This is a genomic window from Mesorhizobium oxytropidicola, from assembly GCF_056174625.1.
In genome coordinates, this window is sequence record NZ_JBWBWK010000002.1 from 346,029 (window position 1) to 403,310 (window position 57,282).

At 60.9% G+C, this 57,282-nt stretch carries 48 protein-coding genes and 14 pseudogenes (2 of these 62 running past the window's edge); 41 read left to right on the forward strand and 21 right to left on the reverse strand.

What is annotated here, in order from left to right; all coding sequences use genetic code 11:
* From AC0V8S_RS37045 to AC0V8S_RS37085, 9 genes and pseudogenes are all read left to right on the forward strand, one after another.
* On the forward strand, positions 1-328 hold the 3' portion of the coding sequence (locus AC0V8S_RS37045; RefSeq protein WP_475439129.1) for an ABC transporter permease. It extends 461 nt beyond the left edge of the window; the window shows 328 of its 789 coding nt (coding positions 462-789); its start codon lies off the left edge, out of view; its stop codon occupies positions 326-328.
* 288 nt (positions 329-616) lie between these two features.
* Entirely contained in the window at positions 617-1,363 is a 747-nt protein-coding gene (locus tag AC0V8S_RS37050) for a sulfotransferase (protein ID WP_475439130.1), read from the forward strand.
* Positions 1,364-1,586: 223 nt separating this feature from the next.
* Positions 1,587-1,820, forward strand: a complete 234-nt coding sequence (locus tag AC0V8S_RS37055) for a DUF2061 domain-containing protein (protein ID WP_475439131.1) — start codon at positions 1,587-1,589, stop codon at positions 1,818-1,820.
* A gap of 195 nt (positions 1,821-2,015) precedes the next feature.
* Positions 2,016-2,920 (forward strand): annotated as a pseudogene (gene cysD / locus AC0V8S_RS37060) (sulfate adenylyltransferase subunit CysD).
* A 2-nt stretch (positions 2,921-2,922) separates the two neighbouring features.
* Complete coding sequence (cysN, locus tag AC0V8S_RS37065) at positions 2,923-4,863, forward strand: sulfate adenylyltransferase subunit CysN (RefSeq protein ID WP_475439132.1); 1,941 nt, start codon at positions 2,923-2,925, stop codon at positions 4,861-4,863.
* A 442-nt stretch (positions 4,864-5,305) separates the two neighbouring features.
* On the forward strand, positions 5,306-6,748 hold the full coding sequence (locus tag AC0V8S_RS37070; protein WP_475439133.1) for a methylmalonyl-CoA mutase subunit beta: 1,443 nt from the start codon (positions 5,306-5,308) through the stop codon (positions 6,746-6,748).
* An 895-nt stretch (positions 6,749-7,643) separates the two neighbouring features.
* Positions 7,644-8,300, forward strand: coding sequence for a hypothetical protein (locus AC0V8S_RS37075; protein WP_475439134.1), 657 nt, complete (start codon positions 7,644-7,646; stop codon positions 8,298-8,300).
* A 320-nt stretch (positions 8,301-8,620) separates the two neighbouring features.
* On the forward strand, positions 8,621-8,800 hold the full coding sequence (locus AC0V8S_RS37080; RefSeq protein ID WP_475439135.1) for a DUF3363 domain-containing protein: 180 nt from the start codon (positions 8,621-8,623) through the stop codon (positions 8,798-8,800).
* Positions 8,748-9,434, forward strand: a complete 687-nt coding sequence (locus AC0V8S_RS37085; RefSeq protein ID WP_475439136.1) for a DUF3363 domain-containing protein — start codon at positions 8,748-8,750, stop codon at positions 9,432-9,434. The genes AC0V8S_RS37080 and AC0V8S_RS37085 overlap by 53 nt, the downstream gene beginning before the upstream one ends.
* Positions 9,435-9,563: 129 nt before the next feature.
* On the opposite strand, the gene AC0V8S_RS37090 is transcribed toward AC0V8S_RS37085, so the two are convergent.
* Positions 9,564-9,992 carry a hypothetical protein gene (locus tag AC0V8S_RS37090; protein WP_475439196.1) on the reverse strand — a complete coding sequence of 143 codons (429 nt, stop codon included), beginning with the start codon at positions 9,990-9,992 and terminating at the stop codon, positions 9,564-9,566.
* Here AC0V8S_RS37090 and AC0V8S_RS37095 point away from each other — a divergent pair.
* Both AC0V8S_RS37095 and AC0V8S_RS37100 read left to right on the forward strand, forming a co-directional pair.
* Positions 9,963-10,310, forward strand: a pseudogene (locus tag AC0V8S_RS37095) (glutamine--fructose-6-phosphate transaminase (isomerizing)); the annotation flags it as partial. The gene AC0V8S_RS37090 and the pseudogene AC0V8S_RS37095 overlap by 30 nt on opposite strands.
* Before the next feature lie 267 nt (positions 10,311-10,577).
* Complete coding sequence (locus AC0V8S_RS37100; RefSeq protein WP_475439137.1) at positions 10,578-11,699, forward strand: beta-ketoacyl-ACP synthase III; 1,122 nt, start codon at positions 10,578-10,580, stop codon at positions 11,697-11,699.
* Between the two features lie 84 nt (positions 11,700-11,783).
* On the opposite strand, the pseudogene AC0V8S_RS37105 reads toward AC0V8S_RS37100, so the two are convergent.
* Positions 11,784-12,242 (reverse strand): annotated as a pseudogene (locus AC0V8S_RS37105) (DDE-type integrase/transposase/recombinase).
* Positions 12,243-12,560: 318 nt separating this feature from the next.
* On the opposite strand from AC0V8S_RS37105, the gene AC0V8S_RS37110 reads away from it, so the two are divergent.
* The 20 genes and pseudogenes from AC0V8S_RS37110 to AC0V8S_RS37205 all read left to right on the forward strand — a co-directional run bounded on the left by AC0V8S_RS37110 (position 12,561) and on the right by AC0V8S_RS37205 (position 32,366).
* The gene (locus AC0V8S_RS37110) at positions 12,561-13,166 is read left to right on the forward strand and encodes a hypothetical protein (protein WP_475439138.1); all 606 of its coding nucleotides are present in this window, start codon (positions 12,561-12,563) and stop codon (positions 13,164-13,166) included.
* 140 nt (positions 13,167-13,306) lie between these two features.
* The gene (locus tag AC0V8S_RS37115) at positions 13,307-15,094 is read left to right on the forward strand and encodes a Ulp1 family isopeptidase (RefSeq protein ID WP_475439139.1); all 1,788 of its coding nucleotides are present in this window, start codon (positions 13,307-13,309) and stop codon (positions 15,092-15,094) included.
* A gap of 380 nt (positions 15,095-15,474) precedes the next feature.
* A pseudogene (locus tag AC0V8S_RS37120) lies at positions 15,475-15,657 on the forward strand (hypothetical protein); the annotation flags it as partial.
* Positions 15,658-16,172: 515 nt separating this feature from the next.
* Complete coding sequence (gene nifH / locus AC0V8S_RS37125) at positions 16,173-17,066, forward strand: nitrogenase iron protein (RefSeq protein WP_183455206.1); 894 nt, start codon at positions 16,173-16,175, stop codon at positions 17,064-17,066.
* Between the two features lie 98 nt (positions 17,067-17,164).
* Positions 17,165-18,658 (forward strand): nitrogenase molybdenum-iron protein alpha chain, encoded by a 1,494-nt coding sequence (gene nifD / locus AC0V8S_RS37130; RefSeq protein WP_475439140.1) that lies wholly within the window; start codon positions 17,165-17,167, stop codon positions 18,656-18,658.
* Between the two features lie 134 nt (positions 18,659-18,792).
* Positions 18,793-20,334 (forward strand): nitrogenase molybdenum-iron protein subunit beta, encoded by a 1,542-nt coding sequence (gene nifK / locus AC0V8S_RS37135; protein WP_475439141.1) that lies wholly within the window; start codon positions 18,793-18,795, stop codon positions 20,332-20,334.
* Between the two features lie 63 nt (positions 20,335-20,397).
* A complete protein-coding gene (gene nifE / locus AC0V8S_RS37140) occupies positions 20,398-21,888 on the forward strand; it encodes a nitrogenase iron-molybdenum cofactor biosynthesis protein NifE (RefSeq protein WP_475439142.1) in 1,491 nt (496 codons plus the stop codon).
* A gap of 9 nt (positions 21,889-21,897) precedes the next feature.
* Entirely contained in the window at positions 21,898-23,280 is a 1,383-nt protein-coding gene (nifN, locus tag AC0V8S_RS37145; RefSeq protein WP_475439143.1) for a nitrogenase iron-molybdenum cofactor biosynthesis protein NifN, read from the forward strand.
* A complete protein-coding gene (nifX, locus tag AC0V8S_RS37150) occupies positions 23,246-23,740 on the forward strand; it encodes a nitrogen fixation protein NifX (RefSeq protein ID WP_258598474.1) in 495 nt (164 codons plus the stop codon). Before nifN ends, nifX begins: the two co-directional genes overlap by 35 nt.
* Before the next feature lie 17 nt (positions 23,741-23,757).
* Positions 23,758-24,237, forward strand: a complete 480-nt coding sequence (locus tag AC0V8S_RS37155; RefSeq protein WP_183455200.1) for a NifX-associated nitrogen fixation protein — start codon at positions 23,758-23,760, stop codon at positions 24,235-24,237.
* Positions 24,238-24,264: 27 nt separating this feature from the next.
* Positions 24,265-25,050, forward strand: a complete 786-nt coding sequence (locus AC0V8S_RS37160) for a response regulator transcription factor (RefSeq protein ID WP_183465628.1) — start codon at positions 24,265-24,267, stop codon at positions 25,048-25,050.
* A 105-nt stretch (positions 25,051-25,155) separates the two neighbouring features.
* Complete coding sequence (locus AC0V8S_RS37165; protein WP_183455198.1) at positions 25,156-26,043, forward strand: universal stress protein; 888 nt, start codon at positions 25,156-25,158, stop codon at positions 26,041-26,043.
* Between the two features lie 651 nt (positions 26,044-26,694).
* Complete coding sequence (locus tag AC0V8S_RS37170) at positions 26,695-26,862, forward strand: FixH family protein (protein ID WP_475439169.1); 168 nt, start codon at positions 26,695-26,697, stop codon at positions 26,860-26,862.
* Positions 26,863-27,406: 544 nt separating this feature from the next.
* Positions 27,407-28,564 (forward strand): TlpA disulfide reductase family protein, encoded by a 1,158-nt coding sequence (locus tag AC0V8S_RS37175; RefSeq protein ID WP_475439144.1) that lies wholly within the window; start codon positions 27,407-27,409, stop codon positions 28,562-28,564.
* A 361-nt stretch (positions 28,565-28,925) separates the two neighbouring features.
* On the forward strand, positions 28,926-29,393 hold the full coding sequence (locus AC0V8S_RS37180) for a NifX-associated nitrogen fixation protein (RefSeq protein ID WP_475439145.1): 468 nt from the start codon (positions 28,926-28,928) through the stop codon (positions 29,391-29,393).
* Between the two features lie 26 nt (positions 29,394-29,419).
* Positions 29,420-29,623: a CCE_0567 family metalloprotein gene (locus tag AC0V8S_RS37185; RefSeq protein ID WP_183465900.1), complete on the forward strand. Its 204-nt coding sequence runs from the start codon at positions 29,420-29,422 to the stop codon at positions 29,621-29,623.
* A complete protein-coding gene (gene fdxB, locus AC0V8S_RS37190) occupies positions 29,620-29,937 on the forward strand; it encodes a ferredoxin III, nif-specific (RefSeq protein WP_475439146.1) in 318 nt (105 codons plus the stop codon). Before AC0V8S_RS37185 ends, fdxB begins: the two co-directional genes overlap by 4 nt.
* Before the next feature lie 93 nt (positions 29,938-30,030).
* Positions 30,031-30,285: an exopolysaccharide production repressor protein gene (locus tag AC0V8S_RS37195; protein WP_475439170.1), complete on the forward strand. Its 255-nt coding sequence runs from the start codon at positions 30,031-30,033 to the stop codon at positions 30,283-30,285.
* 316 nt (positions 30,286-30,601) lie between these two features.
* Positions 30,602-31,614 (forward strand): annotated as a pseudogene (locus AC0V8S_RS37200) (1-aminocyclopropane-1-carboxylate deaminase).
* Between the two features lie 146 nt (positions 31,615-31,760).
* Positions 31,761-32,366 carry a radical SAM protein gene (locus tag AC0V8S_RS37205; RefSeq protein ID WP_475439147.1) on the forward strand — a complete coding sequence of 202 codons (606 nt, stop codon included), beginning with the start codon at positions 31,761-31,763 and terminating at the stop codon, positions 32,364-32,366.
* A gap of 143 nt (positions 32,367-32,509) precedes the next feature.
* Here AC0V8S_RS37205 and AC0V8S_RS37210 read toward each other — a convergent pair whose 3' ends face one another.
* From AC0V8S_RS37210 to AC0V8S_RS37220, 3 genes are all read right to left on the reverse strand, one after another.
* A complete protein-coding gene (locus tag AC0V8S_RS37210; protein WP_475439171.1) occupies positions 32,510-32,938 on the reverse strand; it encodes a GDP-mannose 4,6-dehydratase in 429 nt (142 codons plus the stop codon).
* 13 nt (positions 32,939-32,951) lie between these two features.
* Positions 32,952-33,422 carry a UPF0149 family protein gene (locus AC0V8S_RS37215; protein WP_475439148.1) on the reverse strand — a complete coding sequence of 157 codons (471 nt, stop codon included), beginning with the start codon at positions 33,420-33,422 and terminating at the stop codon, positions 32,952-32,954.
* A 154-nt stretch (positions 33,423-33,576) separates the two neighbouring features.
* Positions 33,577-33,810: a transposase domain-containing protein gene (locus AC0V8S_RS37220; protein ID WP_475439149.1), complete on the reverse strand. Its 234-nt coding sequence runs from the start codon at positions 33,808-33,810 to the stop codon at positions 33,577-33,579.
* A 484-nt stretch (positions 33,811-34,294) separates the two neighbouring features.
* On the opposite strand from AC0V8S_RS37220, the gene AC0V8S_RS37225 reads away from it, so the two are divergent.
* Positions 34,295-36,364 (forward strand): recombinase family protein, encoded by a 2,070-nt coding sequence (locus AC0V8S_RS37225; protein WP_475438858.1) that lies wholly within the window; start codon positions 34,295-34,297, stop codon positions 36,362-36,364.
* Between the two features lie 33 nt (positions 36,365-36,397).
* On the opposite strand, the pseudogene tnpC reads toward AC0V8S_RS37225, so the two are convergent.
* The 4 genes and pseudogenes from tnpC to AC0V8S_RS37245 form a co-directional block, all read right to left on the reverse strand.
* Positions 36,398-37,747: pseudogene (gene tnpC, locus AC0V8S_RS37230) on the reverse strand (IS66 family transposase); the annotation flags it as partial.
* 71 nt (positions 37,748-37,818) lie between these two features.
* Positions 37,819-38,169 carry an IS66 family insertion sequence element accessory protein TnpB gene (tnpB, locus tag AC0V8S_RS37235; RefSeq protein ID WP_475439150.1) on the reverse strand — a complete coding sequence of 117 codons (351 nt, stop codon included), beginning with the start codon at positions 38,167-38,169 and terminating at the stop codon, positions 37,819-37,821.
* Positions 38,166-38,603, reverse strand: a complete 438-nt coding sequence (gene tnpA / locus AC0V8S_RS37240) for an IS66-like element accessory protein TnpA (RefSeq protein WP_475439151.1) — start codon at positions 38,601-38,603, stop codon at positions 38,166-38,168. The genes tnpB (AC0V8S_RS37235) and tnpA overlap by 4 nt, the downstream gene beginning before the upstream one ends.
* A gap of 165 nt (positions 38,604-38,768) precedes the next feature.
* Positions 38,769-39,887: pseudogene (locus tag AC0V8S_RS37245) on the reverse strand (IS630 family transposase).
* A 43-nt stretch (positions 39,888-39,930) separates the two neighbouring features.
* Between AC0V8S_RS37245 and AC0V8S_RS37250 the strand changes: the two are divergent.
* The gene (locus AC0V8S_RS37250) at positions 39,931-40,209 is read left to right on the forward strand and encodes a LexA family protein (RefSeq protein ID WP_475439152.1); all 279 of its coding nucleotides are present in this window, start codon (positions 39,931-39,933) and stop codon (positions 40,207-40,209) included.
* Between the two features lie 357 nt (positions 40,210-40,566).
* Here AC0V8S_RS37250 and istB read toward each other — a convergent pair whose 3' ends face one another.
* From istB to AC0V8S_RS37275, 5 genes and pseudogenes are all read right to left on the reverse strand, one after another.
* A complete protein-coding gene (gene istB / locus AC0V8S_RS37255; RefSeq protein ID WP_475434929.1) occupies positions 40,567-41,328 on the reverse strand; it encodes an IS21-like element helper ATPase IstB in 762 nt (253 codons plus the stop codon).
* Positions 41,329-41,342: 14 nt separating this feature from the next.
* Positions 41,343-42,245 (reverse strand): annotated as a pseudogene (locus tag AC0V8S_RS37260) (Mu transposase domain-containing protein); the annotation flags it as partial.
* Positions 42,246-42,370: 125 nt separating this feature from the next.
* Complete coding sequence (locus AC0V8S_RS37265; protein ID WP_475438779.1) at positions 42,371-43,156, reverse strand: tyrosine-type recombinase/integrase; 786 nt, start codon at positions 43,154-43,156, stop codon at positions 42,371-42,373.
* A gap of 156 nt (positions 43,157-43,312) precedes the next feature.
* Positions 43,313-43,954 (reverse strand): annotated as a pseudogene (locus tag AC0V8S_RS37270) (sigma factor-like helix-turn-helix DNA-binding protein); the annotation flags it as partial.
* A 153-nt stretch (positions 43,955-44,107) separates the two neighbouring features.
* A pseudogene (locus AC0V8S_RS37275) lies at positions 44,108-44,977 on the reverse strand (IS1380 family transposase); the annotation flags it as partial.
* 324 nt (positions 44,978-45,301) lie between these two features.
* Here AC0V8S_RS37275 and AC0V8S_RS37280 point away from each other — a divergent pair.
* The 4 genes from AC0V8S_RS37280 to AC0V8S_RS37295 are packed head-to-tail and all read left to right on the forward strand — an operon-like array spanning position 45,302 to position 47,673.
* Positions 45,302-45,460 carry a hypothetical protein gene (locus tag AC0V8S_RS37280; RefSeq protein ID WP_183454876.1) on the forward strand — a complete coding sequence of 53 codons (159 nt, stop codon included), beginning with the start codon at positions 45,302-45,304 and terminating at the stop codon, positions 45,458-45,460.
* The gene (locus AC0V8S_RS37285) at positions 45,453-45,686 is read left to right on the forward strand and encodes a hypothetical protein (protein WP_475438780.1); all 234 of its coding nucleotides are present in this window, start codon (positions 45,453-45,455) and stop codon (positions 45,684-45,686) included. Before AC0V8S_RS37280 ends, AC0V8S_RS37285 begins: the two co-directional genes overlap by 8 nt.
* Positions 45,662-47,428: a recombinase family protein gene (locus AC0V8S_RS37290; RefSeq protein ID WP_475438781.1), complete on the forward strand. Its 1,767-nt coding sequence runs from the start codon at positions 45,662-45,664 to the stop codon at positions 47,426-47,428. The genes AC0V8S_RS37285 and AC0V8S_RS37290 overlap by 25 nt, the downstream gene beginning before the upstream one ends.
* Complete coding sequence (locus tag AC0V8S_RS37295; RefSeq protein ID WP_475438782.1) at positions 47,368-47,673, forward strand: hypothetical protein; 306 nt, start codon at positions 47,368-47,370, stop codon at positions 47,671-47,673. Before AC0V8S_RS37290 ends, AC0V8S_RS37295 begins: the two co-directional genes overlap by 61 nt.
* Positions 47,674-47,696: 23 nt before the next feature.
* Here AC0V8S_RS37295 and AC0V8S_RS37300 read toward each other — a convergent pair.
* The 7 genes and pseudogenes from AC0V8S_RS37300 to AC0V8S_RS37330 form a co-directional block, all read right to left on the reverse strand.
* Positions 47,697-48,173: pseudogene (locus tag AC0V8S_RS37300) on the reverse strand (transposase); the annotation flags it as partial.
* Positions 48,174-48,349: 176 nt separating this feature from the next.
* Positions 48,350-48,802 (reverse strand): hypothetical protein, encoded by a 453-nt coding sequence (locus AC0V8S_RS37305; protein WP_183455077.1) that lies wholly within the window; start codon positions 48,800-48,802, stop codon positions 48,350-48,352.
* Positions 48,803-49,274: 472 nt separating this feature from the next.
* On the reverse strand, positions 49,275-49,985 hold the full coding sequence (locus tag AC0V8S_RS37310) for a serine protease (protein WP_475438783.1): 711 nt from the start codon (positions 49,983-49,985) through the stop codon (positions 49,275-49,277).
* Between the two features lie 405 nt (positions 49,986-50,390).
* A pseudogene (locus AC0V8S_RS37315) lies at positions 50,391-50,546 on the reverse strand (helix-turn-helix domain-containing protein); the annotation flags it as partial.
* A gap of 56 nt (positions 50,547-50,602) precedes the next feature.
* Positions 50,603-51,384: pseudogene (locus AC0V8S_RS37320) on the reverse strand (cytochrome P450); the annotation flags it as partial.
* 60 nt (positions 51,385-51,444) lie between these two features.
* Entirely contained in the window at positions 51,445-52,836 is a 1,392-nt protein-coding gene (locus AC0V8S_RS37325; protein ID WP_475439172.1) for a M16 family metallopeptidase, read from the reverse strand.
* A 7-nt stretch (positions 52,837-52,843) separates the two neighbouring features.
* Entirely contained in the window at positions 52,844-54,163 is a 1,320-nt protein-coding gene (locus tag AC0V8S_RS37330) for a M16 family metallopeptidase (RefSeq protein ID WP_413776962.1), read from the reverse strand.
* Between the two features lie 668 nt (positions 54,164-54,831).
* Here AC0V8S_RS37330 and AC0V8S_RS37335 point away from each other — a divergent pair.
* The 4 genes and pseudogenes from AC0V8S_RS37335 to AC0V8S_RS37350 all read left to right on the forward strand — a co-directional run.
* The gene (locus AC0V8S_RS37335; protein ID WP_475438784.1) at positions 54,832-55,113 is read left to right on the forward strand and encodes a transposase; all 282 of its coding nucleotides are present in this window, start codon (positions 54,832-54,834) and stop codon (positions 55,111-55,113) included.
* Complete coding sequence (gene tnpB, locus AC0V8S_RS37340; protein ID WP_413776951.1) at positions 55,061-55,453, forward strand: IS66 family insertion sequence element accessory protein TnpB; 393 nt, start codon at positions 55,061-55,063, stop codon at positions 55,451-55,453. Before AC0V8S_RS37335 ends, tnpB (AC0V8S_RS37340) begins: the two co-directional genes overlap by 53 nt.
* Positions 55,454-55,529: 76 nt before the next feature.
* Positions 55,530-55,964, forward strand: a pseudogene (locus AC0V8S_RS37345) (transposase domain-containing protein); the annotation flags it as partial.
* A 159-nt stretch (positions 55,965-56,123) separates the two neighbouring features.
* On the forward strand, positions 56,124-57,282 hold the 5' portion of the coding sequence (locus AC0V8S_RS37350; protein WP_413776963.1) for an ISL3 family transposase. 350 nt of this gene lie beyond the right edge of the window; only the first 1,159 of its 1,509 coding nucleotides appear in the window; the start codon lies at positions 56,124-56,126; its stop codon lies off the right edge, out of view.

Sequence of the window (57,282 nt, forward strand, 5' to 3'; positions counted from 1 at the left end):
CGCTCTCACTGGGTTGGCCTTTGCAAGCCTGGCGATGATCGTAACCGCGCTTGCGCCCAGTTACCACTACTTCATATTCTACCAGACGCTCTTCCTCACACCCATGTTGTTCCTGTCCGGCGCTGTCTTCCCGGTCACTCAACTGCCAAGCACCTTTCAGCACATAGCGGGCATCTTACCGCTGGCGCATTCGATCGACCTGATTCGTCCGGGCATGCTTGATCGCCCGGCTGGGGACATCGCCCTGCACATTGGTGCGCTTTGCATATACGCGGTAGTGCCGTTCTTCCTCTCGATGGTGCTGCTTCGCCGGCGCCTGCTGCGTTGATGCTACTTTCGAATACAAGAAGGAGAACGAGAGTCAGCATCGCGAACGGCTACAGCCGCGAGCGTGCTTGGCCCAGCGACTGTGAGTTGGGGACAGCAGAACACACAAGCTGAGGCGCACACGCGACTGGACGCAGCCTTCCACGCCGGTCTGCGATACCAGAACCTCATGGCGCGATCCGGCTGCATGAGCGCGGATTGCATCCGTCCGCGTCTAGAGATCACATCCAGTATTCTTGTCCTGGGCGCCCCTGAACCGTCGAAACTATCATCAGCTGGAACACACACCATGACCCACATTTCACCGACACCTGAGCCTTTTGCCATCCTTGCTATGCCAAGGACCGGGACACACTACCTGGAAGTATTGCTAAACGAGCATCCGAACATATTGAGTAACGGTGAGTTGCTCAACGAGTACGACACCAACTGGCCCGATAAGGATCGCTTGCTGCTCGGCGATCGCGAGCTCCTAGAGCTTGCTTACGTGCGCTGTCCCACTTGGAGCGACAAGACGGTGACGCATGTTGGCTGCAAGGTCAACGAACCTCAGTTTCACGATCATCCGGGCTTTTTTGCGGAACTGGCCCGTTGGCCAGGACTCAAGGTCATCCTCGTGGTCCGGAGAAACATACTGGAATCGCTAAGGTCGCTCGTGCAGGCACGGCAAAGCGGCCAATGGCTGAAGTTCAGTTCGGACAAGGATGGGGCTCCGCCACCACGGGTCAGATTGCCAATCGACGAATGCGAGGCGTACTTCAAAACCGCCGACGCTTTCTACGCTCGAGTTGCGCACGCCTTCGCGCCGTCCCACGTGCTGGTAATCGAATATGAGAGCCTTCTTCAAGAACCCGCCGCATGTTTGGGAGCGGTTTGGGATTTCTTGGGGGTTCCGGGGCTTCAGCTTTCCGGTCGCGCCATCCTTCAGCGCCAGGAAGCGCGACCGCTCGACGAAACGGTAGAGAACTTCGACGAGTTGCGGCTTCACTTCGCAGACGGACCTTATGCGAGGTTCTTTGACGTCGCTGCCGTGTGACTGGCCTTCTCAGCCAGTAGCGGGCTTGCTCCACGACGGGGCTGCCACTTGGCCGCGATTGGCATCAACTAAGGGCGTTCTTGTTGCAGACTTGCCAAGAAGGGCATGAGCGCCAACGTACTTCCTCCCGACCTGATCGACAGGCAGGATCAAGAACGTTCCCACCATCAAACCACGCTGACCAAATCAGGTCGGTTTTGACGTCCCCCTGGAGCGATTGCGCATGTTCATTCCTGTTCCCGAGACCCACGGCAGATCCATAGCCAAGGCTGTCAGTTGGCGCATCACAGGCAGTGTCGATACGTTCGCGCTGAGCTGGCTCATAACTGGAAACGTCGTTTCCGCGGGATTGATCGCCAGTGCTGAAGTTATTACAAAAATCGTGCTGTACTATCTCCACGAACGGGCATGGTCGTTCATTCCGTTTGGCCGGCGCATGATATTGCCGGCTGATTGAACAGCACACCATTGGGGCAATCTCTCGGATGTCTCAGATCGTCGCGATGACGAAAGCTGTGATCATATGGTTTCAGCAAGCGTCGAACGTCCGGCGCACATTCGCGCTTGCAAGGGCCCGCCTCGGGGATGACTGGCAGTTCTGCCCGGGGCGGCGCTTTAAGCGCCGTCAAAGGCTGGATTAGAAAGTGCCGACATGAATGTTCCTTTGACGCACCTGCAACGTCTGGAGGCCGAGTCCATCCACATCTTCCGGGAGGTTGCGGCCGCCTTCACCAAGCCGGTCATGCTCTACTCCGTTGGCAAGGATTCGTCCGTGCTGATGCATCTGGCGATGAAGGCGTTTTATCCCGCCAAGCCGCCATTCCCCTTCCTTCACGTCGACACGACGTGGAAATTCCGCGAGATGATCGCCTTTCGCGATCAGATGGCGCAGAAACTCGGCTTCGATCTGCTCGTTCATGTCAACGAAGATGGCGTTCGCGACAACATCAATCCGTTCGATCACGGTTCCAACACTCACACCCATGTGATGAAGACCGTGGCGTTGCGCCAGGCGCTCGACAAATACGGTTTCGACGCCGCCTTTGGCGGGGCCCGTCGCGACGAGGAGAAATCGCGCGCCAAGGAGCGCATATTCTCCTTCCGCAACGCGCAGCATGTGTGGGACCCGAAGAACCAACGGCCCGAGATGTGGAAGATATTCAACACCCGCATCGCATCGGGTGAATCGATCCGCGTCTTTCCGCTGTCGAATTGGACCGAGCTCGACATCTGGCAGTACATTCTGCAGGAAAACATCCCGATCGTGCCGCTCTATTTCGCCAAGCAACGGCCCGTCGTCGAGCGCGACGGCATGCTGATCCTGCGGGATGACGAGCGCATGAAACTGCGCCCCGGCGAGACTGTGGAGGACCGCCTTGTGCGGTTCCGCACGCTCGGCTGCTATCCGCTGACCGGCGCCATCGAATCGGACGCCGACACGCTGGAAGCCATCGTCGGCGAAATGCTGACGGCGCGTACCTCCGAACGGCAGGGTCGCCTGATCGACCGCGATGAAGCCGGCTCGATGGAAAGAAGAAGCGCGAGGGGTATTTCTGACCATGCGCCACATCATGGCAAAGAGCCTCGCACCCACCGACGGCGTCCGCGATTATCTGGCGGCGCAGGAGAAGAAATCGCTGCTGCGCTTCCTCACCTGCGGCTCCGTCGATGATGGCAAGTCGACGCTGATCGGGCGCCTGCTTTCCGACACCAAGCAGATTTTCGAGGACCAGCTCGCCGCGCTCGAACGCGATTCGCGCAAGCACGGCACGACCGGCGACGACATCGATTTCGCGCTTCTGGTCGATGGCCTTGAGGCCGAGCGCGAGCAAGGCATCACCATCGACGTCGCCTATCGCTTCTTCGCCACGCCGAAGCGCAAGTTCATCGTTGCCGACACGCCCGGCCACGAACAGTACACCCGCAACATGGCGACAGGCGCGTCGACCGCCGACCTGGCCATCGTGCTGATCGATGCCCGGCAAGGGGTGCTGCCGCAGACGAGACGCCATTCGATCATCGCTTCGCTACTCGGCATCCGGCACATCGTGCTGGCCGTCAACAAGATCGATCTCGTCGGCTTCGACCAGGCGGTCTTCGAACGCATCACCGAGGCCTATGGGCAATTCTCGCGGGATCTCGGCTTCCAGACCATAGTGCCGATCCCGATGTCCGCCCGCTACGGCGACAACGTCACCAGCCGCTCGGACAGCATGGCATGGTATTCCGGTCCGACGCTGATCGAGCATCTTGAAACCGTCTCGGTCGAGGAAGCAGTGGTCGAATTGCCGTTCCGTTTCCCGGTCCAGTATGTCAATCGCCCCAATCTCGACTTTCGCGGTTTTGCCGGCACGATCGCGTCCGGTTCGGTTGCACAAGGTGATGAGGTCGTCGTCGCCAAGTCCGGCAAATCCTCACGCGTCAAGCGGATCGTCTCCTATGGCGGCGACCTGGCCCAGGCCGCCGCCGGCCAGGCCATCACGCTGGTCCTTGACGACGAGGTCGAGATTTCACGCGGCAACATGCTGGTTTCGCCCGCCGCGCGGCCGCAGGTCGCCGATCAGTTCGCCGCCAACATCGTCTGGTTCGACGAACATGCGCTGCTGCCCGGCCGCTCCTACATCCTGCGCACCGAGACCGATCAGACCAGCGCCACCGTCACCGACCTGAAGTACCGGATCAACGTCAACGACTTCGCCCATGAGGCGGCCAAGTCGCTTGACATGAACGAAGTCGGCATTTGCAACATCTCGACGCGGACACCGATCGCCTTCGATACCTTCGCCGAGAACCGCACCACTGGCGCCTTCATCCTGATCGACCGCATCAGCAACGCCACGGTCGGCGCCGGCATGATCTTGCACTCGCTGCGCCGGGCCGAGAACATCCATTGGCAATCGCTCGATGTCGGCAAGCGCGTCCGTGCCGACATGAAGAACCAGCGGCCCGCCGTGTTCTGGTTCACCGGACTGTCGGGCTCCGGCAAGTCGACCATCGCCAACCTGTTCGAAAAGAAGCTGTTCGCCACCGGCCGCCACACCTACATCCTGGATGGCGACAACGTCCGTCACGGTCTCAACCGCGATCTTGGTTTCACCGACGCCGATCGCGTCGAGAACATCCGCCGCGTCGCCGAAGTGGCGCGTTTGATGGCCGATGCCGGATTGATTGTCATTGTCTCGTTCATTTCGCCGTTCAGCGCCGAGCGGCGCATGGCGCGCGAATTGATGGCCGACGGCGAATTCATCGAGGTGTTTGTCGACACGCCCTTCGAGGAATGCGCCAGGCGCGATCCGAAGGGCCTCTATGCCCGCGCGCTGAATGGCGAGATCAAGAACTTTACCGGCGTAGATTCACCCTACGAAGCGCCGGAAAAACCGGAAATCCATCTGAAGACGCTCGGCAGATCGGCCGAAGAGATGGTAGAGGCCTTGGAACTCTGGCTGATCGAGCGCGACATTGCGCAACCACTTCCTGCCGACAATGGTGGATCCATCTGATGACAAGGCAGTCCTTGCCCTGTTCGAAAGGTCGGCACTGGCCGCGAGTGGCGCCATCGGCTGTCTTTGATGCCGGATTTAGCCATGAGACGAAGGCGGACGCCTCACCCCCACCCGCAGGGATTGTTGAGCCGGGGTCGTACACATCAGTTCGATGTCGGTTGCAAACTTAAAAACAACGAAACAGCCGGAGACCACCCACCTGATCACGCAGCATCGCCCTGAACTATGCCCTTCCCGACCAGATGGATGGAGCTCGTGGGTTGCTGCCGATATCGTCATTTTTGCCGGTATGTGGCAATCGGCCATGGTTTGTGCCACAGGCTGACATAAATCCGATAGGTCGAATTCAGATCCAACAAGTGCATTGCATACGATCTCGGACCGGGAACCGTAGACTGTGTTCCAGTCTGATGCGGACGCATAAAAACGAGGAAGAAGGATGGGAGCTGGAGCCTTGACCGGGGATGTTGAACCCGAGAATGCCGAGCGCCAGCGATGGCTGGCCCTGGCGGAAAAGGCGTTGGCCGGCGCATCCTTCGAGGAAAAGCTGGTCTCGCACACCGACGACAACATCCGCATCGAACCGCTCTACGACCGCAGCACCGCAGCGGAACCGATCGTGCGCGCAAACCCGAAATTGCCCTGGATCGTCAGCCAGCGCGTCGATGATCCGGATATCGAGCGCGCCAGAGCCCAGGCCCTGGAGGACGTAGCGCAAGGCGCTACGGGATTGTCGCTTGTCTTCGAAGGGGCGCCGAACGCGTTCGGCTACGGCCTGCCCAGGACGGCGCAGGCACTGGAGACGGTGCTGGACGGTGTGCCACTCAACCGCATCCAGATCCGTATCGATGCCCATCCCTGGAGCCGCGCCGTGGCCGACTGGCTGGTGGCGTTCCTGAGCAAGCGGCGGTCGGACCCGGCAAAGCTCAACCTCTCCTTCGGCATCGATCCGGCGGCGATCTTTGCCGGAACCGGCCGGCTGCGCATGTCGATCGAGGCTTTGCAGGCCTCGATGCCGCAGTCACTGGCGCATTTCTTCTCGATGGGCGTTCCGGGCGTGCTGCTGGAGGCGGACGGCCGCGTGTTCCACAATGCCGGCGCCACGGAAGCGCAGGAGCTCGGCATCATGCTGGCCTCGGCTGTCTCCTATCTCAGAATGTTCGAGACGGCGCGGCAGCCGCTTGTCTATGCCGCACCGCATATCGGCTTCGCGCTCAGCGTCGACCAGGACCAGTTCCTGTCGGTAGCCAAGGTCAGGGCGCTGCGCAGGCTCTGGGCACGGCTGCAGGAGACCTGTTCGATCCCCAATACCACCGCCAATATCCATGCCGAGACGTCGTTTCGCATGATGACGGCGATGGACCCGGAGACCAACATCCTGCGCACCACGATTGCCTGCTTTGCCGCGGCATCTGGCGGCGCCGATTCGATCTCCATCCTGCCGCACACGATCGCGCATGGCTTGCCGGCGGGTTTTGCGCGCCGCGTTGCCCGCAACGCGCAACTGATCATGGCCAATGAAAGCCATATCGATCATGTCGCCGATCCTGCCTATGGGTCCGGCGCGGTCGAAGCGCTGACCGCGGAACTGTGCGAGCTGGCCTGGACGGAATTGCAGACGATCGAGGCCGAGGGCGGGATCTTGTCCAGCCTTCAGGGCGGGCATATCCAGAAGCGCGTTCACGCAGCGGCGGCGCGGCGCGTTGCCGCCTACCAAGCAGGCGAGCGGACCATCATCGGCACCACGCTCTATCCATCGAAGAGCGAGCGTCCGGTCGAGACGCTGGCAGCGGAACGGCGGCCGGCCTTCACCGAAGGCGTTGCCGTCTGCGAGCCGCTGTTTCCGGTCCGGATAGACCAATCAATCGGAGCCGCCTCTTGATCCCCGATTTCAGCCAGATCGGCTGGGTGCCGCCACGCCGCGCACCCATCGAGGTCAAAGGCCAGCGGATGAAGAGGGAAGGCCTTGTCAGCATTAATGCTGTCAGTCTCCACGACGCAGCCTCCGGTCAGGCGAATCGTGGCCGCGTCGTTCGCTAGCGAGCTGTAAGGGTCTACAGGCTGCATCAATGACGGCTTTGCCCTTCGATGGCGGGAACACATCCCGCACGGAGGCGACGCATGCGCCAACGACGTCCTGCTGACGCGAGCAGGGATGCAGCACGTGCTGCTGCGACAGGATTGCCAGAGTTTGCAGATCGCCGTTTCCGGCGCCTCCGTGCTCCGCCCGTTGCGGCTATGCGTCGACGCCATCGTGCCTACGCGGCGTCTGAAGTACCATCCTGCTGCCCTCCGGTGACTAAATGACATCCACGGCGGCAGCCGCCCGATGGCCAGTGCCTCGCCAGCCGGTCGCTGTCACGGCCGATGGTGATCACTGTCGATGTTCAAGCAGGCGATCAAGGACACGGTTGCCACCAGGGTATCGCCAGACACGCTGCCCCACGACTGCAGCTTGTATCTGCTTCCGAAATTGAATGATCTCCATTTTCGACGATTTCGTTTCGCCCGCACGGCCAGCGAGCCGCCGCCGGCAGAGAGTGCGTTCGCTTACCGCTGCCTCCATTCGGCGAGGAACGAACCCACCGGTAACAGCTTATCGCGGACATAGACCCTAAGCCGCGCGATGATGACCGGCTTGGACCGGTTTGATGCTGCGTGGTCCACATCCGCAGCGCTGATGGCCCGCATCAATACAATCGATTTGCCCTATCTTTCGAAATGCTGGAAAGCATCGTTCTTTCACTCCTAATCTGGTACCACCTAAGGACCGGGCAATGCCTTACGAAGCTATTTTTAGCCTTGGATCTGACTGCACTCCTGCGACGCAAATCAGACGCTATTTCAAACGGCGCCCGAGCAGCTGTTTTGATTGGATTGTGACACCTATAGCCTCCATCGAGGAAATATTGGCAGATGATGGAGCGCGATTTGGGCTTCGTGTATCAGCCTGCTTCAATGGGACGTCAGCTTTTTGCGAGAATTACGGGGTAGTTTACCACCATGAATTCGATCGGACCACGTCCAACGCAGTGATATTCACGCCGGAAGCGTTACGGTCCTGCCGAGAGAAGCTGATTTACAAATACAATAAGATGCTTGACATCGCTCGGACACGAAAGACGTTGTTTGTGCGTTATGTCTCCGCGACGGATGCTCCGGGGGATCAGCAGATGGGAAAGACGTTTGGCGTAGACGATCTCCAGGAGATGGTCACTCTACTTGAGAAAAAATTGGGACACTCAAGGTTCCATGTGGCCTATTTCCGCGCCAACGGGAATGCATATGATAAGTCGAAGTTCACAGGGCCAGTCCCGGAGCGCTGCAGTATCCATCAGGAGAACCATGTTCCTGATCAACTGGGCGAGGTTGAGGTATGGAACGTGTTCTTCTCGAAAATGGGACTTTCGCCAGACCGTCCACCGCTGCTGTAATCCAAGAGTTGACCAGAAGCATCCTTCGCGGCCATCCAAGAGGGATAGTCGGCGCGCGTCGATGTGGAACGGATCCTCGACCTCGCCGAAACGATCGGTTTTCGATCCACATGAAATATTGCGCATGTTGGGCGAAGATTTCGAGTACAGGATCAATCAAGCCCCCAAGCCCCACTATCGCAAACCCGTCCTATTAACGTTGGCGGGCGCCCGCGCGCCTGATGACGCGCGGCGGGCTCTCGTGAACCGAGCCCGCTTCATTAGCTCTGCTCACGGCGGTCTCGGCCCTTCGGGCTTTGATCCCTGGCCATAACAACCCTTTGGTTGTCCAGCGGAGCTGCTTTCGTGTCACCCCGAGGAACACCGAGCCAAGGCAGTTTGACCGTACGATCGCGGACATCGTGGCCGCCCATAACGGGCGCTACAACATCGACATCCATCTCAAGCATGATCCGTCGGTCACCGAACCTTTCGCCGAAACGCAACGTCCGGCGCCTTGAAGCGATCCGCCACGCCACAGGTGGAGTGAAGCGCGAGCTTGACGGCACCTGGGTCATCGGGCCGGACCATCCCAAACGCGTCGTCGTCTACGAGCGTCAGCGTGCCAGGGAAGAACCTGTCACGGTCGAGAAGCTCTCCTCATTGTCGCTTGAGCAACAGATTGGTTTCGACGGCGCCACCTGGATTGACCGCGAGCTGGTCTGTGACAGACCGGAGGCTTTGCATGGCTCGGGTTTCGGCCGTGATGTGCGGGCGGCGCAGGCACGCAGGCGGCAGTGGCTGCTCGTGCAGGGTCTCGCGAGTGAAGAGCAGAACCGGATAGTTTATCGCGCCAACATGATTTCGATCCTGCGTCAGCGTGAGCTGAACCGTGTTGTCGGTCAGCTTTCGCAGGAACTTGGGCTCTCGTATGCCGAAGCCCGGGCAGGAGATCGAATAGAGGGTACGCTGCGCCGATCGGTTGAGCTCGCCTGCGGCAAATATGCCGCGATCGAGAGGTCGCGCGAGCTCACGCTGGTGCCATGGCGGCCGGTGCTCCAGCGGCCCATCGGCAAGGAGGTTTCTGGCGTGGTTCAGCGCGAGGGTATCTCCTGGAACACCGGTCGGCAAAGGGGTGGGCCCAGCGTTTCATGACGACGCATGCAACGCCCGATCGACCCGTCGCGCCGCGAAGCGCGGCGGGTTTTTCTCCTGAGCACTTGTTTTTGATCGCGGGACGTTTGCTGCCGTAGTGTCCAGCCTGGACCTTGCAATAGCGCCCAACTATCGATTGTGCTCGACGGAGCCTGCAGCGAAGGGGGGTGTCATGCCGATTTCGTCGAAATGCTCGCGCAATCCGCCGTCTTCAATCCCTCCGATCTGGCGTTGCTGGGGTGCGTCTTCGATCATTAGACGTTGAGGGCCAATCTGCGCAATCTGCGTGAGGTGCTCGCGTCCCGGATCGTTCAGGAGGCCCGTATCGCCGAGATTTGCTGTCTCGCCGCCGGATGATCGAGGACGTCGCCCAAACGCGTCCTGGCCCCATCCACTGGGTGGATGACAGTTATCCCAATAATCGATTTTACCAGTCGTACCGAATTCCCCTAGGAGGCTCTGAATAGAAACGGCCGGGCGGGTGTCCTTCCGGTCGACCCAGGCTGCCGGGAGAAATCGGAGACGAGCATGTGCGGGATTGTTGGCATCGTTGGGCAACAGCCAGTGTCGGAGCGGTTGGTCGACGCGTTGAAGCGTCTGGAATATCGCGGCTATGACTCAGCCGGCGTTGCGACGATCACCGAGGGCGCCTTGCACTGCCGGCGCGCCGAGGGCAAGCTCGTCAATCTCGAGGCGAGGCTGAAGGAAGAGCCGCTGGGCGGCACCATTGGCATCGCCCACACGCGCCGGGCAACTCATGGGGCACTGACTGAACGCAACGCGCATCCGCACTTTAGCGATGGTGTGGCCGTCGTCCATAACGGCATTATCGAGAATTTCGCCGAGTTGAAGGACGAATTGGCGGCTGCGGGGGCTGCCGGCAGTCGACGAGATAGTCGCGCCGATGATTTTCTCGGTGCCGATACAGCTTCTTGCCTACCACACGGCGCTGGTCATGGGCACAGATGTCGACTAGCCGCGCCATCTCGCAAAATCGGTCACCGTCGAATGATTGTGGGAGCTGACATGGCTGACTGGTCCGGCGCCCTCTATGTCAAATTCGAGGATGAGCGAACGCGGCCGGCGCGCGAATTCGGCGCCCACGCGAGAGCCCCAGCGCCTGCGGATGGGACGGACTGAAACATGCATCGCGTCATCATCAGCGGCATTGGCGTTGAAATCCCCGAACCCACGATCACCAACGAAGAACTGGTCGCCAGCTTCAATGCCTGGGTCGAAATGGAGAATGCGCGCCGCCAGGGCACCGACGAGCCGCTGCTACCGAAGTCGGACAGCGACTTCATCGTCCACGCCTCGGGCGTGCGCACCCGCCATGTGATCGAGCGCGAAGGCATTCTCGACCCGACCCGCATGGCCCCGCGCATTCCGGCGCGGCCCGACGATGCGCTGTCGCTGGAGGCAGAGTTCGGCATCGCTTCGGCAAGGAAAGCCCTTGATCATGCCGGGCTGAAGCCGTCCGATATCGATCTGGTGATCTGCTCGGCCTCGCATCACCAGCGGCCTTATCCGGCGATCGCCATCGAAATGCAGCAAGTGTTGGGGACAAAGGGCGCCGGCTTCGACATGGGGCTTGGCTGTTCTTCGGCGGCGGCCGCCCTGCACATCGCCGTCAACCTTGTGCGGTCGGGCGCGCACAAGCGCATTCTGGTGACGACGCCGGAGATCATCACCGGCCATCTCAATTTCCGCGACCGGCAGACGCATTTCATCTTCGGCGACGCGTCCGTGTCCATGGTGGTGGAGGGTCTTGCCCAAGGCGAGAAGCGGCCGGGACGATTCGAAGTGCTCGACACGCGCATCTGGACGCAGATGTCGAACAACATCCGCACCAATCTGGGCTACCACACCCGCACCGCCCAGGATGATCCTTACATGATCAATCTGGAAGGTAATCTGATCAAGCAGGTCGGCAACAAGGTGTTCAAGGAAGTCACCGTCGCCGGGCAGAAGTTCATCGTCGAATTCCTCGCCGAGCACGGGCTGACGCCGCAGGCGGTCAGGCGCTTCTGGCTGCATCAGGCCAATGCGCGCATGAACGCGATGATCCTGAAACTGGCCTTCGGCCACGAGGTCGACCACGACCGTGCGCCGATGGTCCTCGATCGGCTCGGCAACACCGCCGGCGCCGGCGCCATCATCGCGCTATCGGAGAACCACGCCGACATGAAGCCCGGCGATTTCGGCCTGATCTGCGCGTTTGGCGCGGGGTATTCGATAGGCGGCGCGCTGCTGAGGATGCTCTAAAATCGGCGGTTTCAGGCTGGTGTGCGAACGGCATCAGCGTGGGCACCGCTCCTCCAGTCTTGCCTTCATGCAGCTTGCGGATCGTCAGATCCTCGCCTGTCGTCTTTGCATCATGTGGATCATCTCGATCCCCGTCCAGCGTGCCGATCGCGCTGGCGCGTGATTGAAACCGAGCATGGGCCGTACACGACACTTGATGCGCCGATGGTCCTGCTCGACCGATTGTTGAGGTATTGGCTCTGCGGATCTGGATCGGCGTCAGTCTGAGCCGCGAACGGTCCCGGAGGGGGGTGGTTGTGTTGTAGGAAACAATGGCCGCCCGATTGGTCCGCATGCCATTTGCCGGTCACGGCACGCTTGCGCCCATTGAAGCGTTTCAGCAGCGAGAAGCGAACGACCCAGCGATAGATCGTCGAATGATCGATGGCCTGATGCCACGCTCGGGCCATCATTTCCTTCATTGCCAAGGCTCAAGCCGTAGGCCAGATACCAGCGAACGCAAAGCAGGATGGCGGACTGGTCGAAATGGCGACCGTTGAACATCTGAACTTCTCCAGCGAAACACCGGAGGCCATGCCATGCCTCTGGTTGCCGAAAACTTAGCAACCCATCCGTCTTGACGGGAACGTTGTCGTCGTCAGGTTCTCGACAGCTTGCCTGTGTCAAATCCAAGCCCAGCTTCAAACGGGCTTGTATTGCTAAAAGTGAGAACGGATGGACTTCACCTCGACCAAGCGGGTGCGTGGACAATCGAACAGGGCTTGCCCGCAAGAGAGCTCACCCGCGGCTCCGTCCGCAGGTGCGGCGGCCTTTGAGCGGCAACTGAGCGAGATCGCCAATACAGATGAAGGTGGTTGAGCAATGCCGGCCGGCTCGGCGCCGCAGCCGGCTCAGTCAACTCAGTTTTTGAAAAGGGTCAGCAAGCGCCCTCTTCATTTCAGGGATCAAGACTTTATTTTCAGTCTTGAGGAGGCCCTCATCAAAGGCGGGGCCTCCGAGCCCACCGCCAAGAATAATGTAAGTACTCTTCTCCGCTATGGCCACTGGCTCTTCGCAAATAATAAAGATCCCGTGAAGGATCGGCTCGACAAGCAGTCGCTGACCGATGATGCGCGCGAATTCATCGGAAAGGGTAATCCCTCGAGGCTGCTTACGGCAATAAGTCATCTCCGGACCTCGCAGTCGACGGGGGGAATCGTGCCGATCGCAGGCCGCGCTGAGTTGACTCCGTATCCGGAGGACGCGGCTATCATCGAAGAGTACAGGAAGGAAGCAGGGACAAACACCGGCGGTACGAATGCAACTGCTCTTAAGAGCTTCAGTGACTACCTAAGTCAAAGCAACAAAAAGGGCATTGCTGGTCGGCTTTCCGGCAACGCATTGGATGGAGATGTCAAGGGCTATAAGCAGGACGCCGGTGGTCATCGGAACATCGGTGCCGCACTGGCTCATCCACCTACCAGGTGAACGCATTGCCATTGGAAGGGCGGCCCGTTATGCGGGAGAGAGAGGGAGAATACATCCCAAGGCTGCATGCGGAGACTAGCGGGATCGGAGGCGCCACTGCGCAGCACAGTGCCCCGCATGAAGCTATCGCTTTGCCACCCATGGAAGATTACGATCAGGATCTGCTTTGGGGGGGATTGGATAAGGCCGGCCCACAGCCATTTCTCGGGTCAAGCGACCATCATCAGCCGCCGGATTCCGCAGAAGCCTTTCATCCTTCGAACTGGCGCAACGACCACCAGTCGGCCGCGGACGAGTTGGCCGGGAGCAACGTCCTGCCAAGCCGGCAGGACGGCGGGTTTGAGGCAATGGTTCATCAGAACCCGCCCACATCATTCGAGCTCAACGCTTGGGTTCCATCGCCTGACTTTCCGCCGCTGTTTGCCGGGCCAGTACCGGGTCGTTACCAGGGCGCTCGACAGCCCGGCTCGCCGCAGGAGCTTTCTCCCGTGCCAGCCTCCTCGGACGATGAAGCTTTGGCGTGGCTGAGCGAGGAGTTGGTGCGGCGGCGGATGCAAGACCCGGCATCGCCATCAACTGCCAGAGCTCAGGATCTCTATCCTGGCTTTGAAGCATTGGTTGATCCAGATCCGGCTGAGTTAGGTTACAATGCTCACTTTGCGCCGGCGCCTTCTGCGAGAGCTCCCTCAGACATCTACGGCGATCTTGATTCTCTAGTTGATTTGCCGTCCACACCGGTCGACTTGCGCGACGATGCTCATTCTGCACCGGTGCGTCCGCGCGGGCAGATGGTCGAGACGGAGTGGCAGCAGATGATGCAAGGGACAGGGTCCGCCGCCGTATTGAGGCAGGGAGGCCCCGATGACGTTCAGCTCATCCATCACACTCGACCTCGGCCCATGAGTGAAGCTGCGCCAGCGGCACCGGCAAGGGCTCCAGGTCCCGGCTGGCCAGTCACCGCCAAGCTGCCAGACACCTACCGCGGGCTTCCCGTGGTTGATGTGACTACGTCCACGACCACCTCCTCCGATGCCCAGATCGGGGCGTTGGATCCGACAGCCTCGTCCAATGTCACCAACGGGTCGGTGCTCGGCGCCGCCGAGTGGCTGAGCGACGCCCATGTGCAGAGGGATTACGATTTCGTAGAGCAGCAGCTGCAGGGGATCAATCCGACGCTCGCCGCCCGGACACGGCTAGTCAGTCCGTCGGTATCCCATCTACTGCGCCATATGGAGCCGCAAAACGCGCGAGGCACATTGCAGTCCATCTATAATCAAAACGACGCCCCAGCCGACTTCCTGTTCCTGCCATTGAACAATGGCACTCCCAATAGCCCCGGCACCCATTGGTCGCTGCTGCTCGTTGATCGCCGCAACCCGGAAAGGCGGTTCGCCTATCACTACGACTCCCTTCAGCGAGAGGGATACAACGACGTGCCTGCAAGACAACTCGCAAGACTGCTGAACGCCACCTTGACGCCAGCCCGCATGCCGCGACAGCCGAACGGTTACGATTGCGGCGTCTTTGTGCTGGAAGGCACGTGGGCGCTGGTTGGACGATTGGTGGACGGGCAGCGGCCGGATCACGAGCCGCTGCACCTCGACAACCTCATCGCCGATCGGCAGGCGCTGCAAAACCGGCTGATCGGGCGCTTGCCGCACGAGGAGGAGCCGCGGCAGCTGTTGGATGATGAACCCGCTTCCCCACCAATGATGGCATTCGAGCCAGGGGAACTCCGGCAGCTGTTGGATGATGAACCCGCCTCCCCACCAATGATGGCATTCGACCCAGCGGAACTCCGGCTACTGTTGGATGATGAGCCTGCCTCCTCTACGCCAAGAGTTAATTCGACTCCACATGCGCGAACGGACGGTGTTCATCAGTCAACCCAGGCGCCGTGGCTCCCTGAACGCAAAAGATCAGCATGAAGTCGAATTGAAACGTTTTGCCCAAGCAACTGCGATCGCCTCGCTCTGGACGGTAACCGTTACGTCGGCGAACGAAGGGCTGTGGATCACAGGGCAGGCAAACCCTTCCTGTAGAAGCGCAGGCCCGGTCCGAACTGAACTATGGTGGCAAGCAGCAAGAACACGTACAGCGCCTGCTGCCCGACATTGCCGGGAAGATGTGGTCTGTGGTTGGACCGCTCCCAAGCTGATCGACCTCGCCGCATCGGCACAGACGCCGACACGATTTACGCCGCGACTGAAGGAGGCCTGTCGGTCAGTAGGAACGGAGGCCTGATCTGGGAAACGGTCGTCGATGGCGCGCCCGTCAATCTCGGAGCTGACGGCCGACGGTTCCGTCTAGGCCCTCCGTGCCCTTTATCGCCGATAATATAATGGAGACCTTCGACCACGGCCGATCCGAGGAGGTCTTCAAACTGTTTGGTGAGATGGCATGTGCCGGTCAGGTGATCTACCTGACGCATAACCGACACCTGTGCGAGATCGCCAAGGCAGCTATTCCCAGCGTGACGATCCATGAGCTCGGCCAGTTGTGCTCGTTTTCCGTTGGTGCAAATGCTCGCCTTGGGGTCAATCCAAGCGTATCAGCAGAAATGGCAGCCAAGCCTACAGGACGTCTGGTGCGAAGAAGCAAACCTCGTGATCGCGAAGACAAAGGCTGAACCGCGCGGGATCAAAAGCAGCCTGGAGCGATACACAGCTACGCGTGGACCGAAGTCTCTGCAGCAGGTCTCTCGACCAAAGTCGCCTTAACTCGCTGCTCCAACTTGCTCCGGACACCGAGGTCAACCTGTAGCGGTCTCGAGCAGACGCCATCCGATCTTTCTGTCGCCTTTGTCGCGTCCGCTACACGGGCTTGTTCCGACAAGCACTGTTTGCCCTCAGGCTAAATAGCTGAAAAGCAACATCAAAATTTTTCTTGTGTTCGATCAAGCCAATTGGCACGCATCTTGAGACCCTTTGGGTGTGAGGCGGCGAGAGCTGCCGACCGGCATGTCGCGGGCAGCCGCGATGGATGGAACGAAGGAAGGAAAGCTAAATGTCAGGTCTGCGTCAGATCGCATTCTACGGCAAGGGGGGCATAGGCAAGTCCACCACCTCCCAAAATACGCTCGCCGCACTTGTCGACCTTGGGCAGAAGATCCTCATCGTCGGCTGCGACCCCAAAGCCGACTCCACCCGCCTGATCCTGAACTCGAAGGCGCAGGATACGGTCCTGCACCTCGCGGCAGAGGAAGGTTCGGTCGAAGACCTCGAGCTCCAGGACGTGCTCAAGGTCGGCTATAAAGGCATCAAGTGCGTGGAATCCGGCGGTCCCGAGCCGGGTGTCGGCTGCGCCGGGCGCGGCGTCATCACCTCGATCAACTTCCTCGAGGAGAACGGAGCCTATGACGATGTCGACTATGTCTCCTACGACGTGCTCGGGGACGTGGTGTGCGGCGGCTTCGCGATGCCGATCCGCGAGGGCAAGGCCCAGGAAATCTACATTGTCATGTCCGGCGAGATGATGGCGCTCTATGCCGCCAACAACATCGCCAAGGGCATTCTGAAATATGCCCATTCGGGCGGCGTGCGGCTCGGCGGCCTGATTTGCAACGAGCGTCAAACCGACCGCGAGCTCGACCTCGCCGAAGCACTGGCTTCCAGGCTCAATTCCAAGCTCATCCATTTCGTGCCGCGCGACAACATCGTCCAGCACGCCGAGCTCAGGAAGATGTCGGTTATCCAGTATGCCCCGGACTCCAAGCAGGCGGGGGAATACCGCGCGCTGGCCGAGAAGATCCATGGCAATTCGGGGCAGGGCACCGTGCCGACTCCGATCACCATGGAGGAGCTCGAGGACATGCTGCTCGACTTCGGCATCATGAAGACCGACGAGCAGATGCTTGCCGAGCTTCAGGCCAAGGAAGCGACGAAAGCGGCCGCCCAGTAACGAGCGCTGCCGCCACGAGGCGCCGCGTTGAGCTGACGCGCCTTTCAAAGAACGGCGCCTCGTCGGTGAGGCGTCACTCGAACCTTTAAAGGGGTCCCATGAGCCTGGATTACGAGAATGACGGCACTCTCCATGCAAAGCTTATCGAGGAGGTGCTGTCGCAATATCCCGACAAGGCGGCGAAGCGCCGCAAAAAGCACCTTAGCGTCGCAAAGAGCGGGGACGAGGCTGGCGAGGTCGTCTCCGAATGTGACGTCAAATCGAACATCAAGTCCATTCCGGGCGTGATGACGATTCGTGGCTGCGCTTATGCCGGCTCTAAGGGCGTGGTGTGGGGTCCAATCAAGGATATGGTCCATATCTCGCACGGCCCGGTCGGCTGCGGGCAATATTCCTGGTCGCAGCGCCGCAACTACTATGTAGGCACGACGGGCATCGACACGTTCGGGACAATGCAGTTCACCTCCGATTTCCAGGAGAAGGACATTGTTTTCGGCGGTGACAAGAAGCTGGAACAGATCATCGACGAGATTGAGGGACTGTTTCCCCTCAACAACGGCATGAGCGTGCAATCCGAATGCCCGATCGGCCTGATTGGCGACGACACCGAAGCAGTATCCCGCAACAAGGCCAAGGAGCACGGAAAGACGATCGTGCCGGTGCGCTGCGAGGGCTTCCGCGGCGTCTCGCAATCGCTCGGCCACCACATCGCCAACGACGCGATCCGCGACTGGGTCTTCGAGAAGAAGGACGTGGAGTTCGAGGCGGGCCCGTACGACGTCAACGTGATCGGTGACTACAATATCGGCGGCGACGCCTGGGCCTCGCGCATCCTGCTCGAGGAGATAGGGCTGCGCGTGGTCGGCAACTGGTCGGGCGACGCCACGCTCGCCGAGATAGAGCGCGCGCCGAAGGCCAAGCTCAATCTCATCCATTGCTACAGGTCGATGAACTACATCTGCCGGCACATGGAGGAAAAGTATGGGGTCGCCTGGATGGAGTACAATTTCTTCGGCCCCTCCCAGATCGAAGCCTCCCTGCGCAAGATAGCCAAGCATTTTGGCCCTGAAATCGAGGAGAAGACTGAGAAGGTTATCGCCAAGTACAGACCGCTTGTTGATGCCGTCATCGCCAAGTACCGGCCGCGCCTCGAAGGCAATACTGTCATGCTCTACGTCGGCGGACTGCGCCCCCGCCACGTCATCACAGCCTACGAGGACCTCGGCATGGTGATCGTCGGCACAGGCTACGAGTTCGGCCACAACGACGACTATCAGCGCACAGGCCATTACGTAAGGAACGGCACGCTGATCTATGATGACGTGACCGGTTACGAGTTGGAGAAGTTCATTGAGGGGGTTCGCCCTAATCTCGTTGGCTCGGGCATCAAGGAAAAATACCCCGTGCAGAAGATGGGCATACCGTTTCGTCAGATGCACTCCTGGGATTATTCGGGACCGTATCACGGCTATGACGGCTTTGCCATTTTCGCCCGCGACGTGGATCTTGCCATCAACAACCCGGTCTGGGGCCTGTACGACGCCCCTTGGAAAAAAAGCCCGAGCCGTGGGCGGGCGATGGCTGCCGAATAACACCCGGCCTTAGCCTAGTCTTCCCAATGAGACGAAGAACGCCCGCGGCCCCGTGGCCCGCGGGACACCTGAAACGTCTCGACGTCCCTGAGCTGCCTTATGGGGCGAGCCAGATGAAAAAGAGGTAATCACCAATGGCACAGTCGGCTGAAAAAATTCTCGACCACGCTCCCCTGTTCCGCGAGCCGGAATACAGGCAGATGCTCGCCGAGAAGAAGCTGAATTTCGAATGTCCGCACCCGGATCAGATCGTTACCGATCAACGCGAATTCACCAAGACGTGGGAATACCGCGAAAAGAACCTCGCCCGCGAAGCGCTTGTGGTGAACCCCGCCAAGGCCTGCCAGCCGCTCGGCGCGGTGTTCGCGGCCGCCGGCTTCGAACGAACCATGTCCTTCGTCCACGGCAGCCAGGGTTGCGTGGCCTATTACCGCTCACACCTGTCGCGCCATTTCAAGGAGCCTGCTTCGGCGGTTTCCTCCTCGATGACGGAGGATGCGGCCGTATTCGGCGGCCTGAAGAACATGGTCGACGGGCTCGCCAACACCTACCAGCTCTACGATCCGAAGATGATCGCCGTCTCGACGACTTGCATGGCGGAGGTCATTGGTGACGACCTGCACAGCTTCATCGAGAACGCCAAGGACGAAAACTCGGTCCCGCGCGACTTCGACGTGCCCTTCGCCCACACGCCTGCTTTCGTCGGCAGCCATGTCGATGGCTATGACGTAATGGTCAAGGGCATTTTGGAGCACTTCTGGAAAGGCCAGGAGCGCACGGAAGCCGGGGGAACCATCAACATCATTCCCGGTTTCGACGGCTTCTGCGTCGGCAACAACCGGGAACTCAAGCGCCTGCTCGACCTGATGAGCGTGTCCTACACCTTCATCCAGGACGCCTCCGACCAGTTCGACACGCCGTCGGACGGTGAATATCGCATGTATGACGGCGGTACGAAGATCGAAGACGTGAAGGAGGCACTCAACGCCGAGGCGACACTCTCGCTACAGTATTACAACACCCGAAAAACGCTGGACTACTGCCGGGAAGTCGGGCAGGCGACGGCCTCGTTCCATTACCCGCTCGGCGTCCAGGCGACGGACGAATTCCTGATGAAGGTCTCGGCGATTTCCGGCAAGGATATCCCCGAGACAATCCGCCTTGAGCGCGGCCGACTGGTTGACGCCATGGCGGACAGCCAGTCCTGGTTGCACGGCAAGAAATATGCGATCTACGGCGATCCGGACTTCGTCTACGCCATGGCCCGCTTCGTCATGGAGACCGGCGGCGAGCCGACCCATTGCCTCGCCACCAACGGCAGCTCGGCATGGGCAGCCGAGATGAAGGAACTGCTTGCATCCTCGCCCTTCGGCAAGGATGCCCAGGTCTGGCCGGGCAAGGACCTGTGGGCGATGCGCTCGCTGCTCTTCACCGAGCCGGTGGACCTGCTGATCGGCAATTCCTATGGCAAGTATCTGGAGCGCGACACCGGCACGCCGCTGATCCGGCTGATGTTCCCGATCTTCGACCGGCACCATCACCATCGCTTTGCGCTCATGGGCTACCAGGGCGGGTTACGCGTCCTGACGACGATCCTCGACAAGATCTTCGACAAGCTCGATCGCGAGACCAGCGAGACGGGTGTGACGGACTATTCTTATGACCTCACCCGCTAGCAGCGGCGGCCGGCCTTTCGCCGAGGCTGGCCGCCTTCCAATGCACTTTTGGAGACCGACGCAATGTCCTCGCTCAGCGCCAAAATCCAGGATGTCTTCAACGAGCCCGCCTGCGATAAAAACCGCGGCAAGGATGCCAAGGCGCGCAAAGAGGGCTGCTCGAAGCCGCTGACCCCCGGGGCGGCAGCCGGCGGCTGCGCCTTTGACGGCGCCAAGATCGTGCTGCAGCCGATCACCGACGTCGCGCACCTGGTCCATGCGCCGCTCGCCTGCGAGGGCAATTCCTGGGACAACCGCGGCGCGGCTTCGTCAGGGCCAACGCTTTGGCGCACAAGCTTCACAACCGATCTGACCGAACTCGACGTGGTGATGGGGCAGGGCGAGCGCAAGCTTTTCAAGGCGATCCGCGAGATTAGGGAAGCCTATGCGCCGTCAGCGATCTTCGTCTATTCGACCTGCGTGACGGCGTTGATCGGCGACGACATCGAGGCCGTGTGCAAGCGTGCGCGGGAAAAATTCGGGTTGCCGGTGGTGCCGGTCAATGCCCCGGGCTTGGCCGGCTCCAAGAACCTCGGCAACAAGCTCGCCGCCGAGGCGTTGCTCGATCACGTCATCGGCACGGTAGAACCCGACGACGCCGGGCCGTACGACATCAACATCCTTGGCGAATTCAACCTCTCCGGCGAATTCTGGCTGGTGAAGCCGCTGCTTGATCGACTGGGCATCCGGGTGCGCGCCTGCATTCCGGGCGACGCGCGCTACCTTGACGTTGCTTCCGCGCACCGCGCCCGGGCGGCTATGATCGTGTGCTCGACGGCACTCATCAATCTTGCCCGCAAGATGGAGGAGCGCTGGGACATCCCGTTTTTCGAAGGCTCCTTCTACGGCATTACCGACACCTCGGAAGCACTTCGCAACATTGCTGAGCTGCTCGTGAGGAAGGGTGCCGATCGCGAGATCCTCAACCGCACACGGACGCTGATCACAGTGGAAGAGGCGATTGCGTGGAGGAAGCTCGAGGCCTACCGGCGGCGGCTTCAAGGCAAGCGCGTGCTGCTCAATACAGGCGGCGTGAAGTCCTGGTCGATCGTCCACGCGCTGATGGAGATCGGCATGGAGATCGTCGGCACCTCGGTCAAGAAATCCACGGTCGAAGACAAGGAGCGCATCAAGCAGATCCTGAAGGACGACAACCACATGTTCGAGCAGATGGCAGCGAGCGAGCTTTACGCCATGCTCTCAGAACACAAGGCCGATATCATGCTGTCGGGCGGGCGCACGCAATTCATCGCGCTCAAGGCCAAGACACCCTGGCTCGATATCAACCAGGAGCGCCAGCACCCTTATGCGGGCTATGACGGCATGGTGGAACTCGTACGCCAGATCGACCTCGCCATTCATAACCCGATCTGGTCCCAGGTGCGCGAGCCGGCACCGTGGGATTGCCAGCCTGCGGTGGAGGACGAACTGCCGGGCACGAGGAGCGAGGCCGCGACGTTGCACGCTGTCCAGGAAGTCGCCGGCACGACGGCCGACGACTGCGGCGAGCGTTGAGGAAAGCCGATGGCCCGCATCCTTTCCCAGACCAAATCGGCATCGGTCAATCCGCTGAAATCGTCACAGCCGCTGGGTGCGGCCTTGGCCTTTCTTGGGGTCGAGGGTGCGATGCCACTGTTCCACGGCAGCCAGGGCTGCACCAGCTTCGCGCTCGTGCTCTTCGTGCGGCATTTCAAGGAAGCGATCCCCCTGCAGACCACCGCGATGGACGAAGTGACGACAATCCTCGGCGGGGCGGACAATCTGGAAGAGGCGATCCTCAACCTCAAGGTCCGCACAAAGCCAAAGCTGATCGGGGTCTGCACGACGGCGCTGGTGGAAACGCGGGGCGAAGATTCCGCAAGAGACATCGCCGACATCAGACTGAAGCACGCGGAAGAAATCGCGGGTACGGAGATCGTGCTGGCCAACACGCCGGATTTCGACGGCGCGATCGAAGAGGGCTGGGCCAAGGCTGTCACCGCGATGATCGAAGGCATCACACGGCCCGGCGAACAGGCGCGGCAGTCAAAGAAGATCGCGATCCTGCCGGGCTGGAACCTCACTGTGGCTGACATCGAGCATTTGCGTGAGATGGTTGAAAGCTTTGGGCTGAAGCCGGTGATTTTGCCGGACGTTTCAGGCTCGCTCGACGGCACCGTGCCCGACCGCTGGGTCACAACCACCTATGGCGGCACCAGCGTCGAGGATATCCGCGAGCTTGGCACGGCCGAGCACTGCATCGCCATCGGCGAGCATATGCGCCGCCCGGCGCAGGTGCTGCAGAAGTTGACCGGCGTGCCTTACGTGCTGTTCCAGTCGCTGACCGGATTGAAGGGCGCCGATCGGTTCGTCTCGCTGCTGTCCGCGATTTCGGGCGCCTCGGTGCCGGCCGGGGTGCGCCGTCGCCGGGGCCAATTGCAGGATGCGTTACTCGACGGACATTTCCATTTCGGAGGCAAGAAAATTGCGATCGCTGCTGAACCAGACCAACTCTATCAACTCGCGACGTTCTTCGTCGGCATGGGCTCCGAAATCGCGGCGGCCGTCGCCACGACCGATATGTCGAAAATTCTGGAAAAAGTACCAGCGCAGTCGGTTCAAATCGGCGATCTCGGCGATTTGGAAGCTCTTGCCGCCGGCGCTGATCTCCTCGTCACCCATTCCCATGGACGCCAGGCCGCGCAGCGCCTTGGCATTCCGCTCATGCGCGTCGGCTTTCCCGTCTTCGACCGGCTCGGCAGCCAGCACAAGCTCACAATCCTCTATCAGGGCACCCGCGACCTGGTCTTCGAAGTTGCCAACATTTTCCAGGCTTACTGGAAGGCGCCGACACCTGAAGAACTTGATCCCCTCCGCAAGCGAGAAACGCCAGATGGGCCCCGTCCGTCGCCTCTCACTCGTCACTGACGAGGTTCACGCTGTGATGCCTACACGACGAACAGGCGCATTGCGCGTGGCGATCGCCACGCAAGACATGAAGGACCTCAATGCCCATTTCGGGTCGGCCAAACGCTTTGCTGTCTACGACGTGACGCGCGAGGAGTGGAAGCTCGTGGAAGCCGTGGCCTTCGACGACGTTTCCGACGAAAGCGGCGAGCATCGGAGCGAGGGCGATGACCGCATCACGCCGAAGGTGGAGGCGCTGAAGGGCTGTCATCTGCTGTTTTGTCTGGCGATCGGCGGACCTTCGGCAGCCAAGGTTGTTTCGGCAAAAATCCATCCGATCAAGGTGCCGCAGCCCCAAAGCATCCAGGAGGTGCTGTTGCGCACGCAGATGATGCTCAGGACGTGTCCTCCCCCTTGGCTGCGCAAGGTGCTGGCGGAGGCAGGCGTCACCGAGAAGAAGCCATCCTTCGAGGACGACTGAAATGAGGAGAAGGCGAAATGTCTGATGCCGCGGCTAGCACTGCTGTCGCCGAGGACGAGGCGGCCCTTGCCACCCCGTTCGTCAAATGCCTCGTGCGGCTGATCCGTGCTCAGGATTCCTACGGGTCATGGGAAGGCAAACCGGATGCCGAGTTGCTGGGCGACTTCATCATCACCAAGGAACAGCGCCGTGCGATCCCGATCATCGGCGATCCCGATCCGGACGTGCTGTGGAGGCTCGACAAGTTCTACGCCGCCGTCGGGCTTGCGATCGAGGAGCGCTGCGGCCTGATGGCATCGCCGATGATGGAGATGAGCCATGAGGGCTTTGGGCGCGTGCTCTTCGCGGCCGGACGGCTGGTCGTCCTGTCGAAGACCCTGCGCGACGTCCACCGGTTCGGCTTTGAGACGTTCGGGAAGCTCGCGGCGGCCGGCACGAAACTGGTCGGCGATGGCATCGCAGCTATTGAAGCCTATCCCGACGTGGCACGGGCGTGATGGAACCGAGTTTCGGACAGGGGGGTCATGTCAGGTCTTGAGCAGCTCCGATGGCCAGCCCACTCAACCGACGCGGTCGAGACCGATTTGGTTCCTGGGGTAGCGCTGATGAAGCCACTCGTCCTGATCTGTTCGCAAGATGCCGAGTTCTATCTGTTCCTGAGCCACATATTGGAGGTCGACGGCTTCACCAGTGAGCCGGCAGGCGGCGCGAAGGAAGCACTTGCAATGGCCGACGAACGGGAATTCCAGGCCGTGGTGCTGGACTGCGGGCCAGGGAGCATAACCGGGTCCGCAATCTGCGCCCGGCTCAAGCGGGAGCCCCGGACCGGCGCGCTGCCCATTATTGCCCTGATCGCGCCCGGCGCCGAGAACCAGCACCTCGATCTCCTGAAGGCAGGCATTGACGAGAGCTTTGTGCGGCCGATCGCCCCGGCCAAGCTGCTTGATTGTCTACGGGCGAGGCTGGCGCTTACGAAGCGGGGTGCAAACGGGGTTGAAAACGGCGGCTGGCTCTCCTGTGGCGACCTTGAAATGAGGCTCGATGCCCACCGGGTTCGTGGCAATGGCCACGAGATCCATCTCGGGCCGATCGAGTTCAACCTGCTGCGGCTTTTGCTTGAGACTCCCGGCAAGGTCTTCACTCGGGACGAGCTGATCGGCGCGGCCTGGCCGGCCAACATCCACGTCGGTGTGCGCACCGTCGATGTGCATATGAGCCGGCTCAGAAAGGCGCTGAAGGCGGCCTCGCCCTCCACCGTCATCCGTACCACCAGGTCGGCCGGCTACTCGCTCGAGAGGCCGGACGGCTAAATAGCGAACCGGTGGCCCTGAGCACGACGGAGATGAGGAGTGGCACAACTCTTGCGGCTTCGAAACGTGCCTACAGGTACGACATACTTAGAAAGAAGCAGGCAAATGGGTTTTAAAAGCGTACTCTGTGTGACGGGTTCTGACCATTCCGATCAGGACGTCAGAACAGCTGCCGGCTTGTGTGCCGAGGTCGGCGCGTATCTTTCCGTATTGATTATGTCGCCTCCACCGCTCGTTATGTCGCCTCCGCCGCTCGGCGATGGCATCCTCGAGTGGCCGGTACAACGCGCCCAGGCCATTGCCATGTTGGACAAACGGTTTAGGCAGATCGAGACATTTTCGCAGGACATGGCCCATCTGGAAAAAACATCCAAGGAAATTCAGAAACTGCTGAAAGCCATGTCGCTTTGCTCTGACGTCGATACAGACTACTGCGATGAGGCCGACGTCGGCGACGCCGTGCGACAGCGGGCGCACTGCACCGACCTGACAATTGTCGGCCCCGCACTTCTCAACGACAATAATCTCGGACCCCTTGTTATCAACGGCAGCTTGTTCGATACGGGAAAGCCGGTACTTGTTGTGCCCAAGGGCGCTGAGGCGACGCTGTCGCCGCGGCGCGTGTTGGTTGGCTGGGATTCGCGAGTCGAGGCGTCCCGCGCGGTTCGGGAAGCGCTGGATCTGCTATCCCGAGCTGAGGAAGTTCGTGTCACACTGGTCGATCCGAAGGCTACTTTCAACGGAAACGGCGCTGAGCCGGGAGCCGACATCGCTGCCTATCTTACTCGGCACGGTGCTCGAGTGTCAGTTGACCGGCTGCCGAGTGCCGGCAAACCGGTGGCAACGGTCCTCGCGCAGCACGCAATCGACACGTCCGCAGACATGATCGTCATGGGCGCATATGGCAGCCGCCGGCTGCGTGAGCGGCTCTTCGGCGGTGTCACGAGATGGATAGTTGGGAAGCTGCCATTGCCGCTGTTTTTGGCTCGCTGACTGGTTCCAGGGAGCACCGAGTTGTTCGAAGCTCTACTCCCTTGGGTCACCTATCCTGATGCCAATTCGAAGAAAGGTCGCGGCAAACGCGGGAAATTTCGCGAAGCTCCTCGGAGCCAATGTGCACGCGCCGTCGCCGAGAACATCCCGGACGTGTCTAGCGCGCGCTCGGGGTTCTGCTCGCCCGAGGTGATCCGTACGCGGAGACCACCCGCCGCGCAGAGGTAGAGGCGCTCCTCAATAGAGCCAAACCGCGGCTTCGCAGGTCGGCGTCAGGAGAGAAGGAGAGCCGTTTCAGCGCGGCAGGCCGAGTTCGGAGCCGTAACGGCATCGCATGCGCGCTATCGCGATCTCCTTCACTATTGGCTGGGAGCTGAACGACGCAAAGACCGTGCCGTGGCCGAGGCTCTCAACTTCAAGTCGAGACGGTTGTGCTCTTGGCCGTAGTCGGCGTGAATCGATGGCATCAATCACGTTGTCATCGCCTGGGAGGGTCGCCACTAGCGGCGAGGACGGCCGCATCTTCAGCGTTTTCAGCCGGTCCGGCCCGACCGCGTGGCGACTGAGCGGTCTTTGGGCTGGTCAATTCCGACAACGCTCATATTCGCACCAGTCGGTCCCTGTGGCGCCTGTGCATAGGCACCATCGAAGATAACGACACGAGAGCAGCAAAATCCCGGAGAGTTCGCCGGCCGGCACATGCCGGCACTCATCCTGGCCTTTTTCGCCAGGATCATTATCGTCAATCTGACGATGGCGGTATTCGCGAGCCGCAGCTGGACCGGCTTCGTCGTGAAGAACTCCAATGCCGCCAGCTAGGAATTCAATCGCAGGGCGGAAGAGGGCAGGGCACAGGCTCGGATCGAGTAGCCACCTTGCAATCGCAATGGCGGGATGCGCTACCGCCTCAGGGACCGGAACGGCAAGAAGGTCAAGCCAGGTGGCGTGAAGCGGACGATGATACGAGCATGGCGCCAGCCAACGCAGTCATGATGTCCATCTACCGTCCCTCAATCCGAATATATGTTGCGTCGTCCGCAGCCACGCTTTTTCTGTCGGCGCGAAGCGCGTGATGCGTGTCCAAAACCTGACAGCGGCAGAAAACATGTCGGGTTCAATACAACCGGCCATCTTGGCCACTTGGAGGTTTTTCAAAGCGCAATCATGGGCTTATTGCGCGCTGAGCGCGCTGGCACGGCCTTTGCAAATTGAGATGCGGCAACACTGAGTGAAGGCTGACTGCATGCAGACGAACAAGACGAGCGATGCTCTCCTTTCCTTGAACCTTCTGCCCCGTCTCTAAGGGGGGAACAAGCTCGCGCATAAAGTCGCGCGACCTTTGGCAATAGCTTTGGAGAGCAACATGATATTGCAGATGGAGTCCCCGGCTCCTTCGATCAAAGTGGAGGACTGGCTGCGTGGCGAGCCCCTCACGAACTTCCAGCCCGGCAAAGTGTACATCGTCGAATTTTGGGCGACCTGGTGCGGACCATGCGTGGCGGCGATGCCCCATCTGGCGCAGCTGCAGGAGAAATACAAGGACAGCGGACTTGAGGTCGTCGGGGTCGCGGCGGATGAAGACGCTCCAACGGCCGTTGAGGCCCGAACCAAGTTGGACGCGTGGTTGACCGAAAAGTGCTCAAATCTGAACTATCGGATCGCGTTCGACTACACAGGCGAAATGAACAAGCTTTGGATGGAACCCAGCTTGTCTGTCGGGATTCCGGCCTCGTTCGTGGTCGACCGAGACGGCCACATCGCCTTTATCGGTCATCCGATGCAACTCTATGAGGTTTTGCCGAAAGTGCTTAACGGCAGCTGGCGCACCAGCGATGAAGCGAAAGCCGCTGATAAGGAGCGGATTGCCAGTCACCAACGCACAGCGCGCGAACAATCGCTGACCAAGCCGATATACGCCAAACTTCGGCCGGCGATGGAGGCCAAGGATTGGACGGCGGCACTCACGGCCATCGAAGAAGGCCTCGCCTTGATGCCAGACAATATCGAGTTCCGGCGCACTCATGCGAATCTACTGCTTCACGAGCTGCGCGACATGCGGGCCGGCTTGCCACTCATGCGCCAGTTGGTCGAGGACGCGATCGACAAAAAGTTCGAGGCCGTGTCTTGGATGGTCATGGCCCTGAACCAACTCTTCGATCCCGAGATGGACAACTCCCATCTCCCGCGTGCTGAGCGCTTTGCGATGGGCGACAAGCTCTCGGAACAGATACTGACCCTGAATCCTCCACAAGGCGACGGCCCCCTTAAATTCCTTTGGTACGTCCCGCTCGCTCAGTATTATTACGAGAGCGGCAACAAGGATCGTGCGATCGAGTTGATCGAGGTTGCACTGAAATCGCTGGGTGATCGGGAGCCAATGCCGGACCACATCAAACAGCACTACCTTACCCCATTGCTCCAAGCCCTGGCCAACTACACGGGTGAGCACGCCTGTTACGCGGATCTTTGCGTGGTTCCGCAAAACAAGGCTCCTGAGAATCAAACCGCAGTCGCCTCATGAGCAAAGATCGCAAAGGGATGACAATTGGAATTGAACCCTGGCCAATTCGCCCATTGTCTGCGGCGAGCCCGCAGTAAGTATGTCCATTGCAGCACAGGGCGCATCGCTTGCCGCAGGTTGGAGTTCAAATCTTGTAATGACCTCCGGCCGCATCGCGGGAGACGCGATGTTCGACGCGAATTTTGGCCGCGGTGGAAGACGTCACAGTCGAGGACGTCTTCAAGGTCGGCCACAGGGACATCACTTGCGTGGACTCGGCCGCCTGGAGCCGGACGTCGGCTGCGCAAGTGTGCCCGAAGCAGGCGCCCGAAAACAAAAATCGTCCATCGAGGACGAGGACTGAAATTGAGGAGAAGGCGAAATGTCTGATGCCGCGGCTAGCCCTGCTGTCGCCGAGGACGAGGCGGCCCTTGCCCGCCCGTTCGTCAAATGCCTCCTGCGGCTGATCCGTGCTCAGGACTTCGACGGCTCATGGCAAGGCAGAGCGGACGCCGAGCTGCTGGCCGACTTCATCATCACGAAGGAACAGCGCCGTGCGATCCCCATCATCGGCGATCCCGATCCGGACGTGCTGTGGAGGCTCGACACGTTTTACACCGCCGTCGGGCTTGCGATCGAGGAGCGCTCCGGCCTGATGACATCGCCGATGACGGAGATGAAACCCATGAGGGCTTCGGGCACGAGCTTTTCACGGTCGGGCGGTTGGTCCTTCTGTCAAGACGTCCACCGGTTCGGCTTCGAGACGTTCCGGAAACTCGCGGAGGCCGGTACGAAACTGGTCGACGATGCGACTGCAGCTATTGCCTATCCCGACGTGGCGCGGGCGTGAAGAAACCGATTTTCGAGGAAGGATTCATGTCAAACCTGGATGAGATGGGGAAGAAAGTCCGAAAGCTTCAGCTGCGGGCGGCAGTTGCCAAGATGAAATTGCGCGACCTTGCAGAGGATCTCCCGGTCCAATGGACTGAGATAGAGGAAGTTGCCGAGAAAGCGTACGCCGTTTTTGCCGAGTTGGATGGTGCCAAGAGAGAGCTTGCTGCAATGAAGAATCTACGATGAGGAGCACATTCACCACCCGCGACGGCTCCATATGGCTGCCGGAATATCTGACCGCCATAGATGGCAAGATCTGTATCGGCTGCGGGCGCTGTTTCAAGGTCTGCTCGCGCGAGGTCATGCACCTTTACGGCGTCGATGACGAGGGTGAAATCCTCGGCGCCTGCGACGGCGAGGACGACGATTTCGACGGGGAGCTCAACCGCATGATCATGTTCGTCGATAATGCCGGCCGCTGCATTGGCTGCGGAGCCTGCGGCCGCGTCTGCCCGAAGACCTGCCAAACCCATGTTGCGGCCAACGAGCTCGCTGCATGAGCAGCATGATTTGACGAGACGAAAACCAGGAGAACGGCGTTGCCCTTTAGAATCTTTTGTGCCGTGTTTGTGCTGGTCCTGTGCGGCAATGCTGTGACTGTTTACTTCGCTTCGCATTCGATCCGTCTGGCAGTCGTCACGACGCTGGCCTGCTGGCTGCTGCTTCAGGTGGTCTATTTCGCAAGCGTGCTCTTTCTGATCTGGCGGTCTGGCTCCGCTAGCAGAGCTGGCCAAAGGACTGAGCTTTTCAGTAGTTGCAAGGAAGTTCGATCCCAGCCGGCAGACCATGATGAGGTGAGGAATGAACCTTCAGATGTGCCTCAGCCTGGCCCGGCATTTCCCTGCTGAGGCGTCGTGATCCATGGGAAATCTACGCCACTTTGGATCAACCAGGGACATCGAGCTCACCGTCCAAGCGTAGGTGTGCTTGAAATGGGCAGAGGTGACCGCATACTGGCCCGTCTAGGGTGAATCCAGCTGTTTGGGTTCGGTTCGCACATAATAGCCGTCGCAGCACGCGGGTGGCTTTGTCTCGATGACGAACGCGGCGCTGGAAAGAAAAAGGGAGCCTTTTGCAACGTCCGACGACGCAGCTGGCTCCAAATCAAAGCTCATGAGCGAGGGCGGAGGTGGTTCCGCTCAATCACGTGTTGCTGGAGAGAACATGCTAGAAAAATTCGAACGCTATCCGCTCACTTTTGGACCCACACCCATCGAGAAGCTCGATCGCCTCGGCAAGCATCTAGGAGGAAAGGTGGAAATCTACGCCAAACGCGAGGACTGCAATTCCGGTCTCGCGTTTGGCGGAACAAGCTCCGAAAGCTCGAATACATCATTCCCGACGCGATCGCGTCAGATGCCGATACGCTCGTCACCATCGGGGGCGTGCAGTCCAACCACACCCGCATGGTCGCCGCGGTCGCCGCCAAGATCGGCATGAAATGTCTCCTGGTTCAGGAGAGCTGGGTTCCACATGAGGATGTCGTCTACGACCGGGTCGGCAACATTCTTTTGAGCCGCATAATGGGCGCAGAGGTGCGCCTGGTCGACGAGGGCTTTGACATCGGCATCCGCCGCAGTTGGGAAAGGGCCCTCTACGAGGTCAAGGCAAGGGGCGGCAGACCCTATGCGATACCAGCCGGGGCGTCTGTTCACCCGAACGGCGGCCTCGGTTATGTGGGGTTCGCGGAGGAAGTGCGCGCCCAGGAAAAGCAGCTTGGGTTTGCCTTCGACTATATCGTCGTTTGCACGGTCACCGGGTCAACGCATGCCGGCATGCTCGTCGGATTTGCCAAGGACGGTCGACAGCGCAACGTGATCGGTATCGATGCCTCTGCCACGCCCACCAAAACCAAGGCGCAAGTGCTAAAGATTGCCCAACATACATCGGAGCTCGTCGATCTCGGAACGGAACCCGTCGAGGATGACGTGGTGTTGCTCGAGGACTACGCATACCCGCGTTATGGCATCCCGTCCGAGGAAACGAAGAACGCCATCCGGATGTGTGCGCGGCTCGAGGGTATGATTACCGATCCCGTTTATGAGGGCAAATCGATGCAAGGGATGATCGACCTCATCCAGAAAGGCTTCTTTCCAGATGGATCGAGGATCCTCTACGCGCATCTCGGCGGCGCGCCGGCGATCAACGGTTATGGATACACCTTTCGCAATGGCTGACGCTCCACAGATTGCGCCGCCCTGCCGTGCCGCTGACCCGCACTCACAGTTCGTTTGTCCGCTCGGCAATTGAGGAGCCGGCCGTTGACTGCTGACAAGGCGAAGATGGGGCCGAGTTCATTCGGAACGTCTTAACGGGCGCTGTCATGAAGCCGAACGACACCTTCTGGACGTTATACAGGACCAGAGAAGTGGGAGTCATAACAGATGATTTTACCGGAACTGCGCTCTGCCATCCCAGCCGGCAGAGTTTGGAGATAACGACGACCACAGGATGCATCGTCGGATGTTCATATTGTACGCAGGACAAGTTCGCGGACCGGCAAAGAAAGGTATCTCATTCGAAGCAACTTAGTCTTGAAGATTTCAAGCGGTGTCTGGCGCGCGTACCAACTTCCGTCGACATTAGTTTCGCCGGATACTCCGAGCCTTGGCTCAATCCGGACTGCACCGAAATGGTCGAGCACGCTTCCGCCAGAGGCCACGGCATCAGGATTTTCACGACGCTTGTGGGAATGAAGGAGCGGGATCTACAACGCTTGCAAGCGCTGCGCTTGCGGGTATTCGTGGTCCATGTTTTCGACGATGGAGCGTACATGAATAGCCGTCTTGTCGGAGACCAGTATCGCGATTTGGTTCGTCAACTCGTCGACGCGAAGATCCCCTCGATTCGTGGTTTTGGGCGAGGCCCATCCCGATATCGTCGACATTATCCCTGCCGAAGCTCTAGTTCGCTCACGACCAGTGAGTAGCAGGGGTGGAAGCGTCGACCCCAAGATCATTGAACCACGGCAGCCAGTGGTCGGAGCGCTGGCATGCGTGGACGAACGGCAGTATCGGAATGTTCTTCTACCAAACGGCGACGTCACTCTCTGCTCCATGGATTTGAACGGCGTCACGTATTGGGCAACCTTCTATGCGACGAATACGCCGATCTCTTTGAAAGCCCAGTTTTTTGCGAAATCGTCGATCGCATGAATGGAGCGGATGGCTTTCTGCTCTGTAGGATGTGCGAATATGCCGATCCAAAGGACCGGATGCCGGCGGACCGCCTGAAAGGCCGGCCCAGCGAGGCGAATTGCTTTGGACCGCCAATGCCTTCCGGCGAAGTCATTGTCTTTTCGTCAAGCGACCGTGATTCCGTACGCGCGGCAGTCGCCTCGACCATTTCCGAAACGAGCTCATCGAAAGTGGTCTTCGGCTTCCAATCGAGCTTGGTGGCCGCCTTCGAGGCATCGCCGATTAGCAGGTCAACCTCGGTCGGGCGGAAATAGGTAAGCGGTGCGCCAAGGCACCTCCCAATATCGTCTTGTGATGCGTCTATGGTAGGTCAGCCGTTAGTCGGCGCGCCGGCGGCGATCACTCCGGGTTGCCATAGCCATAGCGGGTGACGTAGTGGAGTTCGCGCAGTGCGGGGATGACGAGGGCGATGTCTTTGTAGGCCTCATGCTCGATGAAGCGCGCGGTCTCGGGCCCCGGCCTGGGCTTGCCGAGGACGGGCCTCCCCTTTTGTCGACGCAGTAGATCAGGATCGGCAGCAGCAGGCCGTGATTGGGGTTGTTGAGGTCGAGTAGCCGTTTCCATTTTTTGATGTTGAGATTCATGGCCGCGTAGAACCCCTGGCACCACGGCCGGGGGTCGATGCCGCCGCTGGGCTTGGTTGCGAATCGGGGCGCATAATCCTGCGGTCTGTCGAAGAGCGTCTCGTTGATCCGGTTGTGGATCCTGGCGACGCTGGCAAACACGGCGTGATCGGTTGCAGAGCCTTTGGCCAAGACGTCGCGCGGCAACCCCATGAGCGGGCACATCCAGTCTTGCGGGTCCGCGAACCGCGGCCGGTGACCGCCGCCGTTACGAAGCCATCCAGCGCCGACATGGTCCGCACCAGCGGGCGACGGTTGACCTTGACGGCCATCCAGGCCTCCAGCGCCTCGTCCGACAGCGCCATGTCATCGATCGCGCTCATGCCGCCAAGGAGAGCTGCATCTCTTCGCGGCGCACCCAATTCCACGGCATCAGTTCGTCCCAGCGCGAGGCTGGCCAATCATTCTGGATGCGCTCGGTGACGTCGGCCATGTAGGCTTCGGCATCGACGCCGCAAAGCTTGCACGTCTCAATGATGCTGAGCACGACAGCTAACCGCTCTGCCGCGGCGAAGCTGCCCGAGAAAAGCCAATTGCGCCTGCCGACTGCCATCGCAGGGTCATTCTGCCCATGTCGGGCAGATGGTAGAGTTTCATTATCGCTGGCATCCATATTACGGCGGTCGTTTTCGGCATGAAGGTCGCGAGGACCGGGCCAATGGCGCGATCATCCGGGTAGAGATCAGGCCGGGTGAGATCATCCAGGTGGCGGAGTGGATGCTGGATCGGGCGTTTTGCGCCGACATGGAGATGGGCGAACCGCGCGTTGCGGTGGTTGGGCTTGCAGAGCTTCATAGACTGCTTACCGAGCGCGGTTTCAGGCAGACTTCGACGGATGGACTCACGGCCATCCAGGAGGCGCGCCATGAAGGCACTACCACGACCCTCGTCGCTACCGCTGCTGACCCAGCAGCTGAGCATGCCGCTCGATACGCCGCAGATGCGAGGCCTGAGCGACGCGGAACGAAGCGTTGTTGTCGCCAGGCTGGCGACCCTCCTGATGGCCGCGGCCGGCGTCGCGACGAAGGAGACGAGCGATGATGGGCAATGATCTCCTTCCAGCCACGGTGCTGAAGCGCAAAGCTGTGGTCTACGTTCGACAGTCGACCCCCGGTCAGGTCCAGAACAACCTGGAGAGTCAGCGGCGACAATATGAACTTGTCGATGTCGCGCGCCGCTGGGGTTTCCGTGACGTCGATGTGATCGACGATGACCTTGGTCGTACCGCCAGCGGTGCTGTAGACCGCCCTGGTTTCGAACGACTGGTCAGCGGCCTGTGCACGGGCAAAATTGGCGCAGTGCTCTGTCTCGACGCATCGCGCCTTTCTCGCAATGGTCGGGATTGGCACCATCTCCTGGAACTGTGCGGCCTGGTTGAAGCGCGCGTCATAGATCTCGACGGGGTGTACGATCCCTGTCGGCCGAACGATCGATTGTTGTTGGGCATGAAGGGCAGTATCAGCGAGTTTGAGCTCGGCATTTTGCGAACGCGCATGCTTGACGCGGCTCGCGCCAAAGCGCGGCGGGGGGAACTGCGCCTCAGTGTTCCGATCGGCTATATCTGGCATCGTGAATACGGTCTGGGGCTTGATCCTGATCTTCGGGTACAGCAGGCGATCCGCCTCATCTTTTCGCGCTTCCGCGAGCTTGGCAGCGCCCGTCAGGTGCTGATTTCGCTGACGGCTGATAATTTCCATTTTCCCCGTCCTTCTGACGGGCGCAAAACGGTGTCCTTCGACTGGGTGCCGGTTCGCTATCGAAGTGTTATTTCGATCCTGAAGAACCCATTCTACGCCGGGGTCTACGTCTATGGTAAAAGCGAGAAGCGAACGGAGATTGTCGATGGCAGGGCTCGCAAAAGCTACGGCCACGACAAGCCCTTTGGAACGTGGGAAGTGCTGCTCCAGGATCATCATGAAGGCTATATCGATTGGAGTGAGTTTGAGAGGAACCAGAGCCATATCGCCGTCAATGCCTTTGGACAGAAAGGCGGCATCAAGTCGGGTCGTGGCGGCCGGGCGCTGCTTGCGGGCCTGCTCACGTGCGGCCGATGTGGAAGGCGGTTGGGCGTTGTCTATTCGGGCCGGCCTCCGGGTCATCCCTATTACCGCTGCGAACGTATCAACCAGATGCTGGCCAAGCCACGATGCATGACTTTTGGCGCATCTCGCATCGACCCTGCCATCGGCAAAGAGATATTGAGGGCCGTGACGCCAATGGCGATCGAGGCCGCAATGGAAGCTGACCGTGCGCATCGGGATAATCTGGAAGAACGACACCGTATGGTGGAGCTGGACTTGCAGCAAGCCCGATACGAGGCATCTCTCGCTGAACGTCGCTATGCCGCTTGCGACCCCGACAACCGGCTGATCGCTGCCCAACTTGAGAAGAGCTGGGAGGCAACGCTCAGGCGCGTGGAAGCCTGTGAAGCGGGTTTGGCCCAAGCGCGACAAATCGATCTTGTCACCCCAGTTCCCGATTTTGCTGGCATTGCCACCGACCTGGAGGCTGCCTGGCGCGCACCTGACGTCGATATGCGTTGTCGTCAGCAGCTCCTTCGCACCCTCGTGTCTGATATCATCGCTGACGTCGATGAAGAACAACGTGAAGTCATTTTGACGATCCACTGGAGGGGTGGGCAACACTCCCAGCTGCGTATTCGCAAACCCAAAGCGGGCGAACATGGCCAGAGTACTCCGGAGGCAGCCCTTGCCGTCATGCGGTCTATGGCTACCCGCTGGTCCGACGCAAACATTGCCGCCACTCTCAACCGGATGGGAATGCAGACCGGACAAGGCAAAACCTGGACGGCGCGCCGTGTCGGGGCACTGCGCACGGTCCATAAAATCCACGGCTACCGATCCGCCGAAAAGAATGGCGAATGGCTCACGCTGACCGAAGCTGCCAAAAAGCTTGGAGTTACAGCCCATCGTGTCCGTCGACTGATCAAGGAGGGCGTGCTCCCTACCGAGCAGGTTGTTCCGGATGCGCCGCACCAAATACGAGCCACTGACCTGGAAAAGGATCAAGTAACCCAGTTTCCGCGTCACAGGGGCCCGTGTCGCATCAAAATGGAAAACCAAAAGTCCCTGTTTCCAGACGTTTGAGGAGGAGGTGCAGTATGAATCGGTCGTTGTAAATCCACGAATGGCCCGCTCCGCGATCAGGTTGTCGGGCTCGAGCTGGCCATCGTAGAGGAAGCGATTGAACGCGCGCCATCGTCTGGTGCCATAGGCGAAGGCCTTCGCGATATCGGCATGGCGCGACAAACCGTTGCCCTGGCGCGTGAGCTGTCGTCGCAGCGCGCGGACCAGTGGTCGGGTCCGACTTCGTCGTGCGGCCAATCGCTCGGCGGGCGGGAGCCCCCGTATCTCTTCCTCGATCCGGTAGATCGCCTGGATACCGGCCATCGCCGTCGTGCTGAGCTCGGTCGGCTGGCTGTCGTGAACGTCGAATATCTTGCGACGCAGATGGGCCAGGCAGGCAGCTTCTCGAATGGCACCGCCCTTGTAGATCTGGTTATAGCCGCTGAAACCGTCGGCCTGGAGCGTGCCGGTAAATCCGGCGAGCTCGGTCATTACGCTCTCGCCGGCGCGGCCCATGGTGGCGCGATACCAGGCGATCGGCGGCTCCTTCGAACCCGAGTTGCGGTCGTCGGCGACGTAAACCCAGAGCGCGCCCTTATGCGTCTTGCCGGTGCTGGGCGCCAGGATCGGAAGCCGCGTGTCGTCGGTGTGAATCTTGCTGCGGGTACGGCCGATCTCACGGATGCGATTGTAGATCGGATCGAGCAAGGCGGCGGCGTAGCCGGCGCTGCGCGCAAGCGTGGATCGCTCGATATCGACGCCCTTGGCGGCCATCATCTGGGCCTGACGGTAGAACGGCAGATGATAACCCCACTTGGCCATCATGATATGGGCGAGCGCGGCATAGCTGAGCTTGCCGCGTGCAATGGCCTTGGCTGGTGCGGGCGCCTGGATGATTTTATCGCAGGTCCGGCAGCTGTACTTGGGTCGAATGGTCTCCATCCCCTGCCAGGCCTGGGCAACCAGATCGAGCATCTCGTCGCTATCTTCGCCCATGGCGCGCAGATCGCCGCCGCAGCCCGGGCAACATGCGCAAGACGGCTCGCGAACGATGCGCTTGCGCGGCAGGTTGGGATTGAGCTTACGCAACGGCAACACCCGGACCTTGTCGGTGTCAGCAACGATGGGCAGCTCGAGATCGGGCACGCTGGCGGCGAAATCGGTCTCGAGATCTTCGAGTTCGAGCCGCATCTGGCCCAGCTTCTCGGAGGAGCGGCCGAAGGCCTTGCGGTTGAAGCGATCGATCCGCAGCTGCAGGCGCTGGATGCGAAGCGCGGCCTCGGCGCGCTCTCTTCGAAGCTGCTCATCGCGTTCGGCGATGGTGATGTCACGGGCAGAAACGGCCGCCTCCAGAAGGGCGATCCGAGCGAAGAAATCAGCGGTTGAGGGAGCTTGTTCCGACACCCAAAACCTATACCCGAAAGACCCTCGTCACGGAAGAAGAATCAACACAAAATCAATAAGAAACATCAAAATCAGCCAGCCAAACGCGGTCGATAAATCTTGCTCGGCCGGCGCCAATCGATCCCGTCCAAAAGCAGCGAAAGCTGCGCCTTGGTGAGCGACACGGCGACCTGATCCTTGGTGGTTGGCCAGGCAAAACAACCATCGGTCAGCCGTTTTGTAAAAAGGCAGAACCCCTGGTCGTCATGCGCCAGAATCTTGATGATATGACCCTTGTGTCCACGGAAGCAGAAGATCGCGCCGGTGTGCGGGTCGAGCGCGAGCACCTGCTGCACCATCCGCGCCAGGCTGTTGATCCCGCGACGCATGTCGGTCGCGCCGCAGCAAAGGTAAATCCGGTCGGTCGGCACCACCGTGATCACCTGGTCAACTCCGACAGGACGATACGCAGCGCCGTCGGATCGATGGTCCCGTCGATCCGCAATCGCGCGCCATTCGGAAAGGCCACGACGATCCTGCCGGCCGGGTCCGGGCAATCGGCGACCGGACGCTCGACCTCGGGCAGATCGTTCACTTCGATCCGTGCGAAAGTTGCCATCGCCTGATCGGTATCGAGCTCGCCGCCGGCCATCTGCTTGCGCCAGGCATAGAGCTGGGATGGAGCTACGCCGAACGCTTCCGCGACCTCCGTCACCGACGACCCCGCCGCGCTCGCCAGGTCGACCAACGCGCGCTTCTCGGTGCAACTCCATAGCCTCCGTTGCCGCGAGCGCCCGGGCATCGTTGCACGATCTTCGGCCGCCGCGGCACCGCTTAACTCGGCGACCAGATCGCCCCTTGCATGTTCCAATGTCATGGCCCGAAAACTCCATGTTCATCGGCCTATTGCAAGGTGCCTTCGCGCACCGCTTACCCTACAAACAACTTCACAGAATCTTTGCGAGCGCAAATCGCTGACAATGGTACGTTCACCCTAAGTCTGAGGTCGGGCAGCTAGGCACCTAGTGTCGCGTCGCGGTGATTATGACTCTTTGAGAGATGGCGTGGGATAGGATTTTGCCATTCTCGCTCGGGCCTGCTGTGTGGAGAACATCCAGCGGATGCGGGCGCCACTTTCGGTGCGGCGGCGTTCCCAGGTCCGGATCTCTGTTTCAAGGAGGTCGCGGCTAGCGATGCGGCGATCAAGACATTGGCGGCGCATGACGCCGATTTCGATCTCGACGATGTTGAGCCAACTGGCGTGCCTGGTGTGTAGTGGAACTCCAGGCGTCGCAAGATCCGACGCGCCTCGACTGCTGGAAAGGTCTGATAGACAGCGGAGGCGGTGTGGGTTGATAGGTTATCCATCACGACGCGGACCTTGTCGGCGCCGGGATAGTCCACGTCGACCAGGTCGCGCATCGGCGAAGTCCTCGTTGGCGCGCCGGTCGGTGACCTTGACCTTGCGCCACGACCGGTTGGCGTCGACCATGACAAAGAGGTTGGCCGTGCCGTTACGCTTGTACTCGGAGTCGTAGCGGTATCGCTTTCCGGGTTTCGGCACGATGGGCACGCGCACCTCGCCGATGAGCTGGATCGGACTTTCATCGAAGCAGACCACCGGTCGCTTGGGATCATGCGGCTCGGCATAGAGATCGAGGAGATCCTCCATGCGGGCGATGTACTCCCCATCGATATTGGCGATGCACCACATCTTCTGTTGCCAGGGCTTCAGATCGTTGTCGTTCAACCGCCGGCGGACGGTGTCGCGTGAGACGCTCGGGTGTTCGATCACTTCGACCAGGGCGTTGGCCAGAAGCTTCAAAGTCCACCGGGCGCATCCCTGCGGCGGATCAGAACAGGCCAGCGCCACCAGTTGCACCTCCTGCTTGCCGCTCAGTTTGCGAGCCGCCCCCGGACGCGGCCCTTCACTGAGGGCGGCCTCCAGGCTGATCTCCACAAAGCGCTTCTTGGTGCGGTAGATGGTCGAGTCGCTGGTCTGCACCGAGATGGCGATGGCCTCGTCGGCGACCCCGGCGTCGGCGGCCAGCAGGATCTGCATCCGCTTGAGCCGCCGCACCGGCAGTTTACCCCCGCTCACCAAGGCACGCAGCTCGTCTCGTTCGGATTGGCTGAGTTCGACCCGATATCGTATGTTCATTCCCAAAGCCCTTCTTGGTGGAAGAGCCGTAGGTGAATCTACAATGAATCAATTGCTTGACCAAAAGACGCCGGCGCCGACAGAACGGTTCACCGCCAAACAGGGCCAGTACCTCGCCTTCATCTGGGCCTATTCGCAGATCAATCGCCGCGCTCCGGCGGAGGCGGACTTCCAGCGCTACTTCAGGGTCACCGCACCGTCAGTCCATCAGATGCTCAAGACCCTCAACCAACTCGACTTGATCGACAAGCAGCCCGGTGTCGCTCGCAGCATCCAGTTGCTCGTCCCGCCACAGGACCTGCCCGTTCTCGGCGTAGACTAACCCGTCATAATCACTGCGACGGTACACTAGCCGCCTTGATGCACGGCGATCGGCTTTCGGCGGCCTGCATCGGCGATGTGGCCGCTGTTGAGCGCTTTTCGGCGAGCCTCGTCGGGCGCCGGCGATGATCCGTCGTGATGGCAGGCGGGGTTTGCAGGTTGCGGTCGGCGGGTTCGTTTCGGGGCGCCTGCGCCCCATCGTTATGTCGCGAGTTGGGGGATGCGATCGAGGACGATGTGCGCATTTCGCTGATTGTGAGCAGCCGTTTCAGGCGATGGTGAGCGCTCGTTTCATTTGATCGTGAGCAGGTATTTCGCGCGATCATGAGCGGCCGTTTCGACCGACGTGTTCATTGATTCAGGTGTTTGAGGCGCCGTCAAGAGGGCGGGCGCGGGCACTGTGTTTTCGCATGCTTTCTCCGGTGAGTTGAAGGCGGTGAGCGTTGTGAACGAGGCGATCCAGAATCGCGTCACCGAGGGTGGGATCGCCTATGACGTCGTGCCAGAGTTCCACGGGAATTTGGCTCGTGACGATGGTCGATGCTCGGCCGTGGCGATCGTCGAGGATCTCCAGGAGGTCGCGCCGTTCGGACGCGTTGAGAACAGACAGGCCCCAGTCGTCGAGAAGGAGGAGTTGAACGCGCCCGAGCGTCTTGAGCAGGCGACCATAGCGTCCGTCACCTCGAGCCAGCGCGAGCGCCTCGAAGAGGCGCGGGACGCGATGATAGAGCACCGATCGATTGTCGCGGCAGGCTTTGTGGCCGAGCGCGCAGGCAATCCAACTCTTTCCCAAGCCGGTTGCGCCCGTGACCAGCAGATTCTCATGGCGATCGATCCAGTCGCCGGCGACGAGCCGGGCGAAGACGGCGCGGTCGATGCCGCGCGGGGTGCGCAAATCGACATCTTCCACGCACGCGCTCTGGCGCAGCGCGGCGAATTTGAGGCGTGTGGTGAGCCGTTTGGTGTCGCGCTCGGCGGCTTCGCGATCGACAAGAAGCCCGATGCGCTCCTCGAACGACAGGGCATCGAGATCCGGTGATCGTCGCTGCTCCTCGAAGGCCTTGGCCATTCCGGTCAAGCCGAGTGCGATCAGCCGTTCATGCGTGGGATGGGCGAGCATTGAGAACTCCTGGTTCAGTGGAAATAGCCCTGACCGCGGATGTTGCCGTGGCGCAGGGGTTGGTGGTCGGGCGTGTCGTCGAGGAAGGCCCGATCAAGGCCGTTCTTGAGGATCGAACGGATCGAGGCGACGGAGCGTGCCTTGATTAGGATGCCGCGTTGGCAGGCTGCATCGACGCGCGTGTGGCCGTAGCTCTTGGTCAGCGCCAGAATGCCGAGACAGGTGCGAAAGCCCTGTTCGGGGTGCGGCCGGTCAGCGATGACAGCCTGGAAGAAGGCGGCGGTGGCGGGACCGATCTTCTCGCCGGCCGCGATCAGTCCCCCCGGCGTCCACTTGCCGTAGCGGCGATGCGCGCTCGGCATGTGATCGGCAACGGTGGTGTGGCCGCGCCGGTTGGGCGCACGGGCGTGGCTGGCGATGCGCTGCCCCTTGTGGAATATCTCGACGGTGTTGTCGGCGATGCGCACATCGACGAGCTCGCGGATGAGGCGGTAGGGCGTGGAATACCAGTGCCCGTCGACCTCAACGTGATAGTCGGGCGCGACGCGGCAACGCTTCCAGCGCGCAAAGACGTATGGCTGGTCAGGCAGTTCTCCCAGCTTCGGCCTGTCGATCTCGGCGAAGAGCTCGGCGCGGCTGGAGCCGAAGCCGCGCATCTGGCGGGCGTTGAGTTCGGCGACGAGCAGACGGATGGCGGCGTTCAGCTCCGCCAGGAAAAAGAAGCGCTGGTTGCGCAGCCGCGCCAGGACCCAGCGCTGGGCAATTTGCACGGCGACCTCGACTTTTGCCTTATCCTTCGGGCGTCTCGGCCTGGCTGCGAGAACTGCGGTGCCGTAATGGCTCGCCATCTCCGCATAGGTCCGGTTGAGACCGGGGTCGTAGCGGTCGGGGTTGGTGACGGCGGCCCTGAGATTATCGTAGTTTTGTGTCCGACCCCATTATGTGGCTGGCAACGGGTTTGAGCCGGTATTTCGAAGGTGGGCCGCGGGCGAGAGGACACATAATGCGCTACAGCGAGTTGATCCAGTTGATGAGGGTTTTGTCATCCTTCCAGGCAAAACGTGGTCGGGGCACGTCTGTCGATGCCTGCCAGCACTTGCTCGACCTGTTCCCAACTGATCGATCGCGGAACACCAGCGTGCCGGTACGACTGCGGAAACTCGACAAGCGAACTGAGATCCTTGGCCAGAACCCCCTCACGATGGAGGTAGCGCAGAAAGACCCGTAGCACCCCGCATGCATTGCGCACCGTCGACCAGGAAACTCGTGGCGGAGCGTACTCGGCGATGAACCCGCTGAGCACGATTGGCGACAGCTTTGCGAGGTCGTCGACGCCGATGCGCTCAAGATAGGTTGCGAACTGACGCAAACTAATTTGGTACTGGTATATCGATCTCTGACGAAGCCCCTTCTCTTCGGTCAGGTACTTCAACAACCCCGGCGCCTGACGTTCGAAAGGGTTATCCGGCTTATGGAGACGACCCAGGCCAAAATAGCCGGGGACCGCCAGCTTGAGCATCTGGCGGATGGGATTGCGTACTTCATTGCCGATCTGCTTGCGTCGCCGGCCCGAGCGTCGTCTAGCACGCTCACCAATCCACGCCTGCACGAAAGGCTCGACGTGATCAGGTAGGTTCTTAACTTCGCTGGCTCCGTGAGCTTTTGCGAACTCGCCGAAACTCACCACGATGGGAATCCGGCGGGACACGCTGCGATCCGTATAGCGGCGTTCTGCCATCCAGCCGACGTATTGTTCGACTGTGGAGGCGATCCAGGACTCGTGAATGCGATCGATAGTAGCGGGGCGGATGTAGTACTTCTCAAGCATGACAATCTCCTAAGGGAACAACGAGATCACCATGCCATGAGCGCTCCGTTATGTTGCCGCTAGCTCAGCGATAAGGTTCGCAAATGTGGGTTTTAACTCCCGTTCGCCACATAATGGCGTTGGACACAAAACTACGATTTTGTTCCCGGGAACAAAATCGGGAACCACGAACTTCGGCACGCCATCTAGAAACCGGAACAGGTTGGCGTGAAGGCCGATCCAGTCGGGCAGGCTCTCGCTCGGGCACGCCTCGGCGTAGGTATAGTTCGAGGCGCCCATCGCTGCGACGAACAGCTTCATGGGACGCGCTTCGCCGGTGATGGGGTCGAAGATGTCGATGGTATCGCCAGCGAAATCGACAAACACCTTCTCGCCGCCCAGGTGCGTCTGGCGCATCGTCGGGCGCGCGCGCCCTTTCCAGGCCTCGAAGGTCGTGCAAAACCAGGTATAGCCAAAGCCGTCTGGATTGGCGGCACGATACTCCTCCCACAGCAGCACCCGCGTGACGCTGCGGCGGCGCAACTCCTTCTCCACATAGCTCCAATCGGGCACCAGCCGCGGGGGGCTTTGCGACGCCGCCTTCGGTGCCGGAAAGAGAAGGAGCTCAAGGCCTTCGTCATCCATCCCTTCAGGCAGCGGCCAGCTCAGCCCCGCAAGACGGGCACGCCGCAGGTAGCCATGCACGACGCCATTGCTCACCCCGAGCGTGCGCGCGATGACGCGTTCGGTCAGGCCCTGGACATGCCTTAGACGTAAAACTTCTCTGATCCGGCGCATCGACAATCTCTGGGTTGGCATCAGGCTTCCTCGTTGCATTGACGAGGCAACCTGTAGCCCGGTTGAGATGTCGGCCGAAGCGTCCACAACCTGCGAGGAGGCTGCTCACGATCGTCTGAAATCGCTGCTCACGATCCCGCGAAATGCGTGCTCACGATGCGGTGAAATCCGTGCTCACGATCGACTGAAATACGCAACGATGCGCAGAATACGCTGGTCGGGGCAGGATGTCGGCAGGTGCAGGCGGATTTGCGTTTTCATCTCGACCACCCGCGCGGCGATTTTGATGAGGCGAAATCGCAGCGTGTCGAATTGGGCGACGGCAAAGCTCGAGCGTTTCGGCATCGCAGCGCGCAGGCCCCACATTAGCCAGTAGGCGCCGGCATGCAGGAAGAGCCGGAACTGGTTGGCCGTCGCTCTTGTGCAGGATGTGCGGTCGGCGGCAAGATGCGTCTTCCAGGACTTGATGTGGTTCTCGGCCGCGCCGCGCCGGCAGTAGAGGTCCTCGTAGAGCGCCTTGGCCTTGCCACTGGCCAGATTGGTGACGATGAAGCGGGTGTCGGCTCCTTTGGCGCCGACCTCGACCCGCGCGATGATGCGCTCGACGCGGCTCCAACTGGCGGCGCCGTCAAAGAACTCCTTGAAGCGGCGGACCTTGTTCGATTTCGCCGACGCCTCAAAACGCGCCAGCGTGGTGGCTTCCAGATGCGCGACATGCTCGCGCAGCGTCGTGGTGGGCGCCACGCCGAGGATGAAGTCTACACCGTTGGCGCGGCACCAGTCGATGACCTGCGGACCGCAGTAGTGGCTGTCGGCCCGGATCAGGATCCGTGTGGTCGGCCAATTGCTCCGGATCGCCCGCACGAGGCGGCGCAGGTGGGGGCAGATCTCAGCCCCGCTCGGCCGCCTGGCCGGTCGCAGGATCGCGCTGACGAACCGGCCATCGCCATCGAACACCACGATCGGCTGGAAGCCGTATTCGTCGTAATACGCGTTGAACAGGCGCAATTGCTGGCCGCCATGTACGGCGTCAAAGGAAACATCTCCAGACTGCCCATCACCAGGACCTTCCCGCCTCGGCAACGATCATGCGGGAGGGCCACGCCTTTGAAGGGCGGCCTCTGGCCGTAATCAGCCGCCTCAAACGCCGCGGCGAGCCAACGCTGCTTTTAGAATTGCCGGACGGCAGCCGGACCTACATTCCCGTCGCGTGGACGGATCTCGGGGGCCTGGGGGGTGATTCCACAGCCTCGCCGGCTAATCACTCCAGCATTGGGCGGCTTTCAGACCTTCTGCATCTGCGCTTTCTGACCGACGCTCTTCTTGAACGGCGCGGCGAGTCGCCGCCCGATGACACGGAGGAGCGACATGCAACTGAAGCTGAGATTCGCCGAGGAAGACCGCAAGCGGCCTCCCGACCCACCCACCTGGGAGACGCTGGACGCCGAGGCGCGGGCGGAGGCGTTGCGCCGGCTCGCCCTCGTGATCGCGCGCATGCTGACAGTGAGGGAGGCCGGTCATGACTGAACACAGCAAAATCGCCGCCGGTCACCAGGCCCGGCTGGCTGTCGTCTACCTGCGCCAGTCGAGCGCCTCACAGGTGGAGAACAACCGTGAATCGACCGAGCGGCAATACGCGCTCTCCGGTCGGGCGCGCGAGCTGGGTTGGCCGGACGAGCGTGTCCTGGTCATCGACAGGACCTTGGCCTGTCCGGCTCCGGCAGCGTCATGCGCGCCGGCTTTGCGCGGCTGACCAGCGAGGTGGCGCTGGCCCGGGTCGGCATCGTGCTTGGCCTGGAGGTTTCGCGGCTGGCGCGCAACAATGCCGACTGGCACCGGCTGATCGAGTTGGCCGGGCTGACCGATACGCTGATTGGCGATGCCGACGGGATCTACCACCCGGCTCTGTTCAACGATAGGCTTTTGCTCGGGTTGAAAGGCGCCATGAGCGAGGCCGAATTGCACGTCCTGCGCGCCCGCCTCAATGGCGGCATCCGCAACAAGGCAGCGCGCGGTGAATTGCGCCGCGGCCTACCGATCGGCTTCGTCTGGGGCGAGGCGGACGGCGAGATCCTGATCCATCCCGACGAGGCCGTCGCCCATGCCATCCGCACCGTCTTTGCCCGCTTTGCCGAGCTCGGCTCGGCGCGCCGCGTGTGGCTGTGGTTCCGCGAGCAAGGGATGAAGTTCCCGCTGTGGCTTAATGCACGCACCGAGCTGCGCTGGGGCGAGGCCAGCTACCACGCGATTCACAGTGTGCTTGGCAATCCAGTCTATGCCGGCGCCTATGTCTATGGCAAGTATCGCCGAGAGACGGTGCTCGACGAAACCGGCGCGCGGTGCAAGCGGATACGCAAGCTGCCGATGGAAGACTGGCAAGTGCTGATCAAGGACCACCACCAGGGCTATATCGATTGGCCCACCTTCGAGGCCAATCGAGAGCGCATGGCGGCCAACACCCAACCCCGGACGCACGCCAAGGCGCAGGAACAGGCCGGTGGCGCCGCCAGAGAGGGTGGCGCCCTGCTGCAGGGCATTGCCCGCTGCGGCCACTGCGGGCGACGGCTGCACACCCATTATCGCGGCCGCACCGTGACGCCGGGCTACCATTGTCCCGGCAAGGTGGTCGTCGAGGGCAGAGGCGTCCATTGCCTCAATGTTGGCGGCGGGCAGATCGATGAAGCCGTGGTGGCGGCCTTCCTGGAGGCGCTGGAGCCGGTGCGCCTGACCGCCACGCTCGAAGCGGCCGAGCGGCTGGAGAACGATCGCGAGGCAGCACTCAAGCATTGGCGGCTCGACGTGGAGCGCGCCGCCTTCGCCGTCAACCGCGCCGAGCGCCGCTATTGCGCCGTCGATCCCGACAATCGCCTGGTCGCCCGCAGGCTCGAGCAGGAGTGGGAGGAGGCGTTGCGCGCACTGGAGGCGGCAAAGGCGGAACTGGCGCGGCGCGAGGAGCAGCGTCCGCGCGTCCTGTCGGCCACGGAGCGGGAAACGCTGCTTGCCCTCGGGGCCGATCTGGCGAGCGTTTGGTACGCGCCCACCACCACGCCGCGTGACCGCAAGGAATTGCTGCGCACGCTCCTCGATGAGGTCACCCTCCATGTCGATCGCGACGAGGCAGCGGCGCTTCTCGTCTTGCGCTGGAAGGGCAACGCTACGAGTCGCCTCACCGTCGCCTTGCCGCGCTCGCGGCCGGCGACGGTTCGTACCGACGAGGACACGCTGGCGCTGCTGCGGCGGCTGGCACCGCATTATCCCGACGCGGTCATTGCCGGCGTCCTCAACCGCCAGGGCCGCCGAACGGCGTACGGCCACCGGTTTGACGACGCGTCGGCTATCTGCGTAAGCACTGGAAGATTCCCGCCTGCAAGGCCAAGCCACCAGCCGCCGACGGCGACATCGTCACCGTCCGTCAGGCCGCTGCCGCGCTCGGCGTGGCGCCATCGACGCTCCACCGCCATGTCAACGACGGCCTCATCCCGGGCGAACAGGTGACACCCGGTGCGCCATGGCGCATTCGCCTGACCGCCGAACTAAAGGCCCGATTCCTGGCCACGCCTGGCGAAGGCTTTGAGCCCATCCGCGACGCCATGGAGAACCTCGGCCTGTCGCGCCAGGTCGTGTTGCAGCGAGTAAAACGCGGCGAACTCGAATCCGTCCATGTCGTGCGTGGACAGAGAAAAGGCCTATGGATCAAGACGATAGACAAAAATCCCAGCCTCTTCGAACAGATACCGTGAACCAGGGGGTATTATGACAATGGATCCAAAGTATCGTCGATGTCGAGCACAATCCGCTTCGGCACCTGCCGGAAGGAAGCGCAATAGAGATCGACCATCGCCCGCCCCATCGCGACCAGCTCCCGCACGCCGGGCAGGTTCTCCAGCCGGCAGATCGTCGACTGGGAGGCCAGATCCCGACCCGACGGCAGCGCATCCTGGGCCATCTTGAAGACCGGATCGGAGCGCAGCCGGTTGGCGTCATTGCCATCCTCATAGCCGGCGGCGATCATCTTCATGCGAAAGCCGATCATATCTGAAAAGCTGTGGATGACCTGGTCCGGGGAGCGCGGATCGTCGATGCACCGCGCCAGACGCTCGGCGACACGCAGCCGCTTTTCCACCTCGGCCAGAGCCAGAACGCCACTGTTCGAGGATAGCATCCCCCCGTCGAAACGGGCGACGACAGACTTGCTGCGAACAGATGACAAACCCGTCAGCGGCAGCGTAGGATCATTCATGGCGGGTGTGGTCTCCGGAACATGGCGCGGATCGGCCTAAGCAACCAAATCCTACGTCATTTCAACGGTTTGCTCCACATCCGCCAACCTGCCATGAATTTTCCGGGCTAACTGATCGGGTAAATCCGGAAATCCGAAGTTGTATAAGGTTACACGTGATCGCTAAAAATTTGAAGTTACTGAGCCTTGGGACGAAGCCGGCGTGCATACCTCTCGCAGCCTCCGATGTTTCCATCGTACTTGATGTCCTCAATCATGTCGGAGGATCCAACGATCACGTCGATTTTGCAGTGATCGTCGTAGATCTCGGTTGCTGTGCCTTGGGTCTCGACGTAGATCGGCTCCCCGTTCACATAGGCCGTGCCCGAATTAAACGTTGGAACAGTGTATGAGCCGGCGTCCCGGGTTACCCACGTGAAAACACGCTTATGGGCTATCATGCTCTCCGCATCGGGAAAGCTGAGAACGCGAAACGCCTCTTGATACGGTTGACCTCGTAACGATGTTAGGCCTGCATCCATATTTTCCATCGTGTGGCACCCATACAAAATCGACAGCGCGACTGACCCAATGGTCCAGAGCGAGGCGATGGCAGTTGCTTGGGCCAAACGTTTCAAATTCGAGTACATGCTGATCTCGCTCCCATTCTGATTCTTGTTCTCCGCAGACCGGATAGATGACTATCGGGATGGCCCGCGCCGTCAGCGTCTGCGCGGCTGCCACTGCGTGAAGGCTGAGTGGACCATTAACGCAAGAAACTGCATGACGCTCACCGCTCATTCTATCGTCCAACGTTTGCGTATCATCCGACGCAGTAATCGTGCCAAAGGAATGAAGCTTTCAATTACAACGTGCCGCAAACTGCACGGGGAATGTGATGGTGCGCTGCGACGCGGCAACGGAAACGGAAACGGAACGAGTTCTCGTTCGCATTAGCGTGACGCAACTCGCATCCGGCCGGTTTGTCGGTAGCCTGCACAGCATTCATGTGACACGGTGAGGGCACCTGTTAAGCCGAACTCCGGTTAGTTCACAATCTGCGCGTTCAGATAGAGGCGGCAACGTGAATTTTCCATCCTGCACGCATTCTGACTCGCCGCCTCAGTTACCGAATTGTGACATCTTATCCAAGATCCACTCGCGCTCAGACGACACGCGCGTATACACACCGTACTTCAGCGGCTTTCCGCAACCGTCCCCAGTCGATACAATTCCAACCAAGATGGCGTCCTCTGGGCTATTGCCTTTGGTTAGAGGACCTCCACTGTCCCCTTGGCAAGCATCGGTCCCGCCGCTGATGCTTCCGGCGCACATCATCCCAGGAAAGATCCCCCCAGCATATGAGTCCGGACCATTGCACGTTTCGTTCTCTACGTACGGGACGGTGCCCTTTAGGAGCTGGTCTGATGGTTCTCCACCGTCTGACGATTCTCCAACGTCTAACGTATTTCCCCAACCCGACACGGTAAGTCCCTCGCCAATAGCAATTTGCGTACTGGAGGTAGCAAGGGGGATGATTGCTGCGGGTTGCGTACTGTCCACTCGCACCAGCGCCACGTCATGTTCACATGTGTCCCGGTTATATTCTTCGTGAACAAAAAAACTCTTTGCGTAGAACGAAACGCCATCATGGTAATCTGTAGCGCCTACCTTGACCTCGACCTTCACGTCGTCTTTTTCATCCGCTAAACAGTGCGCCGCTGTGACGATCCATCGCTCTGCGATCACAGATCCACCGCACACGAAGTTCCCCTTAATAAGGAGTGCGACCTGCCAAGGATGCTCTTCGATCGTGGTCGGCTTGCCGTCCACGATTTTCTCTCCAAAAGCAATCGTGGGCTTCAGCGGTAAGTCCGGATCCCGGCACGTAACAGCATGGGCGTGTTGTCCACCAAAAAGGATAGCGAGCGCGCAGAGGGTATGACGGGAGATTGGTAGCATCGGTTCCTCGTACTATTTTGCTTGACATAACGGCCGCCTGTCGTGGGGGCCAACCAGGTTGAAATAGCTAAAATACGCCCTCCTGCCTGCCAATCTCATTTGCTAGGTAGCAACCCCTCATCTCGGGTGTAGCCCCCATGTTCTTGCCTGAGATCAGGCGGGCTGTGTCGATCGGATCGGAATTGGCACTGACGCGGGAGCCCCCGCATCCACTCGTCTCAATGCGCCAAAGCACCATGCTTGATTTGTTCCAGCCACTCGCTTCGGTCGTTTGTTTCAAAGACGCTTGATCTCGATACCGTATTTCCTCAGCACGTAGCCAATCTGGCGCGGCGTCAGTCCAAGCAGGCGTACCGCCTTCGCTTGGACCCAGCCACATCTTTCCATGGCTGCGATGACACGTTCGGCATCGGTCGTTCTCGCACCATTTAAGTGCACGTCCGCACGCGGCCCCAGCGGGGCGATGGCCTCCCCGGCGTCGCGCAACAGAGGCCGAATTCGATCTGCGCGGCAGTGCACTCGTGCCCCGCCACCAGCATGCCCGCCGCCAGGCCGATCGCCTCTTCCTCGGTCGCCTTGCCCTGGTCGACCGCCGCGAGCAGATCCGTCAGCAGGTTGTCGCCCGGATCCTGGCGCTTGTCCCGCATCTTGCCGCGAATGTAGGCGCGCAGTTCTTCCCAGGCCAGGCCAGGCCAGGCCAGGCCAGGCGAGGCCAGGCCAGGCGCGACGCGCTGCGCGGGCCGCTTTCATGCTCGTGCGTCATCACCTCGTCGGACAGCCCGGCGAAAAAGGCGTGATCCTCGTAGAGTACGCCCATCAGCGCGCTGATGACCATGGCCGGAAGCGGAAAGGAGAGGTGGCGCCGCAGGTCGGCGGGCTGGGGCTGGGCCGCCAGCGTCTCGAACAACTGCGCGGCGATCGCCTCGACCTGCTGCGCGAGCAGCTTCACCCTGCGGTTGCTGAAGGCCGGCGCCACGATCATGCGTAACCGGGCATGCTCGCCCCCCTCGTGCGAGACCAGCCACCCCGGCGAACCGAGAATCACCGAATCCGGGCTGAATGCCGCCGGCGGCATTCCCGCGGGCCGGAACGCCGCGTCGGACAGCACCGCCTTGGCCTCGTCGTAGCCTGTCACCCACCAGCCTTCGTGCCCGGACGGGAAGCGCACGCGGTGGATCGGACCGTTGGCGCGTAGCGCCAACTTCTCGGTCGAGGGCTCGATGTGATCGACGCGCCATATCGGCAGCGTCGGCAAGGGTTGTTCGGACATGGTGGCAGTTCACTCTCTAAGCGATGGAAGGGGGAGAAGGAAGGCAAATGGGTCCTGGGCTCATCCTTTGCCCCCCGGCGGGCCGACCACCATAATGGCGGGCTCGGCCGAAAGCAGCTTCTTCGCCGCCGCCCTGACCTGGTCGAGCGTCACCTGCTCGATGAGGGCCGGGCGCCGCTGGATGTAGTCGGTGCCGAGATTGTCTAGCTGCAATCCGACAAGCGTGGCTGAAATCGAGCTGGAGGAACCCAGATTGTTGATGGCATAGGCACCGATCAGATACTTCTTGCTCGCTTCGAGCTCGGCCGATGTTGGGCCTGTGTCCACCAGCTCCTTGATTACTTGTCTTATCAGGTCGAGCGTCTCGGCCGCCCTGTCGGCGCGCGTCGATGTCGTCACGACAAGCGTGTTGGAATGCTGGTAGCCTTCCAAGCTAGAGGGGACACCGTAGGCAAGGCCGCGCTTTTCGCGCACTTCCTGGAAAAGACGTGAGGTAAATGGCGAGCCTCCGAGTATATTGTTTATCAGCTGCGCGGCATAGAATTCCGGGTCGCTGCGTCCGATGCCGGGAAAAGCCAGCTGGAGCGAAGTCTGGGGCAATGCGGATTTGACCAACGTCCACCCGCCGAGCTTCGGGGTGACATCAGATACGGGGGCGAGCGCCTGCTTCTGAGGCAAATCGCCGAACAACTGGTCGAGCCTTGCGCTCAGGGCTTTGGCATCAATGTCGCCGACGACCGCCACGTGCAGCCCGTCACGACCGAAAGCGGTCTTGTGGAAGGCGCTTAGATCGGCGGGCGTTATGCGGGCGAGGCTTTGCTTGGTGCCCTCGTCTGGCCTCGAATACGGATGCGTGCCGTAGAGTCTGCGCAGCCAGGCAAGCTCGGCGATCGCTTGAGGTTCGCGCTCGTTGGCAATGATTTCGGAGAGAAGCTGGGCGCGAATACGCTCGACCGGCTCCTGATCGAAGCGGGGCCTGTTCAACGCGAGTCTGATGAGATCGAAAGCGGCGTCCTGGTGCTCGGAAAGCATGCGCATCGAGCCATGGATGCCGTCACGTCGCGCGTCGAAGCTCATCTCGGCGCCGGCATCGTCGAGCTGCACCTGAAAGGTATCGCTGTCGTAACTGCCGGCGCCCTCGTCGAGCAAGCCGGTCATCAAATTGGCAAGCCCCTCCTTACCGGCCGGGTCCTGGGTGGTGCCGCCGTCGAAGACCAAATCCATGGTGACGATCGGCAGCGTATGGTCTTCAACCAACCAGGCGGTGATCCCCTTTTCAGATTTCACCTCCTGGATATTCATCGCCGCATGGGCCCTGAGCGCCGGCAGGATGAGGAAGAGGATGGCGAGAATGACGATGACCAGCGGGGTGGCGAAGCGCGCGACGCTGCCTTGTGCCGCTGAAAGCGGAAAAGGCAGGGCTTGTGCAAAGGCGGCACGGTGTTGGTTCATCGTCACATCAATTCTCCGTATTGGGCAAGAGAGGCAAGAGATAGCCGGTGGTCGAATGGTCGGACACGAGATAGCGGGCGGCAACGGCCTTGACCTGATCGGCGGTGACCTTGCGGATGCGGTCCGGCCGTTCCTCGACGTCTTTCAGATTGCCGCCGGTGGCAAGCGTGGAGCCATACATGCTGGCGATGGAGTCCTGCTGGTCGTGGGCGAAGATTACTGAGCGGACATAGCGGTCTTTCGCCTTGTCCAGCTCGTCGCTGGTGACGCCGTCCCTGGCGATGCGGGCGATCTCGGCGTCGACCGCGGCCTCGATGTCGGCAAGCTTGGCGTCGCCCCGCGGCGAGCCGTGAATGCTGAAGTAGCTAGCATCCAGCATGGTGCCCTCGAAATGGGCGCCGGCCTCGGCGGCAATGCCCTGTTTCACTACCAACTGCTGGTACAGCCGGCTGCGGGTGCCGCCGCCGAGGATTTCGGCCAGCAGGTCGAGCGCCTCGGCCTCGCCGCGCTCAGCGGTGCGATAGGACGGCACCACCCAATGCGTCGAAAAGTTCGGCACCGACACGCGCGCGTCGGTCAGCGTCACCGTGCGCTTAGTGTTCTGCCCCGGCTCGACCGGACGGATGCGGGTTAGACCAGGAGCCGCCGGCACCGTTCCATACGTCTTCTCGGCCAGAGCCTTTACCGTCTCCGGCGCGACGTCCCCGGCCACCACCAGCACGGCGTTGTTGGGCGTGTAATATTTGTCGTAGAAGGCCCTGGCGTCGGTCCAGTCCAGCTTCTCCATCTCCTGCATCCAGCCGATGACAGGTATTCGGTAGGGCTGGTTCTGCCAGAGCGTGGCGTCGACCGCCTCGCCCAGCACCGCCTGGGGATCGTTGTCGATGCGCGAGCGGCGCTCCTCGATGATCACGTCGCGCTCGGTCTTGATATCATCGTCGGTGATGCTGAGGTTGAACATGCGGTCGGCCTCGAAGCTCATCATCTGCTCCAACGCGGGAGGCGCCACCGTCTCATAGAAGGCGGTATAGTCCTGAGAGGTGAAGGCGTTGTGCGAGCCGCCGATCTCGGCCACCGCGCGGTCGAACTCGCCGGCGGCATGGTTGATCGTCGCCGCCTTGAACATCAGATGCTCGACGAAATGCGCGATGCCGGATTTGCCGGGCGGCTCGTCGGCGCTGCCGATCTTGTACCAGACCATATGGGTGACGATCGGCGCGCGGTTATCGGGGATGACGACCACTTCCATGCCGTTGTCGAGCAGGAAATTCGTTGCCTTGATGTCGTCGTTGGCCGCTAAAACCGGAGCGGTGGTCACAAACGCCAGCGCGGTCGCAAAAAGTGTCCCGCGCAGGCAGCCAAACCGAAGGGTTACTGATGGCTTCTCTTTTCGTGACCGGCCGATGGGCAAGGTTTGAGTCAAAGTGAGTTGTCCTTATTTTTGAAGGTGCTGCATGCTCATCGCCCTTAGTGGGACAAAGTGGCTCGTGGGCAGCCCCGGGCCAGATGGGCCATCAGCATGTTGCCAGGTCTGACTCGAGCGTTTTTGAGTGCATCTGGGAAACGTGAGGTGGCATTTTTTGTTGGGTGATCATGGGACGGCTTCTCCTTGGTCCGTGACGTGTTTGCCGATGATCCGGCGTCGTTTGCCATTTGGCGATCGTGCAACGCCGGACGGTATTGATAAGGTCTCCTAGTTCATAAGATCTCCTGACTGGTTGTCCCCACAACAACCCTTCTTGCAGAGCTAGCTGACAGTAGCCTGAAAGCTACGAGCGAGTTGCGCGACAGCGATCTTGAGTGGCCTCAAGGGTAAGCGCGTAGGCATCCCCACGTAGCGTGCAGGCGGTTGATCGCTCATTTTCAGCATGAATCATGCGGAGAATCCTATGAGCGACAATATGAGCCATCATCGAACATTCGAGATTTTGACGGCGGAGCCTGTGCCGTCCCGACGCAAGCCGCGCCATCGGTCGGACGAAGAGAAGGCACGGCTTGTCGCCGAAGCGTTCTCGCCAGGGGGGCAATGTCTCGGCGGTTGCGCGTTCCGAGGGGCTGGACCCCTCGCAGCTCTATGCGTGGCGCCGCAAGGCGCTTTCGTCGGGCATGGTTGCGCCACTGACGGAGGGAGCGAGCAAGCCGGCGAAGTTCACGCGCTTTGAAGCGGTGGGCAGCGACACGGTGGAAATCGTCATTGGCGACGCAGTGGTGCGCGCCGGCGGCGATGTCGATCCCGATCGCCTGGCGAGGATCATCCGCGCGGTTCGTAAGGCATGATCGCTTCCGGTGTGGTGGTTTACGTGTCGTGCCAGCCGGTCGACTTCCGCAAGGGCGCGGCATCTTTGATGGCGCTGGTCAGGGATGGCGGCCTGACCCATTCTCGGGGGCACTTCACGTATTCCGTTCGAAGCGTGCGGACCGGGTTCGCATCGTGTGGTGGGACGGCAGCGGGGTTTGTCTTTATTCGAAGACTCTGGAAGATCACAGCTTCTGCTGGCCGGGGATATCGGCCGCGCGCATGCGTCTCGACCACGCCCAGTTGATGGCGCTTCTGGCCGGACTGGACTGGAAAAAGATTCGTCCGGCCAGGGTCAGGCGGCCGTTATCGACGGGCTGAAACCGGCCTGCGGCAAGATGAATCATGCGGCTGGAACGGTTGGGAAAGCGGCTGTTTTTGTGCTCTGTTGCTTGCCATGGTTCTACCGGGTCTTGCCCTTCCCGACGACGTTGATGCGCTGAAGGCGATGATCCTTTCCATGGCTCGCGAGCAGGCTGCAAGCGAGGCCCGGATCGCAGTCGCCGACGCTCGGATCGCAGCATCTGAGGCGGAGGTCGCCCGGCTGAAAGCTGTCGAGAAAAGCGCCAGCGAGCGGATCGCCAATCTCACGTCAATCCTGAAAGTTTTGCAGCGCACGCAACATGGCACGCGTTCCGAGCGGCTACGCCTGGCCATCGACGACGAGCAGGCCTCCTTTGCCTTCGAAGAGGTCGAGACCGGCCTTTCGGAAATCCGGAGCGAACTCGACCGCGCGGTCGGGAACAAGCCGAAGCGCGCCCCGCGTCCGCGCAAGGGCTTTGCTGCCCACCTCGAACGCATCGAGGAGGTCGTCGAGCCGGAAATCCCGGCCGTGTGGCGCGACAATTTGGGGTTCTTCCGCATATTTGGTGCACGCCGGGATTCACGGGCGGTGCGAATGAGTCCATAGAGTCGGAATCGCAGTCGACGCCGGTGATTCGCCCGTGCTCCATGCTGCTCGCTGGTCTCGCCCGAGCTTTCGATTGTCCAAATTCTCCCACAGGCCGACACGGTGGTGCTTGTAGCCCGGCCGAAGGCGACAGAATCGTGCTGTCCCTCCTGCGGCTGCCGAACCGGCCGCGTCCACAGCCACTACATGCGCCGGGTGGCTGATCTGCCGTGGCAGGGACGGGTTGTCGAAATCCGGCTTCACGCCAGGCGGTTCCGCTGCGCCGATCCGCGATGCCGTCAGCGGATCTTTACGGAACGATTGCCGGAAACGGTGCAGCCGAAAGCAAGACGCACCGCCCGCCTCGGCGAGAGCCAGTTGGTAATCGGCTTCGCGGCCGGCGGTGAACCCGGCTCGCGCCTGTCGCGCAAACTCGCCATGCCGGTGAGCGGCGACACGCTGTTGCGGATGATCCGCGCGGCCGGGTTCGAGCCGCCGGAAGCGCCGCGGGTGGTTGGCATCGACGACTGGGCCTGGCGCAGAGGACAGCGCTACGGAACGATCATCTGCGATCTGGAGCGCAACCGCGTCCTCGATCTGTTGCCCGACCGAAATGCCAACACGGTCGCGTCATGGCTGAAACGTTATCCGGGCATCGAAGTCATCGCTCGCGATCGCGCCGGCATTTATGCTGACGGCGCCCGTCGTGGTGCTCCCCATGCAACGCAGGTCGCCGACCGCTGGCATCTTCTCCAGAACCTGGGCGAAGCGTTGCGTCTGGCCCTCGGCCGCCATCGCAAAGCGGTCAGTGCCGCCGGAAAGGCGATGATGGCCGAGATGAGTGGCGATGCCGACGCCAATCCGGAACCATCAGTGGAGACTTCCCCGAAGCTTGATGGCCTGCGCCGGTCGTGCCGCAACCAGCGCAGTGAACTCTATGCTGAAGTCCTTGATTTGCGGACGACCGGCATGTCGCCGCGACAGATCGCGCCCCGGACCGGCATGAGCGTGAGAACGGTCGAGCGCTGGCTTGCAGCGGGCGGGGAGCCCGAGCACCGGCGGCCGCCCGCGCGCTCGGTTTTCATAGATCCTTTCCAGGAGTATCTCGAAGGACGCTGGCAGGAAGGCCAACGCAACGGGTTGCACCTGTGGAGCGAAATCAAGCGCCGCGGCTTTGCAGGCAGCAGGGCGACCGTCTACAGGTGGACCGCCGCCCGCCAGCAGTGCTCATCGACCGCTCCGCCAAATGCGCGATGGCGGC

What these genes read in the sequence shown, in the direction of transcription:
- AC0V8S_RS37050 (WP_475439130.1), top strand. Translation starts at nt 617, where the DNA reads ATGACCCACATTTCACCGACACCTGAGCCTTTTGCCATCCTTGCTATG.
- AC0V8S_RS37055 (WP_475439131.1), top strand. Translation starts at nt 1,587, where the DNA reads ATGTTCATTCCTGTTCCCGAGACCCACGGCAGATCCATAGCCAAGGCT.
- cysN (WP_475439132.1), top strand. Translation starts at nt 2,923, where the DNA reads ATGCGCCACATCATGGCAAAGAGCCTCGCACCCACCGACGGCGTCCGC.
- AC0V8S_RS37070 (WP_475439133.1), top strand. Translation starts at nt 5,306, where the DNA reads ATGGGAGCTGGAGCCTTGACCGGGGATGTTGAACCCGAGAATGCCGAG.
- AC0V8S_RS37075 (WP_475439134.1), top strand. Translation starts at nt 7,644, where the DNA reads ATGCCTTACGAAGCTATTTTTAGCCTTGGATCTGACTGCACTCCTGCG.
- AC0V8S_RS37085 (WP_475439136.1), top strand. Translation starts at nt 8,748, where the DNA reads ATGATCCGTCGGTCACCGAACCTTTCGCCGAAACGCAACGTCCGGCGC.
- AC0V8S_RS37100 (WP_475439137.1), top strand. Translation starts at nt 10,578, where the DNA reads ATGCATCGCGTCATCATCAGCGGCATTGGCGTTGAAATCCCCGAACCC.
- AC0V8S_RS37110 (WP_475439138.1), top strand. Translation starts at nt 12,561, where the DNA reads ATGCCGGCCGGCTCGGCGCCGCAGCCGGCTCAGTCAACTCAGTTTTTG.
- AC0V8S_RS37115 (WP_475439139.1), top strand. Translation starts at nt 13,307, where the DNA reads ATGGAAGATTACGATCAGGATCTGCTTTGGGGGGGATTGGATAAGGCC.
- nifH (WP_183455206.1), top strand. Translation starts at nt 16,173, where the DNA reads ATGTCAGGTCTGCGTCAGATCGCATTCTACGGCAAGGGGGGCATAGGC.
- nifD (WP_475439140.1), top strand. Translation starts at nt 17,165, where the DNA reads ATGAGCCTGGATTACGAGAATGACGGCACTCTCCATGCAAAGCTTATC.
- nifK (WP_475439141.1), top strand. Translation starts at nt 18,793, where the DNA reads ATGGCACAGTCGGCTGAAAAAATTCTCGACCACGCTCCCCTGTTCCGC.
- nifE (WP_475439142.1), top strand. Translation starts at nt 20,398, where the DNA reads ATGTCCTCGCTCAGCGCCAAAATCCAGGATGTCTTCAACGAGCCCGCC.
- nifN (WP_475439143.1), top strand. Translation starts at nt 21,898, where the DNA reads ATGGCCCGCATCCTTTCCCAGACCAAATCGGCATCGGTCAATCCGCTG.
- nifX (WP_258598474.1), top strand. Translation starts at nt 23,246, where the DNA reads ATGGGCCCCGTCCGTCGCCTCTCACTCGTCACTGACGAGGTTCACGCT.
- AC0V8S_RS37155 (WP_183455200.1), top strand. Translation starts at nt 23,758, where the DNA reads ATGTCTGATGCCGCGGCTAGCACTGCTGTCGCCGAGGACGAGGCGGCC.
- AC0V8S_RS37160 (WP_183465628.1), top strand. Translation starts at nt 24,265, where the DNA reads ATGTCAGGTCTTGAGCAGCTCCGATGGCCAGCCCACTCAACCGACGCG.
- AC0V8S_RS37165 (WP_183455198.1), top strand. Translation starts at nt 25,156, where the DNA reads ATGGGTTTTAAAAGCGTACTCTGTGTGACGGGTTCTGACCATTCCGAT.
- AC0V8S_RS37175 (WP_475439144.1), top strand. Translation starts at nt 27,407, where the DNA reads ATGATATTGCAGATGGAGTCCCCGGCTCCTTCGATCAAAGTGGAGGAC.
- AC0V8S_RS37180 (WP_475439145.1), top strand. Translation starts at nt 28,926, where the DNA reads ATGTCTGATGCCGCGGCTAGCCCTGCTGTCGCCGAGGACGAGGCGGCC.
- AC0V8S_RS37185 (WP_183465900.1), top strand. Translation starts at nt 29,420, where the DNA reads ATGTCAAACCTGGATGAGATGGGGAAGAAAGTCCGAAAGCTTCAGCTG.
- fdxB (WP_475439146.1), top strand. Translation starts at nt 29,620, where the DNA reads ATGAGGAGCACATTCACCACCCGCGACGGCTCCATATGGCTGCCGGAA.
- AC0V8S_RS37205 (WP_475439147.1), top strand. Translation starts at nt 31,761, where the DNA reads ATGAAGCCGAACGACACCTTCTGGACGTTATACAGGACCAGAGAAGTG.
- AC0V8S_RS37215 (WP_475439148.1), bottom strand. Translation starts at nt 33,422, where the DNA reads ATGTGCCCGCTCATGGGGTTGCCGCGCGACGTCTTGGCCAAAGGCTCT.
- AC0V8S_RS37220 (WP_475439149.1), bottom strand. Translation starts at nt 33,810, where the DNA reads ATGGCAGTCGGCAGGCGCAATTGGCTTTTCTCGGGCAGCTTCGCCGCG.
- AC0V8S_RS37225 (WP_475438858.1), top strand. Translation starts at nt 34,295, where the DNA reads ATGATGGGCAATGATCTCCTTCCAGCCACGGTGCTGAAGCGCAAAGCT.
- tnpA (WP_475439151.1), bottom strand. Translation starts at nt 38,603, where the DNA reads ATGACATTGGAACATGCAAGGGGCGATCTGGTCGCCGAGTTAAGCGGT.
- AC0V8S_RS37250 (WP_475439152.1), top strand. Translation starts at nt 39,931, where the DNA reads ATGAATCAATTGCTTGACCAAAAGACGCCGGCGCCGACAGAACGGTTC.
- istB (WP_475434929.1), bottom strand. Translation starts at nt 41,328, where the DNA reads ATGCTCGCCCATCCCACGCATGAACGGCTGATCGCACTCGGCTTGACC.
- AC0V8S_RS37265 (WP_475438779.1), bottom strand. Translation starts at nt 43,156, where the DNA reads ATGCTTGAGAAGTACTACATCCGCCCCGCTACTATCGATCGCATTCAC.
- AC0V8S_RS37280 (WP_183454876.1), top strand. Translation starts at nt 45,302, where the DNA reads ATGCAACTGAAGCTGAGATTCGCCGAGGAAGACCGCAAGCGGCCTCCC.
- AC0V8S_RS37285 (WP_475438780.1), top strand. Translation starts at nt 45,453, where the DNA reads ATGACTGAACACAGCAAAATCGCCGCCGGTCACCAGGCCCGGCTGGCT.
- AC0V8S_RS37290 (WP_475438781.1), top strand. Translation starts at nt 45,662, where the DNA reads ATGCGCGCCGGCTTTGCGCGGCTGACCAGCGAGGTGGCGCTGGCCCGG.
- AC0V8S_RS37305 (WP_183455077.1), bottom strand. Translation starts at nt 48,802, where the DNA reads ATGTACTCGAATTTGAAACGTTTGGCCCAAGCAACTGCCATCGCCTCG.
- AC0V8S_RS37325 (WP_475439172.1), bottom strand. Translation starts at nt 52,836, where the DNA reads ATGAACCAACACCGTGCCGCCTTTGCACAAGCCCTGCCTTTTCCGCTT.
- tnpB (WP_413776951.1), top strand. Translation starts at nt 55,061, where the DNA reads ATGTCGATCCCGATCGCCTGGCGAGGATCATCCGCGCGGTTCGTAAGG.